The organism is Streptococcus sp. AM43-2AT (genome assembly GCF_003603405.1).
In the GTDB taxonomy this organism is placed as follows: Bacteria; Bacillota; Bacilli; order Lactobacillales; family Streptococcaceae; genus Streptococcus; species Streptococcus ilei.
Map to the genome: position 1 here is coordinate 518795 of NZ_QTND01000001.1, position 56046 is coordinate 574840.

Genomic DNA, 56046 nt, shown 5'->3' on the forward strand with positions numbered 1-56046 from the left:
CCACTCATCATGAAGATATTCTGTCATTAGTCTGCAATCAAGGTTTCAAGACCAACTTTCATCATATCTGTGAAAGTATTTTGACGTTCTTCAGCTGTCGTATCTTCTTCTGGATTGACCAAGCTATCAGAAATGGTCATGATGGCAAGGGCATCAACATGGTGTTGAGCGGCAAGATAGTAAAGCGCTGCCGCTTCCATTTCTACAGCTTTTACGCCCCATTTACCAAGCTCTAAGTTCTTTTCAAAGTAGTTTGAATAGAAGACATCAGAAGACAAGACATTGCCGACATGCGTCGTCATGCCAAGGTCTTTGGCAATGTGGTAGGCTTTATCTAACAAATCAAAGCTAGCGATTTGTGGGAAATCATACATAGGCCAATCATTGCGGATGATGTTTGAGTTGGTGGCTGCTGCTTGGGCCAAGACCAATTCACGGACATGGACATCGCCATTCAAAGAACCAGCGGTACCCACACGGATGAGCTTCTTCACACCGTAGTCTACGATCAACTCACGCGCATAGATAGAGATCGATGGCATCCCCATTCCAGTACCCATGACAGATACACGATGACCTTTGTAAGTACCCGTGTAACCAAACATGTTCCGAACTTCGTTGAAGCAAACAGCGTCTTCTAAAAAGTTCTCAGCGATAAATTTCGCACGAAGAGGATCTCCAGGGAGGAGAATTTTATCAGCAATTTCACCTTGCTTAGCAGCAATATGGATAGACATGTTTAAGATATAAAGGGCGACAGAGAACAAAGGAAAAATAGGAAACTGACGACGCATCGCAGATGCTAGGCAGTTTATCTTTTTTTCACAGTTCTCCGCCCGTATTCAGTTCAGCGAATACGGTTAACCCTTCCTTTCTGTGTGTATTTTTTGTTTAGAAAAGCTTTCCACTTGTACTCAAATTTGAACACAGGTTTCATGCTTTCTGTTTTCATAATAGAGGGCAGGCACCAAAAAGAGGGTTATTCTTAACCCGAATGAGCCTGTTTCCTTTATGCCTACTTAAATTATACCATAAGAAGATAGGATTCATCTAATGGATAGGTTAAAAGGCTAGTATGTAATTCTTCCGACCCTTAACCATCTTCTGACGCTCTCACTTTTGGTCTGATCAACCCTTTCCATGAAATCCGATCCAAGGCCCTTCCAAGTGCATGAGCTAGAAAAGCGGCTAGCAAAAGATAAGGCAGAGCTTCTAACCCTTGACCCGTAAAGCCGATTACTAGCCCTGTAGCAGAAAAGGGAGCATTTAGGGTCACGGTCAAAAAGCAAACAGCGCCAATCAGTAGTAGGGTAGATAGACCCTCAAATCCAAAAGCTAGAGTTATAAGTGACGCTCCTGCCATTCCCAGTGCAAAGGAAGGTGTCAGAGTCCCTCCGTAAGCCCCCGCCCAGAGAGTAAGCAAAACGACGAGTGCTTTTAGGACAAATAAGACTAATGCCGTCTTCCATGGAATGCCATTGATGACCTCCTGAGCGACCATTCGTCCATTTCCTAGAAGGTGGGGGAGGTTCTGAGCTAGGAAAGCTAAGAAAAGAAATGCCAGTGGAAGAGTCAGAAAAATACGCTGGTCTTTGATCCGATGAGCAGTGGCTTGCTTGGTCAAGCGCGCAAATCCATAAGCTAGGGGCGTTAAGACCAAGACTAAGATCGGCATCATCCACAATACCTGTAGTGACCAAGTCGTATCCAGCATCTTGTAGAGTGCATGATCTGAAATCACCCAACCTGCTACAAAAGCAGCTATATAGGTCGTGACCCCTGCTAGGACAAAGCGTTTAAGTGAAAATGCAATGCCTAAGGTTTCAAATATAAAAAACACACTCGTTAATGGGACTTGGTAAACCGCAGCCAAACCTGCCCCCGCCCCACAAGCGATTAGGAAAATACGATCTGTCAGAGATAGGTCAAAACCTTTCGCAAGAGGCCCTGCCAACAAGGCGCCAATCTCTCGGGGCGCTCCTTCTTTTCCGATAGGGGCCCCAGCTCCTACGGCAACGATTTGCCAGCTAGAATGGAGCAACTGTTTCCTGAAATGAAGGGCGGAACGGGAATCCTCCTCCTTCATCTGACCCTTGATGGAGAGGAGCTTCCCCTTTCGTTGTAAGAAATACCAGACTAAGGCCGAGGTAAGACCTACAATTAGTAAACTGATCCCTATCCGATAAGGAGGAACTCCATCCGTCAAAAAGTCAGACTGATGCTCTGATTGACCAAAGGCCAATCCTTCCACTAATTCTAAAAGGAAATGAAGAAAAATACCCGCTAAACCCGAAACAAGCCCTAGCAGACAAGCTACTAGGACCATTCTCAATTTATAGGGAATTGCTTGGATGGTTCTCACAATTCTTTCCATCTTTATTACAATTCAGCAAGAATCGCTTTCAGCAATCCTTTGAAGTCTCCTTTGACGCGCTCCGTCACTTCCACTACTTCTTCGTGGTTAAGCTCTTCTTGGAAACCAGCCGCAAAGTTGGTAATACATGAAATACCAAGAACTTTCAAACCAGAGTGAGCCGCAATGATGACTTCAGGAACAGTTGACATACCGACAGCATCTGCACCAAGAGTCTTATATGCACGGATTTCAGCTGGAGTTTCATAAGTTGGACCTGTCACACCGATATAAACCCCATCATCCAGTTTAATGCCCAATTTGTCTGCTACTTGATGAGCAGTCTCACGGTATTCTGGAGTGTAAGCTTTCGACATATCAGGGAAACGTGGACCAAAGTCATCCAAGTTTTCACCGATCAATGGGTTTTGACCTGTCATATTGATGTGGTCAGTAATAGCCATCAAGGTACCAGGACCGAAGCCGATACCTCCAGCAGCGTTGGTTACAAGCACTCCTTCACATCCCAAAACTTTCATGACACGAACTGGGAAAGTCACCACTTCCAATGGGTTTCCTTCGTAGAAGTGGAAACGACCTTGAAGAGCCAAGACTTTACGTCCAGCAAGATCACCATAAACCAATTTACCAGCGTGTCCGACTACTGTGGATTGACCCCAGTTTGGAATGTCAGAGTAGTCTACTACGACTGCATTTTCGATTTCTTCAGCCAATTCTCCAAGACCTGAACCAAGGATCAATCCGAACTCAGGAGCTTCGATTCCTTTGCCCTTCAAAAATGCTGCTGTTTCATTGATTTTTGCTAATAATGTCATTGTGTTTCTCCTTTTATTTCTTAAGTAATCTACCAATTTTGTCAAAGGTGTTAGCGTTGCGAATAGTGATCTCACGATAGAAAGGCATCTTCATCAGATGTTTGTGGTAGGCGGTTTTAGCGTAGCTTGCTTCTGAGAATTTCCCCCAGAAAACAGCTAGCTTGCCAAAGTGGAGCACTTCATCCCCTAGCTTCAAAGCAAGCAACTTCTCTTCTAGGGATTCCCTATCCAAGCCCTCGGTGTAAAAGAGCACATCCTTGCGAGCCATCTCTTCTGTCCACCATTGCGGTAAGTTTGCACATTCTGCTTCATAGTCTTTTCGACTCAGCAGAGAAAAGCGTTCAATAAAGGGATAATGTGTTTCAAAGAAGGTCGACAGGCACTCTAATAACTGAGATCGAGAAAGACCTGTCGTAAAGAAGATATTGCCACTGTTGATGTAGGTTTCCACTTGTTCCAATCCCAGCTCCGTCAATTCTTGACGAAGTTGAGCCATGACCACCTTGTTCTTGCCACCAATATTGATTCCTCTTACGAGTAAGGCAAAACGCGTCATCTTAGACCAATTTATCTAAGAAACTTTCACCGATCATGGCTTTCTCAACACCGAAGTTGTCCGCAATTGTTGCTGAGATGTCGGCGAAGTGTCCAACTGGAAGCAAGCCACTACCTTTAAAGGATGGGCTGTAAGCCAAGAATGGGATGTATTCACGCGTATGGTCAGTACCAGCGTAAGTTGGGTCATTCCCATGGTCAGCCGTAATCATCAAGAGGTCATCTTCGCGCATGGCTGCGATGATTTCTGGCAAGCGCTCGTCAAACTCATGCAAGCAATCACGGTAACCATGAGGATCACGACGGTGTCCGTAAAGAGCATCAAAGTCAACCAAGTTCGTGAATGAGAAACCATGTTTGAAATCTTCTGATTTCATCGCTTTGATCAAGTTGTCAATACCGTGGCTGTTTGATTTGTTGTGGCCCATATCGTGGTTGATACCTGCTCCGTTGAAGATATCACTGATCTTACCAACTGAGTAGGTGTCGATACCTGCATCGTTCAATTTGTCCAAAACTGTTGGAGCAAATGGAGATACAGCCAAGTCACGACGGTTTGCCGTACGTGTGAAGTTTCCAGGCTCACCAACATAAGGACGCGCAATGATCCGACCAAGAAGGGCTGGACGTTCCAAAGTGATGGAACGAGCGTATTCACAGATACGGTAAAGTTCATCCAAAGGAATGACGTCTTCGTGAGCTGCGATTTGAAGAACTGGGTCAGCTGATGTATAGATAATCAACTCGCCTGTTTCCATTTGGCGTGGTCCGAAGTCATCGATAACAGCTGTACCAGAATAAGGTTTGTTGGCCTCGCGGATGACCTTGCGACCTGAGAATTCTTCGATTTTTGTCAAGATTTCTTCTGGGAATCCATTCCAGAAAGTATCAAACGGTTCTGTAATATTAAGCCCCATGATTTCCCAGTGACCTGTCATAGTATCTTTTCCAAGAGAGACTTCTTCTAACTTGGTTGCGTAACCAGTTGGATTGCTCTCAGCTGGAACAGTCTTCAAGGCTTGTTCACGAGGAATATTTCCAAGACCAAGTTTTGCCATATTTGGTACATTCAAACCAACTGATTTTGAGATGTGACCAAGAGTATCTGATGAGCCATCAGGTACACCAGCATTGACAAAGTTATTAGCATCTGGAGCTGCTCCGATCCCTACAGAATCTAGTACCACCAAGTGAATACGATTAAATTTTGACATAAACTGCCTCTTTCCTTTATTAAACTAGCTATATTATACCACTTCCCTATAAGAAGAGAGCCGTTTTAAACCCGGACCCTCTTTAGAGAAACCTATTTTTCGATGATGACAGGGCCTTCTGGTGTCCCTACGATCACTTTTGAAATCATGTTCAAGAACAAACCGTGCTCTACAACCCCTACGGTGTGATCCAGTTCATTGGCCAGAGCTTCCGCATCCTGAATCACCTTGAGATCCAAGTCAATGATATAGTTGCCTTGGTCGGTGACAAAGCGTTGACCATCCTTTTCACGATAAGCTGGAGAATAGCCCTTCTTCTCAAAATGACGGAAAAGATTCTCTGCTCCGTATTGAACGACTTCTACTGGCAGTTTAAAGGCACCAAGCGTTTCCACTTGTTTTGACTCATCGACAATCCAGATGCAGTCTTTTGAGTTGGTTGCAACAATTTTCTCCATCAAGAGGGCACCGCCTCCACCTTTGATGCCGTTCAAAGCAGGGTCTACTTCGTCCGCACCATCGATGGTCAAGTCCACCACTTCGACATCATCGATCGCTTTGAGAGGAATTCCCAAGCCTTCTGCCTGTTCATAGGTCACGCTTGAGGTCGTTACAGCTGTAATCTGCAAGCCTTCTTCCTTGATGCGACGTCCCAATTCAGCCACAAAATAATAAGCAGTTGACCCTGTACCAAGACCGACAATCATGCCGTCTGTAACAAACTCAGCCGCCTTAATGCCAACCTGTTCTTTTAGGTTTACCATCTTAGACCTCCATTTCTATTCATATTTAGTATAGCATATTGGTCGACAGATTTCACCACTTAACTGAAAACCTTTTCAACTCCTCCTTCTAAAAGCAATGTCTTGCCCCTCTAGCTAGTTTACGATAGAATAGAAGAGAATACACAGGAAAAGAGAAGATAGATGATTACTAGAGAATTTGATACCATTGCTGCTATCTCGACTCCTCTCGGTGAGGGAGCGATCGGGATTGTCCGCCTAAGTGGGACAGACAGCTTTAAAATTGCACAAAAAATCTTTAAAGGAAAAGACTTAAGCAACGTGGCCAGCCACACCCTCAACTACGGCCACATCGTAGATCCAGCTAAGGATGAGATTCTGGATGAAGTCATGGTTGGAGCCATGCGCTCGCCTAAAACCTTCACTCGTGAAGACATTATCGAAATCAACACTCACGGTGGGATTGCGGTGACCAACGAAATCCTGCAATTGGTGATTCGTGAAGGGGCTCGTCTAGCGGAGCCTGGTGAATTTACCAAGCGGGCCTTCCTGAATGGTCGTGTCGACTTGACCCAGGCGGAGGCGGTCATGGATATTATCCGGGCCAAGACCGATAAGGCTATGAATATTGCAGTCAAACAGTTGGATGGATCCCTTTCTGATCTCATCAACAACACGCGCCAAGAGATCCTCAATACTCTGGCTCAAGTCGAAGTCAACATCGACTATCCTGAGTACGACGATGTCGAGGAAGCAACCACTGAGATCATTCGCGAAAAGACTACTGAATTTGAAGCCCTCTTGACCAACCTCCTCAAGACGGCTCGCCGTGGTAAGATTCTTCGCGAGGGGATTTCTACTGCTATCATCGGGCGACCTAACGTCGGCAAGTCTAGCCTTCTGAACAATCTCCTGCGCGAGGAAAAAGCCATCGTGACCGATATCGAAGGGACGACCCGTGACGTCATCGAGGAATACGTCAATATCAACGGGGTTCCCCTCAAGCTCGTCGATACGGCTGGAATCCGGGAGACAGAGGATATCGTCGAACGCATCGGGGTGGAACGCTCTCGGAAAGCCCTCAAAGAAGCTGATCTGGTCCTCCTGGTCCTCAACGCTAGCGAGCCTCTTACTGATCAAGATCGGCAGCTCCTTGAGATCTCCCAAGACAGCAACCGCATCATCCTTCTCAACAAGGTTGATCTCCCGCAACAAATCGAGTTGGACGAGATCCCAGCTGATCACATCAAGATTTCTGTCCTTAAAAACCAAAATATCAACCAAATTGAAGACCGCATCAACGCCCTCTTCTTTGAAAATGCTGGCCTAGTGGAGCAAGATGCTACTTACCTCTCAAATGCCCGCCATATCTCTCTCATCGAGAAAGCCGTTGAAAGCCTTCAAGCTGTCAACGAAGGCCTGGCCATGGGCATGCCAGTAGATCTCCTTCAAGTCGATCTGACCCGCACTTGGGAAATCCTTGGCGAAATCACAGGAGACGCTGCACCAGACGAGCTCATTACCCAACTCTTCAGCCAGTTCTGTCTTGGTAAGTAAAACTATTAAAATATACTATACTATTAGAGACTTTCCTTAGGTGAGTACGGACGTCAGCGAACTTCGAAGAAGTTCCATGACTTAGTTTTGAATCTAACGTTTCAAAACTCCCGAGTGCTTGAAACAATAATGTTTCAAGCACTTTTCTCACGGCGGAAAGTCTCAAGTATTTCTTCAAAAATCAAATTTGTTTAACAGCTACAGTTTCACTCATTAAAAAAATCTGTAAATCAGTTTTATATAATAATAAAAATGAGGCTGGGACAAAAGTCCTAGCCTCTAAATTGTCTTTGAATTGTCGAGCAAGACGCAGTGGTTGAGTGGGCTCTACTACGCTGATTTCATCAGCTTTTACAGCCCTACTCAACTGTGCGGAGGTGGGACAACGAAATCGAATTCTAACAAATGACCGATTTCTATCCCACTCTCATTCTTTTTTATTTCCCTTGTTCTAATCGCTCGACGGTTTGGTAAGCTTGGTAGATCAAGAAGAGTCCTACTGCTGTTAAGAAAGGAATAGCAAGAGGGAGTTCTGTCTCGATTTGGCCAAATGGTGAATTGCCAATAAAGTGAAGGCCAAAGCCAGCTACTAAATAGAACCAACCAGTCAGCATCAAGTCCTTGCGACCTTTTGTAGCTTGAATGATCAAGTAGAGACCTAGCATGAACAGAGCTGTGTAGACCCAGTGAGATACGACCCCATTCATGATCCGCCCTAAGATACCAGATACTGCATAAGAGAAGCCTTCTGGCATATCTTGACGGATATAGGCAAAGTCCTCCACAATCTGGAAACCAAGACCAGAAGCAATCGCTAAAAGGAAGATGGACTTGATCCGACGCACATTGAACAAATAGAGGACAAAGAAGATCGGAATCAACTTGAAGGGTTCCTCAAAGAGGGGCCCTGCAATAGCACTCTCATACTGGTTCCAAAAATCGCTATTGGGCGCTACTGCTTGAATCATCTCATGGAAATAGGTATTGGCAAAACTAGACAACCAACCTGCGATCAAGCCGCCACCTAGAAGTGAAAAGAGGACTGGAATCCAGGACAACTTCCACTTCTTAGCGAAATGAAAGAGAGCCCAAACAGCAGGAATCGCATATACTAGAAGCAAGAGGACAGAGATACCAATGATCCCATACTGGGACCCAGTCATCCAACCAGCAGTGATAGACTGCGTCTCATAAGCTAGACCAATGGAGAGCAAGAATAAAAATAGAAACAAAATCGATTTGCGTTTCATAAAAAACCTTTCTTTAAAACAATTAAAAAGGCTGGAAATCCAGTCTTTTTGTCTGTATGGTTATTGTAACAATAAAAACTTAAAAAAACAATAAATGGATACGGAAATTGCGAATACTGGTTGCTGCTGTTTATTGATGATATTTTTGGGACCATTCGAAACAACACAGATCTAAAACATCAACACACGGTTCAACTATAAGTGTTTCATTTCTAATTCTGCCCCTGCTGGCATATAAAAGATTCTTAGAAATGTTATTCTAATAGGCTTTAGATAATTCAGGTCAATTCTGTCTAACTTATTTTTATATCAACCTTTACTTTAACACTTTTTATAACTCATCAATTCACCGATGGTGCTCTTTTGAGTTCTACTTTACTACGGTAATTCTACCTTCAAAGTCATATCCGTCGGTTGTAACACTTTTTGAACCTCTACGAGGAAGGCTAGTCCATTATCAGATGGAGAATACTGCAATGTGATATGGATGACTTTTTTGTCAAAGTTATCGCCATATCGCTCCACATATTGCTTGCTTTCTAGGAAATAGATGTAATTGTTAATTTTTTCCTGCAAAATTTTCAAATGAACCGCTTCTATTTCTTCCTGCCAATCAAGAGGGTCTACTAGAAGAAGTTCCAAATAATTTTCAACTATACCAATTGCGTCCAGTTCATTTGGTTTTAGTTCTGAGGAGATAGTTTTTTGTATCAGTTCTTCAAATTCTTGAATAGAAAACAACTGTTTAATAGATGATGGATTTACTAACATACGAACTGGTGAGGATCTAAAGTAATTTTGTCTAGCTACTTCTTTACTTCCCTTAGTCACCCATTCTCCAGTTCGTAAGAACAGCTCAACCTCGTAAGCATCCTGTTCTGACCTTAAAGCTTTATCTACTAATTCTTTACTAAGTGGATAAGTAACTTCTCTATCTTGAATTCCCCCTGTCATCCAGGAAATTGTATAATTACCATTTTCTTCAGTTATAATAAACCCATTTCTTTTTATTATTGTCATAGTATTCCTTTTTGTCTATTTCAATGGCGATACATAATCATCTGGAAGTTTGCTTCTCCAGTCAATCCATTTTTTCTCAGCAAGTGGAAAAAATCGCTCAATCTCTCCCTGTATTATACCATACAAGGGCTTTCTCCAAGATCCGTTCTAGCATAAATTAAACAAAAAAAACACTGAATTTTCAGTGTTTTCTTTTTAAATTCTGTCCCCTGCTGGAATCGAACCAGCAACTACTCCTTAGGAGGGAGTTGTTATATCCATTGAACTAAGGGGACCTATAAAAAAAGAAGCGAGATTACTCCCGCCTCCTCATTCGTCTTAACGACGGATTTCTTTAATACGAGCTGCTTTACCTTGCAATGCACGAAGGTAGTACAATTTCGCACGACGTACTTTACCGTAACGTACAACTTCAATCTTTTCTACACGTGGAGTGTGTACTGGGAATGTACGTTCAACACCGACACCGTTAGAGATTTTACGAACAGTGTACATTTCAGTGTGTCCTTGACCTTTACGAGCGATAACAACGCCTTCAAAGATCTGGATACGTTCACGAGTTCCTTCGACAACTTTCGCGTGTACACGAACAGTGTCACCAGGACGGAATGCAGGGATATCAGTACGAAGTTGACCTTCAGTCAAGCTTTGAATTAATGGATTCATTTTATTCTCCTATCTTCGTCAATCTTGAGGGCTACTCCCTCAGCGGATAAACTGTATTTTTGTGCTTCCATTACGCACAAAGTTTATAATACCAAAAGAATGTCCTTTTGTAAAGGATTATTGCAACTTTTTCGCAACTTTTTGTCCACCATAGATAGACAGGGCTGGAAAGAGGCGAGTTGCGACCAGACAGACCAAGAGAAAGGCTGGCCAATGTTGGAAACCAAAGACCTCACACCCGATCAAGATTGGTCCAATCGTGGTCGAGGTTGCTCCGGCAAAGACTGCCGCATAGCCCAAGGCAGCTACCAGATAAACCGGAAGTCCAAAGAAAGGAGCTAGCCAAACACCCAGACTGGCCCCGATAGAAAAGAGTGGAGTCACTTCTCCTCCCTTATAGCCTGCCGCAATGGTCGACACCGTGAAGAGGAGCTTGAGGATCCAGTCTGCCCCAGTGATCAAGCCCTTCCCATCAGCTCCTTCAAAACTTTGGGAGATCAGATTGGTCCCCAGTCCCGTGTAGCGACCTGCTCCAATCAGATACAAGAGAATACTCAGACCGAGGCCAACCACTCCAATCCGCACATAGGGATTGGCAAAGGTCCTGGTAAAGCTTTGTTTAAAGGTGCCTAGGAGATAGGCAAAGAGCTTGCCTGTCAGACCAAAGATGACTCCCAAAAGAAGTAACTGCAAGAAGACTTGTGGGGATAGGGAGAGCTTGGCAGAAATGATCTGGGTAAACTTCTCTAGGCCCAAGGTGTGAGAAGTCCAACTAGCAACAAAGGCTGCAATGGCCGCAGGATAAAGAGCCCGCCACTCCAGTCTCCCAACCACTAGGACCTCCATAGCAAAGAAGATAGCAGCTAGAGGCGTCTGAAAGAGTCCTCCGAAGCCGGCAGCCATCCCAGTGACCAAATAGATACGTGAAGCGTGAGGGCCAAGTCCCTCTCTTCGAAGAGCATGGGCCACCGTTCCCCCAAGCTGGACCGCTACTCCTTCTCGACCAGCAGATCCACCAAAGAGATGGGTCAACCAGGTAGAAAGGATGGTCAAGGGAATCAAGCGCTTGGGAATGGCTTTCTCCCTTCCCTCTCCTACTTCAAAGAGGAGCTCCATCCCTTTTTGACTCTTACCTCCATAGGTGCGATTGAGATAGGTGATCAAGATACCGGCTAGAGGCAGAAAGGGTAAGAGATAGAGAAGGTAATCCGTACGAACCTCTCCAATCCCAATCAAGACACGCCCGAAGAGAGTATCAATTACCCCGACGATCCCCCCGATCATAATGGCATCTAGGGTATATACTAAGGTTCTTTTACTTATCGTCATCTCAAGCACCTTCGTCCCCATCTAATTGATCGGCCTGGTAGCCTCTGGAGCGCTTCATTAAGTCCCCATAAGTCGCAAGGATGGTCTCTTCATAGCGCTTTTCCTGCACCAAGCCAGCGACATTGGCTAAGACCTCATCTTCTCTGCCCCGATCCAAGATAGGATTTTGATGAGTTTCTTTGTACCGAATGATATCTTCTACACAGTGCATCCGGCGTTCCAATAAATGGACCAATTCTTTATCAATACTATCAATCTCTTGGCGAATCTTCTCTAATTCCATACTGGTCTCCTCACTTTTTGCTACCCATTTTATCAAAAATCGAGCTATCTTACTAGCCCTATCCAGCTATTGAACACTTTCATCAACAAAAAAAGTGCCTGCCACATGCAAACACCTTTCTTAACTATTGATTAGCCTACTTTTGCTACAAGTTCTTCTGCAAAAGCTTCTAATTTTTCAATATCTTCGTCTTCAGCTGACAGATCCACTTTGACGCACTCAGAACCTTTAACCGCACCAGTTGCTGCAAAGACACGATCAAAGTCATCCACTGCCTTACAGAACTCATCGTAGAAGGTATCACCTGAACCAACAACACCGTAAATCTTACCATTCAAATCAAGACCAGCTAAGTCTTCATAAAAGTCTACGATTTCGTCAGGAAGCTCACCATCACCGTAAGTATAGGTTGCTACGACTGCAATGTCAGCTTCAAGAAAGTCCTCTGCGTCTACTGTTGTACATTCGTCGACTTCTACTTCGACACCAAGATCACGAAACTTATCGGCTACGATATCAGCAATCTCTTCTGTATTTCCTGTCATACTTGCAAAAACAATCTTTGCTAATGTCATAATTCCCTCCAAATAATAATCTTATGACATTATACCACTTTCGCTCGAATTTTGCATAGGGAAGTACTGGGGACCTGGCATTGTTCGGAAATTCCCCACCAGAGAGCCAGACAACCTTTTTCTTTTCCAAATGCCCTGCTTATGCTAAAATTGAATGAGAACTAAATGAGGTACTATATGCAGATTACACAGGACATTTTAGAGAAAATCAACCAATACGATACCATTATCCTTCACCGTCATATGAATCCCGATCCGGATGCGATCGGAAGCCAGGTCGGCCTGAAAGAGATCATCCAGACCAACTTCCCAGACAAAAAAGTCTTAGCTACCGGCTTTAATGAGCCGACTCTTGCTTGGATGGCTAGCATGGATGCTGTCACAGATGAGGACTATGCGGGTGCCCTGGTCATTGTCTGCGATACTGCCAACACCCCTCGCATCGATGACAAACGCTACACAAGTGGCGATTTTCTAATCAAGATTGACCACCATCCAAACGATGATGCTTACGGAGATCTCCTCTGGGTAGACACTGACTCGAGCTCTACGAGTGAACTCATTACCCTCTTGGCTCTTGAACAAAAGCTTGAAATCACTCCAGAAGCAGCCCGTCTCCTCTATGCCGGTATTGTCGGAGATACTGGACGCTTCCTCTACCCTTCAACGACGAGCCGGACTTTCGAGATGGTTTCCCACCTTCGTAGCTTTAACTTTGACTTTACCGGTCTTTCTCGTCACATGGATAGCATGAGCTTTAAGATTGCCAAGCTTCAAGGCTATGTCTATGACCATCTCGAAATCGATGAAAATGGAGCAAGTCGCGTGACCCTTACCCATGAGCTCCTCAAACACTACCAAATCACTGATGCCGAAACTGCTGCGATTGTCTCAGCACCTGGTCGGATCGAAGACGTCAGTGTTTGGGCCATCTTTGTCGAGCAAGCCGATGGCCACTACCGCGTCCGTATGAGAAGTAAAGCTCTGGTGATCAACGAGATTGCCAAACGCCACGATGGTGGAGGCCACCCACTCGCCAGTGGTGCCAATTCATATTCCTTAGAAGAAAACGAGCAAATCTATCGGGAACTACAGGAAGTTGCCAAGACAAAATAGATGTTCATGAAGAATCAAGCAAGCAGGTCAGTCGTTTCTAGTGGAGACGATTGGCCTTTTTTCATTTTAAACAAAAACGAATAAATTTTAATAAGATTTAGAAAAATGTGAACGATTTCTTAGATTTCCATTCCAGTTTGAGCTTATTTATGCTATAATAATCACAAAAAAGGAGACGTTTTATGCATAAACATCGTATTTTTATCATTGTCGCAGCAGCTCTTACTGCCATTTCTACCTTTTTGCCGTGGAGTACAATTAATGGTGGATCCTTCGGAAGTTATTCTTTCAGTGGAATTCGAGGTGAATTTGGATGGGTCATCGTTGTCCTAGCTATTGGTGCCATCGTTCTAGCTTGCCTTCCAAACATTGCTCCACCAATGAACAAGAATTTTTCCATTGGTGTCATTGCTATCGGTATTCTTGAAAGCTTAATTACGATCATCACTATGTTTAGAGTTTTGGGTGCTTCATCTGAATTCGGTGATGGCTTTTCTATTGGTTTTGGTTTGATTATTGCAGTCATTGCAAGTATTGCTCTTGTTGTCACAGGACTTCTTGCGATGTCTGGTGGTAAAATCACTAAAGGGACATTCCAAGAACTTGCATCAACAAGTAGAGGATTCGCACAGTCTGTTGCATCATCTGTCCAATCACCACAACAACCAGGTCAACCTGGTCAACAACAATGGCAACAACCACAACAAGGGTTTGGTCAGCCTGCCCCAGGACAAGGATTCCAACAAGCGCCTCAACAAGGATTTGGTCAACCTGCTCCAGGACAAGGGTTCCAACAAGCACCTCAACAAGGGTTTGGTCAACCTGGTCAACAACAATGGCAACAACCGCAACAAGGGTTTGGTCAGCCTGCCCCAGGACAAGGGTTCCAACAAGCACCTCAACAAGGGTTTGGTCAACCTGCCCCAGGACAAGGGTTCCAACAAGCACCTCAACAAGGATTTGGTCAGCCTGCTCCAGGACAAGGGTTCCAACAACCTCAGCAAGGATTCCAACAAGCGCCTCAACAAGGATTTGGTCAACCTGCTCCAGGACAAGGGTTCCAACAAGCACCTCAACAGCCTCAACAAGGGTTCCAACAAGCGCCTCAACAACCTTGGCAACCTCAAGAGCAACAGCAACCTCAACAACCAGAACAGCCAACTACTGAACCTGGTCAAGAATAAAAAGATTTCTATTGATCTTACATGTCCAACATTTCTTTACTGGGACTGTTAGGCAGAGTGGGAAAAGCTTGTCTGATAGGATGAGCTTCTCCCACTTTTTTCTTAATAAAAATGCGAAAAATTTGGTAAAAATCCTTGCCAAACTCTTTTGTTTTTGATACACTAGCTTAGTAACAATCTATGGCTCGGAAAGAGACCATGGCAGAAAGGAATTATTGCAAAATGAAAAAAGATATCCATCCAGAATATCGCCCTGTTGTCTTCATGGACACTACTACTGGTTATAAGTTCCTTAGTGGTTCAACTAAGTACTCTAACGAGACTGTTGAATTCGAAGGTGAAACTTACCCATTGATCCGTGTTGAAATTTCATCAGACTCACACCCATTCTACACTGGACGTCAAAAGTTCACTCAAGCAGATGGACGTGTGGATCGTTTCAACAAAAAATACGGTCTCAAATAATAAACCCATCAAAACCACTTCCACTTGGCAGTGGTTTTTTCTTGTCCTGTCCAGCACAAAAATACCGCTCCTTCAGATTTCCTGAAAGAGCGGTTTTCTTGTTATTCGTAGTCGCCACCGGTAAAGTTGAAGTATTCTTCTAAGCTTTTACCTGAGGCTGCGACATCTTTTGCATCTTCTCCGATATAGCGAAGGTGCCAGCTTTCAGGCATGTAGCCTGTGCTCGCTTCTTTCCCTTCTTGATAGCGGACGATAAAGCCATACTTGGCAGCGTTCTTGAGCAACCATTTGCTTGCGCCTGGTTCTTGAACGAGATTGCCACTGGTATCGATAAGGTCAAATGCTAGACCTGTTTGGTGCTCACTATAGCCAGGACGAGCTGAGTAGCGATCTGCCGCTGCTGCCCCATCTTGATTGACATAGCTTTGGTAGAGATCAACCTGGGTCTCATAACTGCGGAAACCACTATACTGATCACTGATAGCATAGCCTTCTGCCTGCATAGCCGCGATCAACTCGTGCAAGGCCGCAACAGCTGTTGGATCCTCACCTGGATTGTAGTCTGCAGCTAAGGGGTAGTGCTTGTTGGCGATGACGATATCTCCAGACTTTCCTTGGACACTGTAATAAGAACCATTAAAGGAAACACCCTGGTCCACCGTGACTTCGCCTGCCTTCTTCCTTGACTTTTCGCTATCGTCAGACGAAGTTGCTTCAGAAGCACTGGTTTCTTTACTAGCTGATGACTGTGCGACTTGCTTACTGGAAGTAGGCTCTTTTTGCGTTGAGCTCTTTGATTCCTTCTGTTGGCCACAAGCGCCTAGGCTCAAAAGAACAAGGCCAGCAAGTGTCCATTTTGTCATGCTTAATTTCATCATAAACCTCCTAATTACCAGCTGTGACCGCAATAGCCGTAATCACGTAAGTATCCCCTACTGGTTTTAGGGTATAGGTCTTGTCCTTGCTACTCTGGCTATCTTTTCGGCTGGTCACATAATGTACAGTATATTCTTCGTGGGTTTTCACGATCACCATTCCGTTCTCTTCGGTAACGCTAAGAACGTTGAAAACACCTGGTGTATAGTAGTCGATTTCAGCCTTCTTGACTCCACCACCTGTTGTCCACTCCACCATTTCCTTGTAGGCGTCACTTGACGTGTCATAGTACTTGGAGTAGGTGTTGGATCTACTTGAGACAGATGAGAAGACTTCTGTGCGATAGTCTTGGAGGAAGGAGGTTACAGAGGTTTTCTTCTCTTCAGCCTTCTTGGCTTCTTCTTCCTTGGCTTTACGAGCTGTTTCTGCATCTTTCAATCGTTTGGCCACATCCTTAGAAAGTTTCAAAGTGATGACTTCATCGTCATCAGGAGTTTCAACGATCGTGACTTTAGCTTTTTCAGTTGTATAGCTCTCACCATTGACACTAAAGACTGCATGAACTTCGATTTCTTGATGGGCTACGACATCGACTTCAAATAAGGTACTTGTGCCGACTTCCTTACCATTCACTGCTACCTTGATATCAGTTGGATTGCTTACTTCCTCTGGGAATTCAATTTCGAGAAGACGTTTTTCAGAATTGAAGGTCAAGTTCAGCTTATTCTTAGAAGCCTGAGCTGGGTCTAGTTTGACCTCACTAGAGATTTTTCCAACTTCTGTCTTACCATCTAGTTGCATGTCTCGTGGCGCAAAGTGAACCTCTCCAAGTTTGGTCGTTTGGTTCTTTTTGAGCACTGTCGACTCTTTTTCGCTGGTCTTAAGCTTGGCATCATCCAGATTCGTAACCGCTGTGACTTCAAGTGGATAGGTCGCGATGCGGTATTCTTGGAAGATACCGAATTTCTTATCCGCCTTCTCAATTCCGATCAGTAGATTCTGATTTTTGTCCTTGATGCTACCTGTTTTTGAAGACTGAGCGATATGATCTAATTCGTAGATGACATCGATCTTCTGAGAGGTCATATAGTCTAGCAAGCCTTGAGCTTCTTCCTTGGTCCACTTATCCTTGTCAGTAGAAAGAATGCTCGCCACTTCTCAGTAATCCTTTTGTTCAATGGCTGTGACCAATTTATCCACTGTCACCTGTGGGCCTGTAGTTGATGAGAAGTAATAGCCTAGACCAGACAAGGCCAAGACCAACAAAGCCAAAATACTGAAGAAGAAGACTTTCTTTTTCTTGCCTTTTTTCTCTTTTTTGACTTTCTTTTCTTTCTTTTCCTTGCCTTTCTTGACAGCTTCTTCTTGCTCTGGAGCCTCTGCTGGCGCTAGAGCTTCAACTGGCTGGGACAAGTTTTCTGGGGTCTCTGATGGATTCTCCACTGGTGCGAAGACCTGCGTTGTCTGATTGGTCTCTTCCAAGTTAATCGTCGGAGCAGGTGCTTCTACGATTTCAAAATTCTGGCTTCGAGCAGATTCAATCTCTTCTGGAAGCGGTGAACGTCCATAGAGGGCGATAAAATGCTCTTCCCAAGCAAGTTGAAGAGGATTTACAACCGCTTCTACTGACTCCTGCACTCCTAGTCCTGGCGCTTCTGAAGCCACTTGATCAATAGCTACTCCAGCAATCGATTTGATTGCCTTAAAATCAAAGCCGGAATCTCTTCCGGCAATGAATTCTTCAGGAGTAGGTTTGCGACCGATTACTTTTTCAAATAATTCTACCCATTTTTTGTTCATCGGTATGTTCTCCTAAAACCTAAAATATTTTTTATCCCGATATGAATATGAACAAGAATTTTATGATCAGGTTCCTATCTAATTAGAAGAAGGAAGCGATATAGATAGATACTTGTTCTAAAATACGTCTGTCAATGATGCCAACAATTGTGAAGATGACTAGAATGACTGCTGAAGAAGCAAGGAGCAACAAGAATTTGTCAGCCTTGAATTTTGTTCTGTTCAAACCTTGGTAAACAGTATAGAGCAAGCCTAAGAAATAGAGAAAGAAGATTAACGATCGAAGGAAGATAAATCCTTCAAAGTACTTGACTAGAGAAAAAATCAAGACAATGAGGGATGCTGGCAAGGCATAGATAGACAAGCGAGTAAACTCATCGAATGAACGTTTGTAGGTGTATTCTTTATCTTGCAAGACAAGGTTACGAACCAAGAAACCAGTTAATTGCGTAACATAAATTGTAAAGAAAGTTACAATGACAATCAATAGGTAAGCTGTAAATCCAACTTCAGCGTAAGGGAAGGCACTCGCCACGAAGAAAAGTGAGAGGCTAAGGATAAATGCAGTCAAGACATAATGAAGGATACCATTCAATACTCTTGGTTGAGTTTCTACTGTTGGACGAACCAAAGCAGAAACGAACCATGACCAGAATCCTTTCATTGCTTGTCCAAAGGCATTTGGTTGGGCAGGTTGTGCATAATAAGCTTGACCTGGTTGAGGTTGTCCTGGATAAGGTGCTTGCTGGAAGCCTTGACCTGGAGCTTGACCCGGAGCCGGTTGACCAAATCCTGGTTGCGGCTGTTGTTGAGGTGCTTGCTGGAAGCTATTTGGTTGAGCACCAAATGCTGGTCCTTCTGGCGCAGCAGTGTATTGTGGCGCTTCTTGTACTGGTGCTTCTGGAGCAGTAGCGAACTGTGGTGCTTCTTGTACTGGTGCTTCTGGAGTAGCAGCAAATTGTGGCGCTTCTTGGACTGGCGCTTCTGGCGCAGCAGCAAATTGAGGTGCTTCTTGTACTGGTACCTCTGGCGCAGCAGCAAATTGTGGCGTTTCTTGTGCTGGCGCTTCTGGAGCAGCTGTGAATTGTGGCGCTTCTTGTACTGGTGCTTCTGGAGCAGCCGCGAATTGTGAAGCTGCTTCTTGAGCTGGTGCTTCTGGAGCAGTAGCAAATTGTGAAGCCACTTCTTCTGGTGCTACTGGAGCAGCGACGAAGCCAGCGCTTGCTTGGTCTGGAGCTACTGGAGCACCTACAAATTGTGAAGCTTCTTGAGCTGCCTGTTCTTCTTGGAACTCACCTGCAGCCAATGCTTGTGCGATCTCTGCTTCAGTTGCTGAACGACCGTTCACAGCTTCAAAGTAATCAAGCCAATCCTGTTTGATCATAAAATAATCTCCTTATAAAATAAAATACAGATATATTATATAAAAATTTTAGCTATAATTCAATATTCTACAGGAATCAACTGTCTAGAGCATCCCAACTATTCAAATGCATCCATGCCACCTTGGACGTTGGTCACATCATAGCCCTCTTCTTCCAAAAATTGGCAGGCACGGGCTGAGCGCCGGCCAGACTTGCAGATGACATAATAGGCTTGCTCCTTGTCTAGTTCTGAATACCGTTCTGCCAACACGGATAAGGGAAGCAAGGTCACTCCGTCCAGATGAAGGGCATCGTATTCCTCCTGCTCACGGACATCGACGACTTGGATCTCTCCAACTTGGTACTTTGCTAAAAAGTCATTAAATGGAATTTCTTTCATGATTTCTCCTTTTTGATGCCACTATGGCAAGGTTAGTATTTCGTATTTAAAATCAATGGACTCTAAAAAACGGAATAGGTCTTGGGTTTTGATAAAAATGGTCTTTTCATTGGTGTTAGGATGGAAGGTCATGATCTCCTCTGACACAATGTCCTGATCAAAATAGACGAGAATATCCTTTTCTGCATTGTTTAACAAACCAAATGGGGATACCGTCCCAGCTGGTAATTGCATTTTTTCTGCTAGAGATTCAGCTGAAGCCATACGTATCCGATTGGCTCCTACTTGCTCTTTGAAGTCATCCATGTCTAAGAGTTTCTGGTCATCCATGATGAGCAGATAGTACTGGGTTTTCTTTTTGTTGGTCAAAAACATGGACTTTGTCCGGACCCCTTCGAGACCTTCAATATAAGAATCGGCCTGCTCAGTCGTGAATGCTGGTGGGTGTTCCACCACATCAAATTCAATCCCGAGTTCGTCTAATTTGTCTTTGACTTTTTGATATGGATCCATGGAAATACCTCCTTTTACAATTATCACTAACTATTATTTTGTATGTTCGGCTATAATCTGCTGGACTCGAGACCGGAGAGCCGGCACCACTTCTGCCTCAAACCAAGGATTCTTGGCCATCCAGATCTGATTGCGAGGAGAAGGGTGGACCAGAGGGAAATAGTCAGGCAGGTAGTCCTTGTACCGTCTCACCCGCTCTGTCACCTTGCCACTGACCTTCTCATGAAGATAGTAGGCTTGGGCGTACTGGCCAATCAAGAGGGTCAACTCAATATCTGGACACTCTTTGAGGAGTTGAGGATGCCACTTTTCCGCAAAGCCCTTGCGAGGTGGCAGATCTCCTGACTTGCCATGACCTGGGAAATAAAAGTCCATGGGAATGACCGCAAATAATCCCGAATGGTAGAAGGTCTCTTCATCGACTCCTAACCATTCCCTTAAGCGGTCCCCACTCTTGTCCTTCCAGTAGAGGCCTGCTTCCTGTGTCTTAAGGCCAGGTGCCTGTCCGATAATATTGATTCGAGCTGTCTTTGGTGCCGCAAACAAGGGCTCGATCCCCTTATCCGTATAGTCTTTGTTTTGTGGATCAGCCATGATGGCTTTTTTGATCTGCTCTAGTTGCTTCATTTCTCCTCCTCTAAGCAAAAACTCAGCCAGCAAGTGCCGACTGAGTAGCGTCTTATTTGATGAGTTCGTAGATGGCTTCTGCGTAGATTGCAGCTGCACGGTAGAGATCTTCTACGTCCGTAAATTCATTGGCTTGGTGCATAGTGTTCACATAGTCTGGGAACATGGCACCGAAGGCAACCCCACGTTTTAATAGACGACCAAAGGTTCCGCCACCGATTACTTGCTCATGACCTTTCAGTCCGGTTTGTTTTTCATAGACACGCAAAAGCGTTGAGACCAATTCATCTTCCATTGGAACATAGTGAGGGGTGTGGCCGTGAGCTGACAAGCTAACGGATGCCACTCCTTCAACTTTTTCAAGACCAGCTTTGATGATTTCTGGATCTGTTCCTTTAGGGTAACGAATGTTCAAGGCAATGGTGTTATCTGAGCTATTTTCGTCGAAGTTGAAGACACCCGCATTCATGCTGAGAGCCCCCATCTTTTCATCTGTATGGGCAATGCCAAGCTTTTCACCAGTAAAGTCATCATGAAGAAGAGAAGCTGACACTTGTAAGTAAGCTTTGGCATCTCCACCGAAGTCAAACTGGTTCAAGAAGAGAGCCAAGTAAGTTGCTCCATTGATCCCAGCTTCTGGAGTAGAGCCGTGGGCAGATTTCCCGATAAAGGTGATAGTATAAGTTTCTTCATCAACGGTTGAGATTTCATACTGAAGCTGGTGTTGCTTAGTAAAGGCATCTAGAAGGTCTGATAGATCTGGTAATTGACCAGAAACGACTGCTGTCGCTGACTCAGGTACCATGTTTTCACGTAGGCCACCGGTGAAGCTGTGAAGATGCGCTTGACCTGAGTTTTGACCACCAAAATGAAGATACTCGGTAATGTTTCCTTTTTCCCCGTTGATGATTGGGAATTCAGCATCTGGAGAGAAACCAAAGTCTGGATCAGGAAGACCGACATGTTTGAAATAGTAGTCCATATCGCCCCAACCAGACTCTTCATCTGTACCTACCACAAAGCGCACGCGCTTAGATACAGGTAACCCCAGATCCTTGATAATCTTCAAACCGTAGTAACAAGCTACTGTAGGCCCTTTATCATCTGATGAACCACGCGCATAGAGCTTGCCATCGATAATCTCAGGTTTGTAAGGGTCTGTATTCCAGCCACTACCTGCAGGCACCACGTCCATGTGGGCAAAAATCCCGAGCTCTTCTTCCCCTTGTCCAAAGGTGAAGTGTCCAGCATAGTTGTCCACATTGGTTGTCTCGTAGCCATCACGCTCAGCAATTTCCAAGAATTTCTCAAGGGCTTTGACTGGACCAGGTCCATAAGGGTGAGTCGCATCTGCCTGGCTATCATCCCGTTCTGAGTTGATTTCTAAAAGGCTGAAAAGGTCAGCCATCATTTCTTCGCGACGTTTTTCTACTTCTGCTTTAAAGTCAATTGTTGTCATGCATTCCTCCGTTAGTTCGATTTAAATTGAACACTCTAGAATCACTATCAGCGACTGTCCACCAGCCTACCAAAGGATTCTAGAAAACCGGACTTGTATCGTACGAGACGAGACCATCCGGTTCTTCCTGTTTTTATTAGCGTTTTTCAATGATTTCGTCTACTGGTAAGCGGTAGCTAGGTTCCACCTTCTCCGCTGCGTAACCGACTGTGATCAAGAGTTCTGGACGGAAACGCTCTTCGATTTCCAAGACTTCATTGACTTTTGATTTGTCAAAGCCAAGGATGATGTTAGAGCCAATCCCTTGGTCAGTCAAGGCCAATACCAAGTTCATCGCGACCAATCCAGCATTTAATGCCAAGTAATCGCTGATCTGTTGTTCATTGTAGCGAGCAAATTCTGCAGGAAGGTTTTGCATGAAGTATTGCAACTGCTCCTCTGTGAAGTTCTTGACCCCACCGACACGCGCAATCTTCCGAGCCCGACGTTCCAAATCAGTATCCGTGAAGAGAGCGATGGTCACAGGTGCTTCCATGATTTGATCATAGTTCCCACCATAAGCTACTTTTGCCAATTCCGCATTTTTCTGGCGAACGACCACGAATTTCCATGGTTGGCTATTGTGCGCACTTGGAGCCAAGGTCGCAATTTCAATAGCTGTCCGCACATCCTTTGGATCGACCGGCTGGTCTGTGAAATGCTTGATCGCATGACGTTTTTTGTTGAGTTCTAGGAATTTCATAATCAACTTCCTTTTCTAATTCTATTACCTCTATTTTAACACAAAATGAAAGAGCTTGCAGAGTTTTTTCATTGATCTTTTAGGAGAGAAAGTCATAGAAGTTCTTGACATCTTGGTCATAACCATACTTCTTATTAAGACTTGCGAGGAGTTCTTTGTTATGGCCCCGATAATTATCCTCTCGTCTCAATTCTTCGTACATCTCAATAAAGGGAAGTCCCTTATCTTTGGCATCTTGGAGCTCTGCTTCATAGTCGTAAGCTACCTTGCGGAATTGCAGGTTGGTCACCCCATCTTCTTCAACATCGATCAGCGCATACTGGGCCCGATGGTTTTGTAGGGGCATCCAGTCAAAATAAGGCATACCAATGGTGCCGGGATTGATGATTTGCTGACCCTGACTAGCATAGCGAAGCAACTGCTTGTGGACATGACCGTAGATGGCCACATCGGTCTGGTCATCGAGCAATTGGTCAAAGTTCTCCGTCGCATTAGCTGGACGCAAGTCCCCACCATAATTCTTTTCTGGCAAGTTGTGGGTCAGGGAAAAGCGAATTCCATTGACCTCCTTCTTCTCCATTAGAGGAAGCGAGCGAAGCCAATCAATCCGCTTAGGATCCAGTCCTTCCATAACATACTGAGTGAGACGAAGCATCTGGATCTCCTGCGGATCCTCAAGCCCGTATTCGCCATCCAAAGCCTCTAGGACACAATCATCCCAATTTCCACGAACAGCCGCTGTAATAGGAATCGCATCCAGCAAATCAAAAAGATCCTCTCTTCCTGGACCTGGTAACAAAATGTCCCCTAAAAGCCAGTATTCCGTCGCGCCTTGAGCACGCGCATCCGCAATCACTGCCTCCAGGGCTCTTGTATCCCCGTGGATATCAGATAAAATAGCGATTCGATGGTTCATAACTACTCCTTTATCGATCAAAAATCTGTGTGCATTAAGTATAACAAAATTAGAAGTAAAACGTAAAAACCATCCATGAAAATGGATGGTGCAATTACTCAAATCCTTAGGAGGGCTCCGCCACTTCCATCAACGGACTTGCTTCTTCCTGCTTTCCTTGATGGAGCTTGGCTTGCACCGCCTCCGCCACTGCTCGTGGGATGCCGACTGTGACGATCTCATCTACAGTGGCTTCTTTGATCTTTGTCAGTGACTTGAAGTGCTTCATCAGCAACTGCTTGCGTTTTGGACCCAAGCCTTCGATACCGTCCAACTGGGAGGAGAAGGAATTCTTGGACCGTAGCTGGCGGTGGAAAGTGATGGCAAAACGGTGAACTTCATCCTGGATCCGCTGGAGAAGGAAAAATTCCTGCGAGGTCCGAGAGAGTTCGATAACTTGAAGAGGATCACCAAAGAGCAATTCGTGAGTCTGGTGCTTGTCATTCTTTTGCAGGCCTGCGATGGGAATGTCCAGTCCCAACTCTTCTTGAATGACTTGCTTAGCAATATTGACCTGGCCCTGACCCCCATCGATAACAATCAGGTCTGGTGGCGTCAGGCCATCCCGCATAACCCGGCTATAGCGTCTGCGAATGACTTCCCGCATGCTGGCATAGTCATCTGGCCCAATGACAGTTTTGATCTTGTACTTGCGGTAGTCCTTTTTGCTTGGCTTCCCATTGACAAAGACGACCATAGCTGAAACCGGACTGGTCCCCATGATGTTGGAGTTATCAAAAGATTCAATCCGCACTGGGGTCGGAATTTGCAGAAGTTTTCCAAGATTTTCAATAGCCCCTTGGGTCTTCTCCATGGATTTTTCAAGGAGATTGAACTTCTGCTCCAGACTAACACGGGCATTCTTGATGGCCAGATTGACCAACTGCTTCTTCTCCCCTCGCTGGGGCTTGAGAACCTTGGTATCCACTAGGGCCTTGACCGCTTCTTCATCAATATCTTGAGGGATCAAAATCTCATTGGGAATTAGGTGAGATTTCTCCTGATAAAACTGTCCCACATAGGTCAAGAAATCCTCGTCCGGATCATTGTAGTAAGGGAAGAGATTGACATCGCGCTCGATCAGTTTGCCCTGACGGACAAAGAAGACTTGCACACACATCCAGCCCTTGTCTACGTAGTAGCCAAAAACATCCCGGTTCTGCAAATCCTTGGCCATGACCCGCTGTTTGGTCCGCAGGGTCCCAATAGCCTGGATTAGATCCCGATACTCTGCAGCCCGCTCAAATTCCATGTTTTGCGCAGCGGTAGTCATCTTGAGCTTGAGCTCATCGATAATCTTGTCATCCTGCCCCTTAAGGAAATCAGAAACCTCCTGGGCCATGCCCTTGAAATAGGCCTCGTCCTTGTGACAGACAGTATGGGCCATACACTGGCCTAAATGGTAGTAAAAGCAAACCTTGGAAGGCGGATTGGTACACTTACGGAATGGGAAAATCCGATCCAAGAGCCGCTTAATCTCATTGGCCGCCCCTACGTCTGGATAGGGACCGAAATAGAGACCGCCATCCTTTTTGACCTGGCGCGTGATGATGAGACGCGGATAGCGCTCATTGGTAATCTTGATGAAGGGATAGGACTTGTCGTCCTTGAGCATGATATTGTACTTGGGCTTGTTCTCCTTGATGAGGTTGATCTCGAGAAGCAAGGCCTCAATATTGGACTCAGTGACGATAAACTCAAAATCCACAATCTCAGATACCAGGGCTTCCGTCTTGGTATCGTGGCTTCCTCTGAAATAGGACCGCACCCGATTGCGAAGATTCTTGGCCTTCCCCACATAGATAATGGTACCGTTCTTATCTTTGTGAATGTAACAGCCCGGACTCGTCGGCAAGAGCTCGAGCTTGGATTTAATCAAGTTATTCATACCCTCTATTATAGCAAAAAAGGGAGGTCTAGCACTTGTCCAACCTCTCTATAATCTATTAAATTGATTGATAATTTAACAAAAATAACATCTGAAAATTGACCGGTCCAAATAGAACTTGTATTTTTCATTTTTCTTATAGAACCTTATAGCACCCCTTGGCATAACCACAAGGGATGTAGCCTGATTGGTATAAAGCATACAACTCATCAAAAAATGGTGACTCAACTTGAGGTATCTCTTTTTTGATGGTTAGGTAAATGGCCAGGCCAACAATATCAAATTTAATCTGATCTTTCATGGATTCTAGCAGTTTACTATCTGCAATCAGGTTATCTAATCGTTCTTCAATTTGAGGAATGATTTCCTCTTTTGCACTTATTGCCAGTGAATTCCAGTGTTTATAAATGTCACTATGGTTTTTACAAAGATAAACACTAAAATCACCATCTTTCTCTAACACAAAATTCTCCCACTTCAAACTATTTATATTCTTCTCTGCGTCTTTAACAGATTTTAATTGAATGATTGGTAGATTTGTTGTTCTTTCTTCTTTCAAAAAATCTAAATTTTTTAATGCATTTATCACATCGGCATGGATCTTCATTTTTCTCCCCTTTCGATCGACTTATCTTTCAAATTCAGGGTTATTTTTCTTGGAGTAGGAGGTCATAAGGAAAGTACTCCAACTCCTTCAAGCGTTCGTCGTAATTTCCTTTGATCTTGCAGGTTGCAGCAGTGTCGAAACTCCAGTAGCCATCATAACCTCTATCATCATAATTATGTGTCCCATACCAAGGTTCATTTGAATGGCTATAATACCAAAATCCTTGGGCTTTGACTACACTCTCATAAGTATCTTCTATCATATTTTGATACTCTAAAATCGAATGAAAAGGAACTATCTTATCATGGAATAGGTAGGTCATGTAGTACTCAATCAAGCCATCTGTATGGTCCATCTGCGCATAGATAGCTTTCAAATCATCCAAAAACTCTTCCTTGCGCTCACTGTAAAGAACTCCCAAGGAAAAGATGTTAACTGCCAAGTCAAATGGAACTCCCTCTGAGGCAATGAGTTTGAGATAAGACAGAATCCCTTGATAATAGGGAAAAATCTCCTCTTTCGAAGACCCTATAGAATAGGAAAGTTTTACTAATTCTTCATTGAACAAAACCAAAAATTGGTAATGGACTTGTAGATAATCTTTCATGATATATTTAGTTTTACTTGTTTTCTTTTTTAAGCGCTCTTGCACACGATTCAATCGTCCTTCAAAATACGCCTGATCTTTGTGTTTATCTCTTAACATGCGGTAACTCCTTTTCTCGTCCTATTTACCTTGCACCAACAATCATATGTGAAGTATTCCAACTCCTTCAAGCATTTATCAAAAATTCCTTTGATCTTGCAGATTTCATCAATAAATATAAAAACAACAAAAAAATATTAAATAACATATCCTTAAAGGAGTATATCCTGAAAACCAATTTCAGACAATACGCCATTAACAAATTTTATTCCTACACCATTTTCTTTATCCCAATCACACTCACATAAGAACCCAAACTCTTCAATACTTTCGTCAAAAGTTAAAGGAAACATGATTTGCTTTGGTTGCAACAAAGAATAAATCTTATCTTTGTCTCCAATGATATCTAAAAAATATTTTTTTTCGATCTGATTCGTGTAACTTGAAACAATATCCGATATCTCACGATTGTAATAAGATATAATTGCAGAATTTACCTCTTTTACTATTTCATCTAAGTGATTATTGAAAAATCTGTAAGCTTTTTCCTGATTAATTTCAAATGCAGCATCTTCATCCGCATCAATATTGATTTCCAAAACATGGTGCTTATTGAAAATCTCTAGAGAAATATCTTTTGTCCAACCGTAATTAAATATTAGTTTACCAAAGGTCTGATGATTTATTTCCATTATTTTTTAAACCGTTCTTTCTATCAACCTAATCATTCTTAATTTCAGCTCTCCCAAAGTAATTGTCAACCAATGGATCATTCAAAATCGTTTCAAGGTCTAGTGCTAATAGTTGGTCCGCTAATTTTTGGTTTTCAGCTATCAGTTGCTGGTAACTCGAAACATAAGCTTCTATCGTTTCCTCATCAACACTTTCAATTATTTGGGGAAGATACTTTTCTCCAGATTGCTGATACAAATGATAACAAATCAAAGCAAAACAATTGGCAATACAGCTCCACACAAGAGGATTCGTCTCCTTGTCCAGTTCCATAAAAGTCAAGATATCATACTCATCCAGATTTTCCAATCGACCATAAAGAATATCGGGACTAATCACACTATTGTTAGCCAGTGCTTGACTTGAGAGCTTCAAGGATTCACGAACAAACTCCTTATAATCCTTATCGCTAATATAATCCACTAGATTGTAAGTTAACTTTTGAAAAAATTGTAGTAAGTTCGCATTCCATTTCATCAATTTATCCTCAAGTAACCTGCCCTTATATTGTCCTTACAGAGATTCTATATTATTATTACTTTCTCTATTATAGCAAAAAAGAGAGGTATTAGCCTCTCTGCATTATGTCTGTGATTTTTATATTCGCCTTCACCAAGTTAAAAATAATGTTTAAAAGATAGATCAGACATCCAATCTCAATCCTTTATCTCGACTTGTCCTTTTTCATATCCTGAATACCAACTACTTTCAGAGCTGACATATTCAGGCAGTTCATCTTGTGGTTGATCTCCTGAAAGTGTTAAAATTCCATCATATATCAAACAAGAATACTTCACAGAATCTCTAACAAATTCATCATTTTCAGTATCATAAGAGTAGGTACGTTCTGAACTACCTTCCTTTAGAGTGATCTGCTCTCCTTCTATTTTTATCCATGATGTTTTATCTAGTGAGGCTGTTTTAGTAGATTCATTTTTTACTGTCAGATAATAAATTCCATCTTTTGATTTCATCTCATCAAGAGTAGTCGTGATAATCCCTAAAATCATAAGTGCAGGAATAATCAACAAAAACCATTTCCATTTTTTAGATTTATTTTTCATCAGTAGACATTCCTCCAATTTTTATATTTTAAAATTCCTTATTTCCAAGTTTTATCTTTCCACTTCGACTCTCTCTATTATAATGGAGACAGACTATTGTTTTAAGTAAAATAGTTAGATATTTATAAAAAAATGACTTTTTTAGTCAATTAAGAGGATAAAAAACTTTCTGCCGTGAGAAAAGTGCCTGAAACAATTCGAATTTCAGGCACTCAGGAGTTTTGAGAGTAAAACAGTTTTGGGAACTGTTTTAGCCTGAGCCCAGAAATTAAAGAGCGAAGGGGCTCAAAACTAAGTCATGGAACTTCCTTGAAGTTCGCTGACGTCCGTACTCACCTAAGGAAAGTTTTTCAGAAGAATTTATCTTCAATCAAAGAGGGATCGAAAACGATCCCTCTTTGAGATTAATAGCCTTTTAAATAAGGAAGTAAGGACATCAGAGTTGTCCCAAGGACCAAGACCCAGAACCAGAAGGAATACAAGCTTCTTTGGAAGACACCAGGTGCTGGTCGGTTTTCTTGAATGTAGTGAAAAATAGCTTTTCTTTTTAAAATCAAAACGATGGTAAAGGCGATGGTTCCACCTAAAAAGACCAGAATTTGAACCCACTCGGCTACATTCATATTGACATGCGTGCCGAGGTAATGAAGTCCTTGCGAGAGGACCAGGTTGTTAAAGATATGGTAGAAAATAGCCCACCAGATCGAATATTCGAAGGTCAAGTAGCCAAAGCCTAAACCAATAATGGTCGCGAAGAACAACTGATCAAAATTGGCATGAAAGAGTCCAAAAGCGATAGCTGTCATGACGATTGCAAAGACTTTTCCATACTTTTCTAATGCTCTCAGTCCAGCGGCCCGGAAAACCAATTCCTCTGTGATAGGACCGATCAGGGTCGCATAGAGCAAGAGACTCCAAGACTGGCTGAGTTGCTCAGACATGTCCTCTTGAGGCTTGTAAAAGCCCAGGGTTCCCATCATGTGGTCTAAGAGTTGAGATAAGGCGCTAGAAGCCAACTGGGAGAACCCCAAGAAGGCAATGAAGACTAAGAAAGTCTGCCAGGTCATCTTGCGTCCCTTTTGTCTCACATCTCCTTTAAAGAGGGAGCCTTGCCGATAGAGGGCAAATAGAAGGACTCCTATACTGACAGATATTAGATAGCTAATCCCATTCCCATTGATGAGATTTTCTACATACTCCTGCTTCTCTGCCATCTCCAATCCATACCGTCCAAACATAAAGAGGGTAATGGCAAAGGTCAAAATGATGCTAACAAAGACCATGACCAAGAGATAGAGACAAACCATCCCCGAAAAGCTCCCCAAATCCTTTTTGGGATCTAAAAATCGATTAAACTGTTTCATCCATTCACTCCGCTAATCTACTGTTTTTGTTTTCCGGCTCCATCCGTAGCACCATCCAAAAGCCCCCTCATAGAGAACAAAGAAAATCAGAAAGGCATGTAGGAAATAGTCCTCCGGAAGAGCTAATATGATGGGATCCTTGTAGGGATCAAAGAGCCAAGTAGCATCTCCGACAAAGAGGATTTGGTGAAAGAGGGTAAAGAATTGATCAAAGCCAATAAAGAGGGTCACTCCTCCTATGACGATAGGCAAGAGAACCATCCCACCAAATAAAGGGCGATAGAGACCTGCGTATCCTTTCCACATGACCGTTCGAATAAATCGTATAGCCACTGGCAACAAAACCAGGAAGAAGGCCTGGGTCAGGTGAAAGAGGTACTTGACTGCTTGAAAATGATGGAGGCCATCTGGAGAGGATGGAAAATCTGGCATCTCCAGCTTCCAAGTAAAAGGACTGGTCAAATACTGCATGAGGACTTGAAAGTTCTTCTGAATGACTGCAGGAGTCAAACCGGTCCGATTCTGAATTCGTAACCAGCTAATCTCCATGGGATAAATCAACCAGGCTACGAGAATGGTCCCTAAAATCACTGTTGCTAAGAGCCAGAGGACAAAGCCCGTTACCTTTAACCGATCACGCATCGAAATCCCACTCCGCTAAGCTAGATAGGACATGCGTTGGTGGCAAGGGCAGGTCTGGCACTTCTTCTGGCTTGGTAAAGCCAGTTGTCACCAGTAAAGTAGGAATGCCATTGTCAATTCCTGCCCGGATGTCAGTCAGGTAATTGTCTCCCACCATAACCACTTCTTCGCGTTCTAGTCCCAGGTGAGCGATGGCCTTGTCCATAATGATGGCATTGGGCTTACCGATAAAGGTTGGCTTCACGCGCGTTGCCGCTTCGATCAGGGCATTTAGGGCTCCTGCCCCTGGCATCATTCCCCGCTCTGTCGGGATATTGAGGTCAGGATTGGTCCCGATGAAATGTGCTCCCTTTTGAATGGCTAAGGTAGCGATAGAGAATTTCTCATAGTCCACTTCCCAGTCGAGACCCACCACGACATAGGCTGGATTGACGGTATCTTCGACGAAACCTGCCTCAGCAATGGCTTGTTTCAAGCCAACATCTCCAATGACATAGGCGGTTTTTCCAAGATTCATATCCACCATATAATCAATGGTTGCTAGTGTCGCTGTATAGATGGTATCCAGCGGCGTTTCGATGTTGAATTGGCCTGCCAGCATCTCTTGGACCATTTCTGGCGTCCGCGTGGTATTGTTGGTCACAAAGAGGTAGGGGATCTGACGCTCTTGCAATTCGTGGACAAAGGCTTCCCCAGCTGGAATCCGCTCTTTCCCTTTATAGATAGTTCCATCTAAGTCAATTAAATAACCCTTATAAGTCACGGGATTCTTGGTCTCCTTTTTCACTTAATTCCTCTGCTTCTTTCTCCTGAAATTGAAACTGGCCACCTGCTCCATACAGAAGCAAGCAAGCCCCGTATAAAGCAAATTGAAGGACCAGACCGAAGAAATTGATACTTGCTTTTCCAGCCTGAGTAAAGAGGAAGGATGAAATCATCAAGATGACGATGGTCACCATTAAGCCACCAATCTTAGCCTGATCAATGGTAATGGTATAGACGCCAGTTTCTTTTTCCTCATTAGTCTCTTTGCCAGCCTGAATAGGCTTCATGGTCTCAATGAAATCTGTCATTAAAGTCGCTGCGAGGCTGACAGTCGTACTGAAGAGAACACCTTGTGAGAGCTTATCAAAGAAGTTACTCCAAAAACTACCTGATTGGCTAGTGATACTCAAAGAAAAGACGACGACAGGCAGGATAAAGGCCAAAATCAAATGAATCCAAACACGATACCAGCGTACATCTTCCTTGAGAAAACGAAGAAAGTCTTCAAAACTCAATCGGTAGCGTACAAAACGAATCGCTTCCTCAATAAAGATATAAAAGGCTGCGACTAAGGTTAAGAAACCATCTCCCAATACATAGAGAGGATTTTTCTTACGACGAGCATAGGCAACAACCCGTCGTTGAACCTCCATCAAGTCTTCTTTTTTCTGTTTTAATCTTCTTTTTTCCATAATGTTTCCTTATCTATTTCTTCCCAAGTGATGAGGGCTTGGGCGTGTACTTGGCCTTCTGATGAGATGACATGATTGCTGATCATCCCTTCTCGCTCAACGCTAGAGGTAATCATGCCCCCAGGCAGGACCTCCTTAACATACTTGAGGTGGACCCGTTTAGGGATATGCTGGGTTAGGAATTCTGCTCCCATCACTTCGAAGACCCAGTCTAGGTACTTGCTGTTGTTCACATGGCCGTTCATGTCTAAATCATAGAAACGTACATGGTAGTTCTGCTCCATGGCCCCATTCAGTTCTGGATAGCGTGGACCACGGCGGATCTTCTTCTCAAACGGTGACTCATATGGATCGGTAATCTCCTCCGGTACGGATTGGACCTTACGACTATCCCGATCCATCAAGACAAAGGTGGCCACCATCTCGACGATAGCTTCCCCATTCTGGTCTCTGACCACAAAGGAACGGTAGCAAAAGAGACGATTGTGGGCCAGGGCCTGAGTCTCAATGGTAATCTGTTCATCAAAGACCGGCAGGCGATGAACCGTGATGTCATAGTCGGTGATGATCCAGACTAGATTGTACTGTTCGAGCAGGTCCCTGTCACTGATACCAATCTCCATCGACTGCATGCCTGAGACTTGCAAGGACAAGAGGATGAGCTGTGGCATTTTGATAAAGCCATTCACATCGCTCATATCAAAGGGGACTTTCATGTCATACTGATAAATTTTAGCCATCGTTTACTCCAATATAAATTTCTCTGCTACGGTATCACCAAGGAACAAGCCTCTCTTAGTCATCCGCACTTGCTTGTCATCTGGAACCAAGAGTCCCTGCTCCGTTAGACTGGCCACCACTTGTCCATAGCGTTGGTCAAAGGAGATACCAAATTTTTCTTCAAAACGTGCCTTAGACACACCTGTCTTTTTCCGTAGACCGAGGAACAACTCCTCTTCCATCTTCTCTTCCAGTGTCAGGTGCTCCTCTGTAATCCGTGCCTTACCAGCCTCAACAGCCTCCAGGTAATGCCGGATTGGGCCATGATTCTTGTAGCGAATCCCATCGACATAGCCGGAAGCACCAGCTCCCAGGCCATAGTATTCTGCATTATCCCAATAGACCAGATTGTGGCGACTTTCAAAGCCAGGCTTGGAGAAATTGGAAATCTCATAGTGCTCAAAGCCTGCTTTTTCCAGTTCCTCAATGATGTACTCAAACATCTCCGCTTCCAACTCTTCTTTGGGGAGAGGAAGCTTGCCCCGTCGCATGCGGTTCATAAAGACCGTTTGGTTTTCTAAAATCAAACTATAGAGACTCATGTGGGGGATGTCCAAGTCGATCGCCTTGGCGACATTTTCCTTGACCTGGTCCATGGTCTGACCCGGCAGAGCATAGATCAAATCAATCGAAATATTGTCAAATCCTGCCTGCTTGAGGTGGCGGATATTGTCATAGATATCCTGCTCCTGGTGACTCCGACCGATCTTTTTCAGCATCTTGTTATCAAAGGTTTGGACACCCAGAGAGACCCGATTGACCTGAGACTCCTTGAGAACTGCGATCTTATCCGGATCCAGATCTCCAGGATTTGCTTCGATGGTAAACTCTTCTACTTCCGATAGGTCCATAACCTTGGGCAATTCTGTCAAGAGATAGGCCAGTTGTTGGGCGGACAGAGCTGTCGGAGTCCCTCCACCGATGTAGAGAGTCCGAAGTTTGCCAATCTCATACGATCGAGTCTCCTGGATCAAGTGTTCCAGATAGGCATCGACCGGCTGATTCTTGATAAAAACCTTAGAAAAGTCACAATAATAACAAATCTGGGTACAAAATGGAATATGCACATAGGCAGAGGACGGTTTAGCTTGCATAACCTTTATTATACCACATTTCGCACCAAAACCAGAGCAGAAAAGAAAGGGGAAAGCAAGGATTTCCTTGACAAGAAGGAATGAAAGGAATAGAATAAAGCTAATCACATTCGGAGGTAAGGAGATATGAACAACTAAGTTTCGTTAAATAAGATACTTTATTTAGTGGACTGCTTGTTCTATCTCTTTTTGTGTACCCTCTCGCCTATTCTCCAACCTTTTGTTGGCTAAATTAGGTCTTTTTCTACTTGGGTTCCGCTTGAATACAGCTCTACTAAATAGGTAGAGCTGTTTTTTGTCCCAGTAGAAAGGAATCTTATGCTAAAACTATCCCACCTCACTATCCGCCATACAAAAGATTTACGCGATCTAGTACGTAATCTGTCCCTAACCATACATGAAGGAGAAAAAGTTGCTATTATTGGCGAAGAAGGGAATGGAAAATCTTCCTTACTTCAGGTCCTCATGTCCCCAAAATCTCTACCAGATTATCTGACCATAGAAGGAGAAATCACCACTTCCTTTCACTCCTATACCTATATTCCCCAGTCTTTGCCGGAAGCATTGAAGGGAAAAACTTTGGGAGAATATTTTTTTGGAGAGGACGAGCTAGACTATGCCAGCCTCTACAGACTGGCTGATCAATTGCATTTTAATAGCGACCGCTTTGCAAGCGATCAAACCATCGGAAGTCTATCTGGAGGAGAAGCCCTCAAGGTCCAACTTCTTCACGAACTTTGTCGTCCTCATGAATTGCTATTTTTAGATGAACCCTCAAACGATCTAGATTTAGAGACCCTGGACTGGCTTCAGCAGATGATCCAAACAAGCCCCCAAACCATTCTATTTATTTCCCATCATGAGGATTTCTTGACTCAGACGGCGGATACGATCATACACTTAAGACAGATCAAACACCGCAAGGAGGCTGAAACCATCGTGGAGCACCTAGGCTATCAAGACTACAGTAGCCAGAGGGAACAGCAATTTAAGCAACAGTCTCAGCAAGCTGCCAATGATCAACGAGCCTACAAAAAAACAATGGAGAAACACCGTCGCGTCCGCCAGCAAGTCGAAACCTCCTTACGAAATACCAAAGATAGTACTGCTGGACGTCTCCTAGCAAAGAAAATGAAGTCTCTCCTCTCACAGGAAAAGCGCTATGAGCGAGAATTCCAAGCCATGACTTCCCAACCCTATGATGAGGAAATCATTAATCTGCATTTCCCTTCCCTTACTCCCTTGTCTCCTCAAAAACGTGTCCTTCTCCTAGATCAAGAAGAGATCACAATTGGGGATCGTGTCCTAGTCAAGAACCTCTCCCTCACTCTTCAAGGGCAGGATAAGATAGGAATTATTGGTTCCAACGGTGTTGGAAAATCCACTTTCCTAAAAATGATCTGGGAGATTTTACAGAAGAATGAGAGTATCCGCACTGCCTATATGCCTCAAGATTACACTGAACTCCTCCCGCTGACTCATACGCCGGTTCAATTTCTACAGCATTCAGGCGATCGCGAAGAAATCAATACCATTCAATTGCATTTAGCCTCCCTCAACTTTACTTATTCTGAAATGCACCATCCTATCTCTGAACTTTCTGGTGGCCAGCAAGGAAAACTCTTCCTCCTTCAATTAGTACTCACAAGTCCCCAATTTCTGCTTTTGGACGAGCCTACTCGTAATTTTTCCCCCACTTCCCAACCAGAAATTCGACGCCTATTCGCAGACTACCCAGGAGGATTGGTTACAGTCTCCCACGATCGGACCTTCCTCAAAGAAGTCTGCCAAAAAATCTATCGTCTGACTGAAAATGGTTTAGTAGAGATAGAATCGCTCTAACGTAAAAAAGATTGGCAAAAACCAATCTTTTTTTCTCTATTTTTTCGTTGCCTCTTGTCCCATTTCTTGGGTGCGTTTGTATGCTGCTTCGACTCCTGCAATAATGTCACCCCGTAAGCCGACTTGTTCCAAGCGGTTGACTCCTGCGATGGTAGAGCCGCCTGGACTACAAACCGCATCCCTTAGGCAGGCTGGGTGATGGCCTTGACCTTGCTCCGAGATAAGCTCCCATCTTGATTGGTTAGGGAAGAGGTCCCCACTTTGAACACAATTCGCTTATTCTTCATCCATTCATTCTCCAGAGTATTCGATTGTAACATTATACCATGAAAGCCTTAAAAAATACTAAGAGCGGACCAGGGGGAACCCCTGTTTGCCCACAAAAAAACGAGTTTGAACCACAAGAGTTAAACTCGTTTTTATGATGATAGGCTTATCCTTGACGAAGCTTCTCTAAGGTTTCTTGGAAAATTTCCGGTACCTCCACTGAAAACTCCAGGACTTCTCCCGTCCGTGGATGGGTAAAGCCCAGGGTCTTAGCATGGAGGAACTGGCCATGGCCTTTCAAAGTCTTGCGAGGTCCATAAACCTCATCACCAGCGACCGGATGACCAATGTAGGCCATATGAACCCGGATCTGGTGGGTACGTCCTGTTTCCAATTGTAGCTCGACCAAGCTATAATCCCCGAAGCGTTCCAAGACATGGAAACGGGTCAGGGCTGGTTTCCCTTTAGCTGTCACAGCTTGCTTCTTGCGGTCTTTGTCACTTCGCCCAATCGGCGCCTCAATGACACCCCGATCATTAGGTAAATTACCATGGACAATGGCCCAATACTTGCGCAGGGATTTCTTAGCCTTAAGCTCGTCTGCCAGTGCTACATGGGCTGCATCGTTCTTAGCCACCATGAGGAGGCCAGAGGTGTCCTTGTCAATCCGATGGACGATACCCGGACGAAGTTCGCCATTGATCCCTGACAAGTCTTTGATGTGATACATGAGGGCATTGACCAGAGTTCCACTGGTGTGACCGGCACTAGGATGGACCACCATGCCCTGGGGTTTATTGACCACTGCGACATCCGCATCCTGATAGACGATCTCCAAAGGAATATCTTCTGCCTCATAGGTCACTTCTTCAACTTGAGGAACTTCATAGCTGATAACATCCCCTACTTTTACGGTATACTTAGCCTTTTTGACTTGACCGTTGACAAGAATCTTTCCTTCCTTGATTTGCTCATTGGCCAAGCCACGTGAGAGTTCAGTCAACTCTGAGACGGCCTTATCCAGTCGCGCTCCAGCGACTTCCACTCTAACTTCCATGGCTCTCCTCTCTTAAGATATGGATCAGTAACAATCCCACACCAACGGTTAAATAGATATCTGCTACATTAAAAATGGCAAAATTCATAAAATCCAAGTGAAACATATCGACGACAAAGCCCTGATGAACCCGGTCAATAAAGTTGCCAATTCCTCCTGAGATAATCAAGGTCAACCCCAACAAGAGCCAGAGGGAACCTTTGATGTGACGATAAAGGTAGACAAAGGCTGCCCCCATCGCTATGATGGTAATGATGGTAAAGAACCACTGTTGGTTTTCTAGCATGGAAAAGGCAGCACCTGAGTTCTTGAGATAGGTCAGGCTGACAACTTTGGGAATGAATGAACGCATGCCCCCCAGTGGGATTTCCTTGACCACATACCACTTAACAGCTTGGTCCAAGACAATCAAGAGGAGGATACTGATAAAAATACTTACTTTTCTCTTCATGTCCTACCTCTTCTCATCAAAGTAGACTTCCATAACTTGGACAAACTTCTCAGCCACTGGTGAGAGATCCACCTCTTCCCGTTTGACATAGACCATTTTATTATCCAAATCATCGATCAAGGGAATAACAGTAATGCCATTCACCGATTGGCTATCCAAAAAGCCAGAACCAGTCGCATAGGCGTTGGTCCGCTCTAGGATCCCATTCAGGGTCGCTCGGTCTGTCACATTGAAGAGCTGCGAGCTACCACTGGTATCGACGAAGTTCTCCGAATAGTAGAGATACTCATCCTTTTCCTGGGTAAAGCGAACGGTCGGCAAGTGAGCCAAATCCTCCATGACCAGAAATTCTTTCTGAGCCAATGGATGGTCCTTGCGCAAATAGATATGAGTCTGGAAAGGAATGAGGTCAATCACTTCTAAGCCCAATTTATCCACCCGTTGCATGATTCCTTTGGTATTTTGCTTGTTGAGGTAGATAATCCCTAATTCACTGTGCCCTTGAGCCACTTCATCCAAGATTTGAACCGTGGTCGACTCAAATATCCGGAAGTTTTTATTCTCAGGGTAAAGAACAGAGAATTGGGTAATCAAAGGAGGAAGGAAATCATAGTGCTGACTCGAGATCGAGAATTCCTTCTTTTCTTCCTCAGGATTGGCATACTGGTTTTGAAAAACATCAAAGCCCTTAACCAATTCTTGGGCTTTTTCATAAAATTCCATTCCACGACGGGTCAAGAAAGTCCCTGAACTAGTCCGACGGAAAATCTTAAAGCCCAGTTCCTTTTCCAAGTCTCTCACCGAGATTGACAGACTCGGCTGACTCACGTACATTTTTTCAGCTGCTTCACGAAAAGTACCACTATTGGCAATCGCGACAACATAGCGTAACTGTTGAATATTCATGTCTTCTTCCTTCTAACAATATCACTCCATTATACCATAATCTAGAGGATGAAAAAAGTTGAGAGGTTTCAATCGAAAGAGATCTACTAGGAGTTGAATTAATGCTCGTAAAAATGATAAGGAAACTGTTAAGCATTAAATAATTTCTAATCTATGAAGCTACTCAAGCAAATTTTCAAACTTTCCGGCGTGAGAAAAATGCTTGAAACAGTGGCGTTTCAAGCATTCGGGAGTTTTGAAACCTTAGGTTCAAAACTAAGTCATGGAACTTCGTAGAAGTTCGCTGACGTCCGTACTCACCTAAGGAAAGTTTTAAAACGTTTTTTTCTATGATCTATAAAGTATAAAAAGAAATATTAGAGATCAAATAATCAACTAATAATTGACACATATCATAAAAAAACTCTCTGATTGATCAGAGAGTTTTTGAATACAAATTATTTTGCGATTGGGTAAACAGAAACTTGTTTCTTATCGCGACCTTTGCGTTCGAAGCGTACTACGCCTTCAACTTTAGCGAACAAAGTATCGTCTCCACCACGTCCAACGTTCACACCTGGGTAGATGTGAGTACCGCGTTGACGGTAAAGGATAGATCCACCTGTTACAGTTTGTCCATCAGCTGCTTTAGCTCCAAGACGTTTTGCTTGTGAATCACGTCCGTTTGATGTAGAACCTCCACCTTTTTTGTGGGCGAAAAGTTGCAAGTTAGCAAGATTCAATTTCAACATAATTGTTTTCCTCCAGTTAGTTTTCTGTGATAACTCTTGTTTGGACGAACTCGGATGAGTTCTCCGATAAGTTTGCCATCCCTAAGAAAAATGATTCAAAGAATAGTTGGGTCATTTCTCTTTGGTGAGGTGGAATGTCTGTCGGGATTGTTACCCGCATGAAGCCACCCTCTTCTTCGTTTAATTCTAGTTCCGGTTCATAGCCTGCAAATTTCTCAACAGAGTTGACAAAGTTAATGGCAAGCGTAGAAACCGATGCACACACGACATCAAAGCCGTATTCGCCACTTCCAGCGTGCCCAGTGATTTCTGCACTCCTCAGCTCGCCATCTTCGGCTCGTTCAAAGACTGCTTGTATCATGTGTTCTCCTAAAAATTAAGCGTTGATTGCGTTGATGACAACTTTAGTGTAAGGTTGACGGTGACCTTGTTTACGGTGGCTACCTTTTTTAGGTTTGTACTTGTAAGTAACAACTTTCTTTTGTTTTCCTTGTTTTTCAACAGTTCCAACAACAGTAGCTCCTGAAACAAGTGGAGTTCCGACAACAGTGTTTTCACCACCAACAAGAACAACTTCGTTAAATGTAACTTCTTGACCAGCTTCAACGTTCAATTTTTCAACGTAGACTGCTTGACCAACTTCAACTTTAACTTGTTTTCCGCCAGTTTTAATGATTGCGTATGTGCTCATTATGCACCTCCTATGTATTTTTGGGTTTCCCCGTATTTTGTGAAGACTCGCCTAGCATCGTGGGACGAACCACTTAAGCTCAAAGGATGAGCGACGATGATCGAGCGGTTGCACAGGCATGTGCATAGTCAACTCTCTAAGTATATCACTTCTATCAGACAAAGACAAGCATTTTTGTCTCTTGAAAACGGATTTTCATCATTTAATGATAAAAATTGAGGAAAACAAGCGTTTTCCCCATTTTCATCGATTGGTCTCGCTGACTCTTCAAGCAATTTTACTAGATCTTACAACAAATCCTCAATCAGCTCATCGACTTCATCTGCTTCTGCTTGAGGCATGATCTCTGTTACGATAATACCTGCGACAGCCCGCTCCACCAAGGCTTCCACGTCCATACGTTGCTCATACTGCTCTGCATTTTTGAGTTTTGGATTAGTCTTTGGACGATCCGGAGCAAAGATGGTACAGCAATCTTCGAAAGGCTGGATAGAGATTTCAAAGGTATCGATGGCCTGGGCGATGTCAATAATCTCCAACTTGTCCATGGTCACCACTGGACGGATGACGGGCGTATTGGTCACGGCATTGATAGCCTGCATGCTCTCTAGCGTTTGGCTGGCAACCTGACCAAGACTTTCCCCATTGATGATGACTAGGCCACCACGAATTTGACGGATGCGATCTGTGATCCGCATCATAAAGCGACGAGTCAAGGTCATGAGGTAGGCTTCTGGTGCCTTTGCCTTGATCTCTTCTTGAATCTCAGTAAATGGTACTTCGATAAACTGGATATTGCCCCCAAACTTGGTCAATTTTCGAGTTAAATCGTGGGCTTTTTTCAGCGCGCCAGGACTGGTATAAGGTGGGCTAGCAAAATGGACCGCTTCGATATCCACACCCCGCTTCAAGGCTAGGTAACCCGCTACCGGAGAGTCAATCCCACCAGATAGCATGAGCATGCCTTTACCAGATGTCCCAACTGGCAGACCACCTGCTCCCTTAATGGTTTCATAAGAAATATAGGCTGCTTCTTCCCGGATTTCGACTTGCAGGTTGATATCCGGTTTTTTCATTTGGGCCTTAATGGTTGGAATGGCTTCAAAGACAGCACCACCCAAGGTTTGGTTGAGTTCTCGGCTATCCAGTTCAAAAGAATGGTCACTCCGCTTGCTGGAAATCTTGAAGGTCATCCCTTCCTGGTAAATCTCCTGCATGATTTCTTGAACGGCTGAAACCAAGGCTGGGACTGATTTTTCAATCTTGTAGACTGGTGAAAAGTTTTGAATCCCGAAGACCTGTTTAAGAGATTCCGCCACTGGTTCGTAATCCGTTCCATTTAGATAAGCATGAGCACGGTCCCGATCGGCTGTCACTTTGACAGCTGGGTAAATGGACAAAACATCTGAGATATTATTGCGCAATTTATTGATGAAGCGCATCCGGTTCTTTCCTTTAGTAGAAAGCTCCCCGTAGCGGATCATAATTTCTGAATAAGTTAATGGCATAGTTACTTCCTTTTCTTTTCCTTAACGCACCTTTCGCGTCTTTTCATAGATCAGTTTGAACTTGGTCAAAAATTGCTCGACTTGACTCATATCATTTTCGAGATCTAGACTGAGACGGACAGCTGTTTGCGCCAGAGCCTTGTCTACTCCCATGGCGATCAAGGTTCCAGCTGGTTTGCCAGCCTTGGAAGAGCAGGCAGAGGTTGTCGATATATAAATCTCATACTCTTCAAAAGCATGGACGATGACTTCTCCTCGCACTCCCTTGATACCGAAGGTCAAGATATGAGGCGCAAAGCCCTCATCTCCAGAGAAGACCGTCACATCTGGATAGTGAGCCAATTCCTCACGAATGACTTCTTTTAACTGATGGCACTTGTGCTCAAAGTCCTCTTGACGCTCCATCGCCAAGCGCAAGGCCTTGGCAGTCGCAGCAATTCCAGCTAAGTTCTCCGTCGTCGAACGAAAGTCCTTTTCTTGTCCGCCGCCTGTTAAGAGGGGACTGATCTTTTTACCTTCTTTGAGGTAGAGAAAGCCAACCCCACGAAGTCCATGGAACTTGTGACTGGAGAAGGTCGCTAAATCCACCCGATCTGGTAAGTAGAGAGCAGTTGAAATCTTAGCAAGAGCCTGAACCCCATCGACGTGGAAGGTGATGGTCGGACGATCCGCCAATAGATCCGCAATGGCTTGAATAGGCTGGATAGAACCTACTTCGTTATTCACTGCCATGATCGAAACGAGGGTTGTATCCGGACGCAAGAGTTTTTCCAACTCTTCCACTTGGACGAAGCCACGCGCATCAACTGGCGCAATATCCACCTCAAATCCTTGACCTTGTAGCCAGAGGGCTGATTCCTTCACAGCCGGGTGCTCAATAGCTGAGACAATCATGTGCTTCCCGTAAGGAGCTTTTTCAAAAGCAACTCCCTTGATCGCCCAGTTGTCCCCTTCTGTCCCACCCGAGGTGAAAAAGATTTCTTCTGCTTTCTTGCCTAGGAGGGAAGCAATCTGCTTGCGAGATGCCTCCAAGATCCGAGTCGCTTGACTTCCCAAGTTGTGCAAGCTAGATGGATTTCCCCATATTTTGCTTGCGACTTCCGTGTAGGTAGCCAAGGCCTCTGGATAAGGTTTGGTTGTTGCTGAATTATCAAAGTAAATCATCTTCCACTCTCTCCTAGTCAATTTTCAATCATCTTATTGTAACATTTATAGGTTGGAGGGACAAGGATTTGGCAGGCTTCATTTTGTTCCTAGTTTCAGACAGAAAACTTGTAAATTTCTCAAAATAGCTTATGATGAAGATGGAGTGTTTTGTAAAACGCTTACAAAACCAAGTTCTGGCTTTTAAAACAGTTGTCCAACCACTGAACTGGTCTCGAAAGATGATAAAAGGAGACAAGCATGAAACGACCGATCTATTTTTCCATTGCCCTAGCTGGAAGTCTTGCTCTTGGAGGACTGCTCTCTGTCCTACCACCACTTCCATTTGCCCTCCCTTCTGCCCAACTAGCCTGTCACGGTAAAGGACAGTGTGACCTACAACAGCCCTTGGAGAAGCCACCTTACTTTAGGGAAGATGAAGGCAGTCTCCGCGAAATGAGCCTTATCCAACCAATCCCTGGTGAATCCGATAGCCACATCGAATTCAAATGCTTGGTCGAATACAATGGCTGGTTCCGTCGTATCATCCGTGTCAAAGATGTAAAAGTGATTTCAAAAACCAAGGAATTCAAGGGTAAGATTGACTACTCTATCCCGGATCCAAACAAGATAGAGATTCAGGCGAATGGCCAGTTTATCTCTCCTAATGACTCCTCTAGTTTTAGTAACCATGAAATCATCAGCCAGCCTAGTCAAACAAACCAACCAATTTCCGTCTCTGAAAAAGGACAGGCAAACTTTGAAACGTCCTCTGAGGCAAGCGAGACTCAAAGCGTCCAGTTTGGAAGCAATTTGAAATTTTAAAAACCTCTTTCATTTCTTCTTAGACATTTTCATAAAAATAACGTATAATGACTAAAGTGTTCACATAAAAGAACCAAATATGAAATGAAGAGGAAACAGATTATGTCACAATACTCACGAAAAGAAAAACACCAAGACAGCAACAAACCATCTAGAAGCGAAAAAGTGAAACAGAGCCTTTCTTTATTCCAGATGATTGTCGCAACGATTGCTAGTCTTCTCGGGATTATCGTTACTTCCTTTACCATTTACAGTATCATGAAACCAACGACTAAGACAGAGGAGAAAAAAGATAGCTCTACTAGCGTTGTTGTTGTCCATGAAAAGGATGGATCTGCTACTGATTCAAGTGCTACAGGGACGGATATCAGTGCTACCAGTAGCCAAGCATCCGATGCAAGCTCTGAACAAACTGATTCATCACAGGTAGAAACCAGTGCCAGTGAAGCTCCTGCAGAAACAACACCTTCTGCTACTGATACCGAATCATCTGCTAATTGAGAGTGGGACAGAAATCGGTCATTCGTTAGAATTCGATTTCGTCGTCCCACCTCCGCACGGTTGAGTAAGGCTATAAAAGCTGATGAAATCAGCGTAGTAGAGCCCACTCAACCACTGCGCCTTGCTCGACAATCCAAAGACAATTGAGAGGCTAGGACTTTTGTCCCAGCCTCGTTTCTATAATAGAAAAGCCTCAGTTAACCAGAAATCCTGATCAACAGAGGCTTATTTTTATTTGATGACTTCTTGTGTTTTTGCGTAGTTGGCTTCGACAGCTTCTTTTTCAGCCTTCCACCAGTCTTGGTTGTCTGTATACCACTTGATGGTTTCTTCCAAACCGGCTTCGAAGTTTGTGAATTGTGGTTCCCAACCCAATTCTTCACGCAATTTTGTTGAATCAATAGCATAGCGCAAATCGTGACCAGCACGGTCTGTCACACGGTCGTAAGCATCTTTTGGTTGACCCATTTTTTCAAGGATGAGCTCAAGTACTTCCTTGTTGTTCTTTTCACCGTCAGCACCGATCAAGTAAGTTTCACCGATACGGCCCTTGGTAAGAATAGCCCAAACACCTGTTGAGTGATCGTTGGTGTGGATCCAGTCACGGACGTTTTTCCCTTCACCATAAAGTTTTGGTTTGATTCCTGACAAGATATTGGTGATTTGACGTGGGATGAATTTCTCGATGTGTTGGTATGGCCCGTAGTTGTTTGAACAGTTGGAAATCGTTGCCTTGACACCAAAGGAACGTACCCAAGCCTTAACGATCAAGTCTGAAGCAGCCTTGGTTGATGAATAAGGGGATGATGGGTTGTATTTGGTTTCAGCAGTAAATTTTTCACCAGGACCTTCACCATGTCCAGGAAGATCTTCACGCAATGGAAGGTCCCCATACACTTCGTCTGTTGACACGTGGTGGAAACGAATATCGTACTTGCGAGCCGCTTCCAAAAGTGTGTATGTACCAATGAAGTTGGTGTGGATAAATGGTGATGGGTCATTCAATGAATTGTCATTGTGGCTTTCAGCTGCATAGTGAACAATGGCATCAGCCTTAGCAGCCAATTGGTCCACCAATGCTGCATCAGCAATATCCCCCACAACCAATTCAACACGATCCCCAAGGATTTCTTCGATGTTGGCACGGTTACCTGCGTAAGTGAGTTTGTCAAGGACAGTCACATGCACGTCTGGATGGTTGTTGTAGACATAGTGTACGAAGTTTGAACCGATGAAACCAGCGCCACCGGTTACGATGATGTTTTTGTATTCAGTCATTTTTTCTCCAAATAGTTTTTAGTTTTGATTGTTCCTTTCGCTAGTGAGGGACGCCAGCAACCCTTTGGTTTCATGGCTAAATCCGGAGCCGAAGTCTTCGGATTTCCCTACAAGATTCCCTACGGCAATCTTGTTTCCACTAGGGCAGGAACGATCCCACCAGGCTACTTGCAGTCGCGATACTGCTCTGCAAGGTTCATTTTTACAAATCTTCTGCTTTTAGGGGTTTGACGTCTTTGAGCAATGGGTGGTTCTTGTCTGCTTCTGAGACTTCTGCTTCTTCCAAGTTTTCCCATTGGATGTCTAGGCTTGGGTCTGCATAGTTGACAAAAGCATATTTTGGCTTGAGCTCCAATGCCCAGTAGTCATTGACCAAATAGCTGTAGGCTACTTTGTCAGACAAAACTTGGAAACCATTGGCTACGCCACGAGGAACAAAAATCCCTTTAGAGGCATCGATCACAGTTTGATAGGTGTTCCCAAATGTTTCACCTTCACGAAGGTCTACCCAAGTGCCAAGAACCTTTCCTTCATCTGCCACAGAAATGTACTTGTCCCAAGGTTCTGCATGCAGACCACGTAAAACATGCTTGCGTGAGAAAGAAACGTTGTTTTGCAACTTGCCTTCCGCAAAGAAGCTTTCAGGAAATCCAAGAGGAAGCATTTTTTCTTTTTGGAAGTTTTCCTTGAACCAGCCACGGTTGTCCCCATGGACTGGAATATCAAACTCCAACAAGCCTGGGATGGCTTCAATCTTGCGGGCTGCTAATTCTTTTCCGAAAAATTGTTCTGTCATTAAGCTTCTCCAATCAAACGGAGCAAGTATTGTCCGTATTCATTTTTCTTCAGCGGTTGCGCCAATTCATGAACTTGTTCTTTGGTGATATAACCCATGCGATAGGCGATTTCTTCAAGGTTGGCAACTTGGACGTTTTGCAAGCGTTGAACAGTCTCAATATATTGAGAAGCCTGCAAGAGACTTTCATGAGTTCCTGTATCCAACCAAGCAAAACCACGGCCCATGAGCTCAACAGAGAGATCTCCACGCTCCAAATAAGCCTTGTTGACATCTGTGATTTCAAGCTCGCCACGAGGACTTGGTTTGATGTTTTTAGCAATCTCTACGACATCATTGTCATAGAAGTAAAGTCCTGTCACCGCAAAGTTTGATTTTGGATGTTCTGGTTTTTCTTCGATAGAGATGGCATTCATATCATCATCAAACTCTACCACACCGAAGCGTTCTGGATCTTTAACTTGGTAACCAAAGACAGTTGCCCCTTTTTCTTTTGCTTCAGCCCTTTGCAACATCTTGGTTAAGCCATTTCCGTGGAAGATATTATCTCCAAGAACAAGGGCAACATGATCATCCCCGATAAAGTCTTCTCCAATGATAAAGGCTTGTGCCAAGCCATCTGGGCTTGGTTGCTCTGCATAAGAGAGGGAAATCCCAAGTTCAGAACCATCTCCAAGAAGCTCTTCAAAACGAGGAAGGTCTTGAGGAGTTGAGATAATCAAGATGTCTTTGATCCCTGCCAACATAAGGGTTGACAATGGGTAGTAAATCATTGGCTTGTCATAAATGGGCATCAACTGTTTGGAAGCGGCACGAGTCAAAGGATACAAACGAGTACCCGAACCACCGGCTAAAATAATACCTTTCATAATGTTAGGCCTTTCTACGTATTCATTACTCCTATTTTATCATGTTTATATAAAAAAGTCACCTTGTTCACATGTTACAAGGTGATGACAGGTTATCCAAGAGCGACGTCTAGGATCATCATAATGACAAAGCCAACCATGAGCCCGAGGGTTGCAACGTCTGTGTTGCCATTGGTCTGCGAATCTGGGATCAATTCTTCAACCACTACAAAGATCATAGCACCTGCTGCAAAAGAGAGGGCATATGGTAGGATGGCTGTTATAGATAAAACGGCTACTGCTCCTAGCAGTGCCCCTACTGGCTCCACGATGGCCGACATGGAGCCCCAATAAAAGGCATTGAGACGGGATTTGCCATCCGTCCGGATCGGGATCGAAAGAGCAGCCCCTTCTGGGATATTCTGCAAACCAATCCCAATAGCTAGACCAACCGCCCCGATAAAGGCTTCTGGACTTGGATTGCTAGCCAGAGCTCCGAAGGCCACTCCGACCGCCAAGCCCTCTGGGAAATTGTGGATGGTAATAGCGAGAAAGAGTAGGGTTGTTTTAGACAACTTCTTTTCCCGCGGCGTATGGATACTCTCAGCCTCTTCAATCTCCTTACTCATATGAAGGTGAGGGACAACAGCATCAATCAAGCGGAGGAAAAATCCTCCAGCTAAGAAACCGATCGCAGCCGGAAACCAAGCCAAGCTCCCATAAGAGTTTTCCGCATACTCAATCGAGGGTTGCAAGAGCGACCAAAAGGAAGCCGCAATCATAACGCCCGCCGCAAAGCCCATCATGATGTCCAGTAATTTGCGACTAATATGCTTGAAGAAAAAGACGATCGCTGACCCTATGATGGTACAGCCCCATGTAAACAATCCTGCGATAAAGGCCTGCAAGACCACGGATTGTGATTGAAACCAATTCATAACAACTCCTACTTTTTATTAAATAGTATATAAGCCTTTTCTATTCTACTATTTTTATCTGAATTAAGGAAGCTATTTCGAAAAAAAGAGAGTGGGACAGAAATCGGTCATTCGTTAGAATTCGATTGCTTCGTCCCACCTCCGCACAGTAGACAATTGAGAGGCTAAGAATTTTGTACCACTCTCTTCTTCACATATTGTATAACTGGATAATCCGCTGGATCCAAACGCAAGTCTCCTCCTGCCACTAGTTGGGCTAGATGCCAACCAATGAGGGGGCCCGTTGTAAGACCAGACGATCCCAGACCACTCGCCACATAGAGGCCTGCTTGATCGGGAACGGCTCCCCAAAAGGGTGAAAAGTCACTAGTATAGGCCCGAGTTCCCACGCGCTCCCCCATGACTGCCGCTTGAGCCAGTTCCGGATAGTAGGTCAAGGCCTCTTCTTCCATCTGGTTCAGCAGAGCTTGGTCCACACTTAGGTCAAAGCCCATTTCATTCTCATGGGTGGCTCCCATACTGATCTTGCCTTTTTGGAAGGGAATGATATCCAGTTCCCCTTCTGGCATGACCACAGGATAGTTGTCTGTATCTAAGTCTAACTGATAATCCCGCAACTGTCCTTTTTGGGGACGGACATCAACTTGGTAGCCAAGTGGCTCTAGGATTTGCCCCAACCAGGCTCCTGTTGCTAGGATGACTTGGTCATAATTCTCTCCTGCTATCTGATAGCCATTATCTGAGACCGAGAGTGCAACCTCTTCTTTGATCACCCTTGCCCCACTGGCTTTAAGGAGAGTTTCCGTGAGAAGCGCTCCTTCAACATGAGCTCCACCTGATGCATAAAGGAGCTGTTCAAAACCATTTAGACCTGGGAATTGCTGGGCCACCTCTTCTTTGGTTAAAATCGCCAAGTCTCCAATCAAGGGAGATTCTTCCCGACGGCTCATCGCCAACTGATAGAGTTCGTCTAATTTGTCCTCCTTTTTCTTGAGGAGATAGACACCGGTCTGCTGGTAAAAATCTGTTTTAATTCCGTCCTTGGCCAGGTCCTCTACCAATTCTTGGTAAAAATCAGCTCCCAGACGAGCGAGGCGATACCAGGCCTTATTCCGCCGCTTGGAAAACCAAGGACTGATAATGCCTGCAGCCGCCTTAGTCGCTTGGCCGACTCCATGGTCATAGACGGTCACATCCACTTGTGCTTCTTTGGATAAATAATAGGCTGCAGTGGACCCCACGATCCCTGCACCGATAATGGCAACTTTCATCATGACCCCTTAGATATGGTAAAAAGGATTGGTGCTGGCTTGACTGCCAATCACTTCAATCTCCCACGCTTCTTCAGCCTTCCACTGATTGAGCTTTTCTACTAATTTTGACACAAAAAGAACTTCGATATGGTGTCCTGGATCCAAGGCCAAGAGGCCATCGCTCAGCATGTCTTGAGCCGTGTGGTAGTAGATATCTCCGGTGATATAGACCTCAGCCCCCTTAGCAAGAGCATCCTTGTAAAAGGACTGGCCACTTCCTCCACAGATAGCGACTCGCTCGATGACCCGATCCAGGTCATTCTGATCATAACTGACCAAGCACAAAGCATCTAAGCCAAAGGTTTCTTTGACCTTGCTAGCCAACTGGCCAAAGGTTTGAGTAGCTACCCGACCGATGCGACCAATTCCGAGCCCTTCTCCCGTCATACAGAGGGGCTCTGTATCTTCAATGTCCAAGAGCTGGCAGAACCAATCGTTGAGCCCATCTGGGACAATGTCAATATTGGTATGGCTGACATAGACCGCGATATCGTGCTTGATCAGGTCAATATAGATCTGATTTTGAGCCCGATCGGCTACCAAATCCTTGATAGGACGGAAAATTGGCGCATGCTTGACGATGATCAAGTCCACTCCATGGGCGATGGCTTCCGCCACCGTCTGCTCACGGATATCTAAGGCTACCATGACCTTCTTGATGACTTTTTGCAGGGTGCCGACCTGTAGCCCACGGACATCTCCCTCCATGGAAAGTTCCTGGGGACAGTATGCTTCATAGCGTTTGATGACTTCACTTGCTAGCATGCAAAACCTCCTTGATTTGTGCGATGCGCTCTTCTAACGATGCTCTGGCAGATTGATTCTCAACAGGGACCTGCTCCAAGGCAAAGGCTAATTTCTCCACTTCCTTGGACCACTTTTGGACAAAGGCTGGAGCTTGTTCCCGCATCAAATAGGGACCAAAGCGTAGTTCCTTAGCTGATAACTCTTGAGAACCCTGTTCGACCACGAGCATCTCATAGAACTTCTCATTTTCTTCCAAGATGGCTTCATCGACAATACGGAAATTATGGTCTACTAACCAGCTCCGCAATTCATCCTCTCGATTATTGGGCTGGAGGACCAAGCGAGAGACACTGGCTAATTTTTCTAGACCTGCCGCTAAGATATCTGCAATCAAGCGTCCTCCCATGCCTGCAATAGTAATACAGGAAATGCCATCTGTTGGTTCAAAGGCAGCTAAACCATTGGCCAGACGGACCTCAATCTTGTCCTCCAAGCCATTATCGGCGACATTTTGGAGGGCAGACTGATAAGGCCCCTCTACAACTTCACCAGCAATAGCAGCCTCAATCTTTCCTTCTTGTAAGAGGGCGATTGGCAGATAAGCATGGTCACTCCCCACGTCCAACAGACGCGCTCCAGCTGGGACGAAGCTAGCCACCAAGTCCAAGCGATTTGATAATTTTGTAAATTCCATGTGCTACTTTCTAAACTTTTATTCCACCCTTTAGTATACCATGTTTACACCATTAAAAAAAGGCGCAACGGCGCCTTGTCTATTATGGAAAGGTATTATTTTAGACTTTCCTTAGGTGAGTCCGGACGTCAGCGAACTTCTTCAAAGTTCCATGACTAAGTTTTGAGTCTAATGTCTCAAAACTTCCGGGCACATGAAACTTCTACGTTTCATGTGCTATACTCACGGCGGAAACTCTCGCTATCATCCTCAACAAGCCGATACTAGACTTTAGTCAATTTCCTTATAGTCCACTTCCAAGCCACGTTTTACAGCTGGGCGATTGGCAATTTTCTCTGTCCAAGCTTGCAAATGCTTGTATTCCTTCACATCTAAGAAAATTCCTGCACGGTCCCAGACCTTGTCTTGGGCTAGACGGCCATACCAAGACCAGATGGCAATATCCGCAATGGTGTAGTCATCTCCTGCAATATAAGGTTTGGTCGCCAATTCCTTGTCCAGTAGGTCCAATTGACGTTTGGCTTCCATAGCAAAACGGTTGATGGCATACTCGATTCTCTCAGGCGCATAGTGGAAGAAATGGCCAAAGCCTCCACCTAAAAATGGCGCAGCCCCTGTCTGCCAGAAGAGCCAGTTGAGCACTTCTGTCCGTTTAGCTGGATCAGTCGGGATCAATTTGCCAAATTTCTCAGCCAGATACAAGAGAATATTGGCTGATTCAAAGACCCGAATGTCTTGGTCGCCTGATTGATCCAACATGGCTGGAATTTTTGAGTTGGGATTGATGGCTACAAAGTCACTGCCAAATTGATCTCCCTCGCCAATCTTAATCCGAAAAGCATCATAACCAGCTTCCACTCCCAGCTCTTTCAATTCCTCCAGCATAATGGTCACCTTGATACCATTTGGAGTTGGAAGGGTATAGAGTTGGAAAGGCTGGTCGCCTTTTGGAAGAGTTTGTTCAAAGCGGGGACCTGCTGTTGGTTGGTTCAAGCCACCCCAGGCTCCTCCCATTTGGTTCGGTGCTTCCCATACTTCTGGTAATTGATAATCTGACATCTCTTTTCTCCTTTGTCTATGTTACTACTAGCATATCAAATCCAGACGCTACTTTCAAAAATCTGCTACGCTGGCTTTACTTGACTTTTCTTGGCAAAATGATAGTATAGAAAAAATACATTTTGAAGGAGAAAAATCATGTCCACGATCGACTTTCATAGTTTGGCAAAGACAGAACTACACTGCCACTTAGACGGTTCCTTGTCTCTTCCGACCATTCGCCAATTGGCAGCCATGGCCAATATTGACCTTCCTGCTAGTGATGAAGAGCTCAAGCACTATGTCACTGCACCTGCCCACTGTGAGAATCTTTTGGACTATTTGGAGGCCTTTGACTACATTCGCCCTCTTCTTCAGACCAAGGAAGCCTTGACCCTTGCTGCTTACGATGTGGCCAAGCAAGCTGCTTTGGAAAATGTCGTCTACATTGAGGTTCGTTTTGCCCCAGAATTGTCCATGGATCAAGGACTCACTGTCCCAGAAACAATCGATGCTGTCTGTGAAGGACTGCGCCAAGCACAGGATGAATTTGGCATTGTCGCAAAAGCCCTCGTCTGTGGTATGCGCCAGTCGGATCGAGAACTCACCTCTCGTATCCTGGCAGAAGCCAACCAAGTTAGGGATCAGGAATTTGTCGGCTTTGACTTCGCTGGGGATGAGCACCACTATCCACCACAAGCCATTGTTGCCCTCATCCAACAGGTCAAAAGTTACAACAGGCCCATGACCCTGCACGCTGGCGAATGCCACTGCCCAGCCAACGTCGCTCAATCCATGGCCTATGGTATCAAACGAAATGGTCACCGGTGAACTCTGCTTGACCAGTAACCTTCAAACCAAGGCAGCTGCCACTGTGGCGGACTTCCCTTACCTCAAGATGAAGGAAGCACAAGCCCATATCAGTATCAACACCGATAACCGCACCGTCTCTGATACCGACCTCACTAAGGAATATGCCCTCTACCATCGCCACTTCCATACGACGCCAGCTGACTTTTACCAGCACAATGTCGATGCCATCCAGGCTTCCTTTGCTAGTGATGAGAAAAAACAAGAACTCCTAACCAAACTAGAAAAGGCTTACGCGGACTATTTATAAATATATTAGCTTGCATTTAATTAAGCAATGGCTTAAGGTTGAAGACAGAAACTTATTGGAAACTTTCCTTAGGTGAGTACGGACGTCAGCGAACTTCGGAGAAGTTCCATGACTTAGTTTTGAACCTAACGTTTCAAAACTCCCGAGTGCCTGAAACACTATTGTTTCAGGCACTTTTCTCACAGCAGAAAGTTCCAATATTCGCTTGTCTCACGCTAAAATCACCAATATATTCTTTTGCATTTGATTCAAAAGAAGTCTGTTTACATTCAAAAACTAGCACTTTTGTAAAGTGCTAGTATTTTTTTATTTAGAAACTGATTCATACAATGCTACGTCTCTAGGAGTTAGCAAACCGGTATAAAAACCGTCTACATTTACATTGGCATACTTGGTTAAATCATCATAAGTATGAACGGTGTGAATGTAAATTCGTTTATTCAGTCGATGAACAGCATCAATAAAATCCTGATTGAAGCGAGGATCAGCAAATGAAATCGTCACTGCCTCGATTTCCTTATGTTTTGAAATAAAATCGATAACCTCTTCTGCACTATCTGGCGAAGAATATAAGGTATAGATGATATGTTGGAAAGGATAAATGGCTTCGATTTCCCCGAACATCTCTTGATTGTAGATTTGTGGAACCACACGATCCAATAGAGACTCATCTCGATTTTTAGCTTCAGTTACAATTTGCTCGAATTGCGTAACAGTATCTTCCTTAGGGATTTCCATCGATTTGGTATCTGTGATCAATACCATATCAGAGTTAATGACCATCTGATCTAAAACATCCCCAATCAGCATGGTCGTAAAGCGACTTGGTGTCTCTGGAGAACCATAGGCTTTGAAGTTTTTCCACTCCTCTGATGAAAGAGCAACACCATCTTTATTCCCAAATTGATGCCAGTCATGGACAGCCGCCAATTTACGATCGCTAGTTAAATAGAAATCCATTTCAAACAAACGATGCCCTAGACCATAATTCTGTTGCAAAGCTTCCAGGGAGTTGGTATAAAAAGTATTGTATTCTTTCTCACGTATGGTACCACCTGCATGGGCAACCAATCTTGGCGAATCCTTTAACCAATTCTTTTTCTTGTTCTCCGTATAGTGGACAAATCCGAAGGTGTTTGAAAATTTCCCGTTAGTAAGCACTTCTAAACTTTCTTTATCCACATACTGAGAAGACAATAATTTGGCTTCTTGCTGAGTCGAAATAAGGTAATGGTTTTTATCAAATTGCTTTTTCTCTTTATTCCATTTAATTGTAATGGTGACATTGGATTGTTTCTTTTCGAAACCATCCGATGTTTTTTTATAGCCTGCTTGGACCAAAGATTCTTCAACTGGATACAAACCAGACGAAATCATGCTTAGCTTGCTAATATACAAACCAAGAAAACCAAGAATGACTACTGTTCCTAATACAAATAAGGCTGAATAGATCCGTTTGTGCGATCTATTTTCCTTTCTATCTCCCCTTCTCATCTCTAAACCGAATCTCCTCTATTAATCTTTCCACAAATCCATCGCCTGTAAGAAATCATCTGAAACTGTGACATTTTCAGGCTGAAGAGCTTCCCGTTCTTGTTGTTTGATTTTTAATTGTGTCAAACTGGCAATCCCCTCCCGTCGCCAATTGCGCAGGATGGCCTGGATATATTTCCAGTGAGGCTTGCCATTAAAGACAGCTTCTCTCAAGGCAGCCTTTACAATATCAGGGTCTGTTTGGTCCTGTTTGACTGTCTGTGTCAAATCTTCGATTTCAAATGGCGTCAATAAACGGCCTAACTCCTGCTCAAAGGTTTTGACCAAATCAGCCAGTTCATTTTCCGCTTGCTTGTCTTGCCCACGCTGTGCAGTATCTGTCTTACTTTGAAGCAAGTCATCCAGGCGTTCGAGGGCAATAGTCGCATCAAAAAGAACTTCAATCTCTCCATCTAGCTCAATGGTCCGATATTGGAGCAAACCTTGGTTGGTCAGGCGAGACATGGACTGGTTCACTTCTGTGACAGACTTGCCAATCGCATCTGCAATTTGATTCGGCGTGAGGCTGGATTGATTGGTCGTATTTTGCAAATAAAAGAACTGCCAAACCAGAAAATCCTCTGCGTCTTTAAATAAGTGTTGATAATGGAAAAGTAAGGCACTTGGTAAGACCAAATTGCCCGACTTAAATGCTTGTGAATATGTCATACTACCCCTTTATAGGTAACCATAAAATGAAATATCTTTTTCTAACTCCTCCAAACGATAAGGAGTTTCTTGGTAAACTGCATAATTGATCCAATTACTAAAGAAGTTGGCTGCCGCTAAGTTCCACCGCATCCGAGGGTCACGACTGCTGTCATCCTGATCAAAATAATTCTTGGGAAGATCTGGATTCAAGCCTGCTTTCACATCCCGCTGGTATTCCTTGGCCAAGGTATCACGGTCATATTCCAAATGGCCAAAACTATAGACCTCTCGAAGGTCTGGACTGGCCAGGATCGATAGTCCTACTTCACTGCCTTGAGCTAAGACTTGCAAATTGCTCTTTTCTAGCACTTCTTTGAGGGGGACATCCGTATAACGTGAATGAGGGGCCAAAAAAGCATCGTCAAAACCACGCATCAAACGGTTCTGTGGATTCAGGACGGTTTGCTCATAAATCCCAGATAGCTTGTCGCACAGAGCTACTTTTTCAATGCCGTAGCGGTAATAGAGACCAGCTTGGGCACCCCAACAAAGATGGAGGGTTGAAAAGACATGGCGTTTAGACCAAGCAAAGACCTTTGTTAACTCTTCCCAGTAATCCACTTCCTCAAAGGCTAATTTCTCAACCGGAGCTCCAGTAATGATCAAGCCGTCATAATAGTTCTCTTTAATATCCTCGAAGGATTTATAGAAGATTTCCATATGCTCTGCTGCTGTCGTCTTAGACTCATGGCTAGTCATATAGAGGAAATCAACATTAATCTGCAAGGGAGTATTGGCTAGGAGGCGTAACAGTTGAGTCTCAGTTGCTACCTTAGTCGGCATGAGATTCAAAATCAGAACATTCATAGGACGAATATCTTGGTGAGTTGCCCGAATATCATCCATGACAAAAATATTTTCTGAGCGAAGAATATCAACTGCTGGTAATTTCTTATCTAAGGTAATTGGCATAAAAAGCTCCCATCTTACAAGTTGTTACCTCTTATTATAA

Annotated in this window: 61 protein-coding genes, 1 tRNA gene, 2 pseudogenes and 1 other annotated feature (1 of these 65 running past the window's edge); of the genes and pseudogenes, 8 read left to right on the top strand and 56 right to left on the bottom strand. The window is 44.1% G+C overall.

Going from position 1 to position 56046, the window contains the following annotated elements; all coding sequences use genetic code 11:
* From DW930_RS02565 to rpiA, 7 genes are all read right to left on the bottom strand, one after another.
* A protein-coding gene (locus tag DW930_RS02565; protein ID WP_123159242.1) for a hypothetical protein crosses the window boundary here: on the bottom strand, window positions 1–27 show its 5' end (the start). The gene continues 732 nt to the left of window position 1, outside the view; only the first 27 of its 759 coding nucleotides appear in the window; it begins with the start codon at window positions 25–27; the stop codon falls past the left edge of the window.
* Window positions 27–737, bottom strand: coding sequence for a purine-nucleoside phosphorylase (deoD, locus tag DW930_RS02570; RefSeq protein ID WP_042507506.1), 711 nt, complete (start codon window positions 735–737; stop codon window positions 27–29). The genes DW930_RS02565 and deoD overlap by 1 nt, the downstream gene beginning before the upstream one ends.
* Before the next feature lie 356 nt (window positions 738–1093).
* Window positions 1094–2374: a chloride channel protein gene (locus tag DW930_RS02575; protein WP_207801595.1), complete on the bottom strand. Its 1281-nt coding sequence runs from the start codon at window positions 2372–2374 to the stop codon at window positions 1094–1096.
* A 5-nt stretch (window positions 2375–2379) separates the two neighbouring features.
* Window positions 2380–3189 (bottom strand): purine-nucleoside phosphorylase, encoded by an 810-nt coding sequence (locus DW930_RS02580; protein ID WP_123159244.1) that lies wholly within the window; start codon window positions 3187–3189, stop codon window positions 2380–2382.
* A 13-nt stretch (window positions 3190–3202) separates the two neighbouring features.
* Window positions 3203–3745, bottom strand: a complete 543-nt coding sequence (locus DW930_RS02585) for a DUF1697 domain-containing protein (protein ID WP_123159245.1) — start codon at window positions 3743–3745, stop codon at window positions 3203–3205.
* Window position 3746: 1 nt separating this feature from the next.
* Entirely contained in the window at window positions 3747–4958 is a 1212-nt protein-coding gene (locus DW930_RS02590) for a phosphopentomutase (protein ID WP_123159246.1), read from the bottom strand.
* Window positions 4959–5050: 92 nt separating this feature from the next.
* Window positions 5051–5722, bottom strand: a complete 672-nt coding sequence (gene rpiA / locus DW930_RS02595) for a ribose-5-phosphate isomerase RpiA (RefSeq protein ID WP_123159247.1) — start codon at window positions 5720–5722, stop codon at window positions 5051–5053.
* Window positions 5723–5884: 162 nt separating this feature from the next.
* Here rpiA and mnmE point away from each other — a divergent pair, with 162 nt between their 5' ends.
* Complete coding sequence (gene mnmE, locus DW930_RS02600) at window positions 5885–7258, top strand: tRNA uridine-5-carboxymethylaminomethyl(34) synthesis GTPase MnmE (RefSeq protein ID WP_123159248.1); 1374 nt, start codon at window positions 5885–5887, stop codon at window positions 7256–7258.
* A gap of 437 nt (window positions 7259–7695) precedes the next feature.
* Here the strand turns inward: mnmE and DW930_RS02610 are convergent, their stop codons facing one another.
* From DW930_RS02610 to DW930_RS02640, 7 genes are all read right to left on the bottom strand, one after another.
* Window positions 7696–8508 (bottom strand): PrsW family glutamic-type intramembrane protease, encoded by an 813-nt coding sequence (locus DW930_RS02610; RefSeq protein WP_023023061.1) that lies wholly within the window; start codon window positions 8506–8508, stop codon window positions 7696–7698.
* A gap of 378 nt (window positions 8509–8886) precedes the next feature.
* Entirely contained in the window at window positions 8887–9528 is a 642-nt protein-coding gene (locus DW930_RS02615) for a DUF6572 domain-containing protein (protein ID WP_023023059.1), read from the bottom strand.
* 203 nt (window positions 9529–9731) lie between these two features.
* A tRNA-Arg gene (locus tag DW930_RS02620) sits at window positions 9732–9803 on the bottom strand.
* Window positions 9804–9846: 43 nt separating this feature from the next.
* Complete coding sequence (gene rplS, locus DW930_RS02625; protein WP_003016418.1) at window positions 9847–10194, bottom strand: 50S ribosomal protein L19; 348 nt, start codon at window positions 10192–10194, stop codon at window positions 9847–9849.
* Window positions 10195–10311: 117 nt separating this feature from the next.
* A complete protein-coding gene (locus DW930_RS02630) occupies window positions 10312–11523 on the bottom strand; it encodes a chloride channel protein (protein WP_123159249.1) in 1212 nt (403 codons plus the stop codon).
* Window position 11524: 1 nt separating this feature from the next.
* Window positions 11525–11806: a chorismate mutase gene (locus DW930_RS02635; RefSeq protein ID WP_123159250.1), complete on the bottom strand. Its 282-nt coding sequence runs from the start codon at window positions 11804–11806 to the stop codon at window positions 11525–11527.
* Window positions 11807–11937: 131 nt separating this feature from the next.
* Window positions 11938–12381: a flavodoxin gene (locus DW930_RS02640; RefSeq protein ID WP_117744184.1), complete on the bottom strand. Its 444-nt coding sequence runs from the start codon at window positions 12379–12381 to the stop codon at window positions 11938–11940.
* Between the two features lie 177 nt (window positions 12382–12558).
* On the opposite strand from DW930_RS02640, the gene DW930_RS02645 reads away from it, so the two are divergent.
* The 3 genes from DW930_RS02645 to DW930_RS02655 all read left to right on the top strand — a co-directional run bounded on the left by DW930_RS02645 (window position 12559) and on the right by DW930_RS02655 (window position 15146).
* A complete protein-coding gene (locus DW930_RS02645; RefSeq protein WP_123159251.1) occupies window positions 12559–13497 on the top strand; it encodes a bifunctional oligoribonuclease/PAP phosphatase NrnA in 939 nt (312 codons plus the stop codon).
* Between the two features lie 182 nt (window positions 13498–13679).
* Window positions 13680–14681 carry a hypothetical protein gene (locus tag DW930_RS02650; protein ID WP_123159252.1) on the top strand — a complete coding sequence of 334 codons (1002 nt, stop codon included), beginning with the start codon at window positions 13680–13682 and terminating at the stop codon, window positions 14679–14681.
* A 222-nt stretch (window positions 14682–14903) separates the two neighbouring features.
* On the top strand, window positions 14904–15146 hold the full coding sequence (locus tag DW930_RS02655; RefSeq protein ID WP_023023047.1) for a type B 50S ribosomal protein L31: 243 nt from the start codon (window positions 14904–14906) through the stop codon (window positions 15144–15146).
* 101 nt (window positions 15147–15247) lie between these two features.
* Here the strand turns inward: DW930_RS02655 and ldcB are convergent, their stop codons facing one another.
* From ldcB to hemW, 22 genes are all read right to left on the bottom strand, one after another.
* On the bottom strand, window positions 15248–16021 hold the full coding sequence (gene ldcB / locus DW930_RS02660; protein ID WP_123159253.1) for an LD-carboxypeptidase LdcB/DacB: 774 nt from the start codon (window positions 16019–16021) through the stop codon (window positions 15248–15250).
* Between the two features lie 10 nt (window positions 16022–16031).
* Window positions 16032–17177, bottom strand: a complete 1146-nt coding sequence (locus DW930_RS02665; RefSeq protein WP_123159254.1) for a hypothetical protein — start codon at window positions 17175–17177, stop codon at window positions 16032–16034.
* A 3-nt stretch (window positions 17178–17180) separates the two neighbouring features.
* On the bottom strand, window positions 17181–17822 hold the full coding sequence (locus DW930_RS02670) for a hypothetical protein (RefSeq protein WP_023026740.1): 642 nt from the start codon (window positions 17820–17822) through the stop codon (window positions 17181–17183).
* A gap of 82 nt (window positions 17823–17904) precedes the next feature.
* The gene (locus DW930_RS02675) at window positions 17905–19206 is read right to left on the bottom strand and encodes a DUF6574 domain-containing protein (RefSeq protein WP_123159255.1); all 1302 of its coding nucleotides are present in this window, start codon (window positions 19204–19206) and stop codon (window positions 17905–17907) included.
* 98 nt (window positions 19207–19304) lie between these two features.
* On the bottom strand, window positions 19305–19586 hold the full coding sequence (locus DW930_RS02680) for a rhodanese-like domain-containing protein (protein ID WP_023026738.1): 282 nt from the start codon (window positions 19584–19586) through the stop codon (window positions 19305–19307).
* Window positions 19587–19607: 21 nt separating this feature from the next.
* Window positions 19608–20099, bottom strand: a complete 492-nt coding sequence (locus DW930_RS02685) for a prolyl-tRNA synthetase associated domain-containing protein (RefSeq protein ID WP_123159256.1) — start codon at window positions 20097–20099, stop codon at window positions 19608–19610.
* 33 nt (window positions 20100–20132) lie between these two features.
* Window positions 20133–20726: a uracil-DNA glycosylase family protein gene (locus DW930_RS02690; protein WP_123159257.1), complete on the bottom strand. Its 594-nt coding sequence runs from the start codon at window positions 20724–20726 to the stop codon at window positions 20133–20135.
* A 52-nt stretch (window positions 20727–20778) separates the two neighbouring features.
* Window positions 20779–22185 (bottom strand): dipeptidase PepV, encoded by a 1407-nt coding sequence (gene pepV / locus DW930_RS02695; protein WP_123159258.1) that lies wholly within the window; start codon window positions 22183–22185, stop codon window positions 20779–20781.
* A gap of 136 nt (window positions 22186–22321) precedes the next feature.
* On the bottom strand, window positions 22322–22927 hold the full coding sequence (locus DW930_RS02700) for a nitroreductase family protein (protein WP_123159259.1): 606 nt from the start codon (window positions 22925–22927) through the stop codon (window positions 22322–22324).
* A 79-nt stretch (window positions 22928–23006) separates the two neighbouring features.
* Window positions 23007–23843 (bottom strand): metallophosphoesterase family protein, encoded by an 837-nt coding sequence (locus tag DW930_RS02705; RefSeq protein ID WP_123159260.1) that lies wholly within the window; start codon window positions 23841–23843, stop codon window positions 23007–23009.
* 106 nt (window positions 23844–23949) lie between these two features.
* A complete protein-coding gene (gene uvrC, locus DW930_RS02710) occupies window positions 23950–25770 on the bottom strand; it encodes an excinuclease ABC subunit UvrC (RefSeq protein WP_123159261.1) in 1821 nt (606 codons plus the stop codon).
* Between the two features lie 136 nt (window positions 25771–25906).
* Window positions 25907–26377 carry a hypothetical protein gene (locus tag DW930_RS02715; protein WP_123159262.1) on the bottom strand — a complete coding sequence of 157 codons (471 nt, stop codon included), beginning with the start codon at window positions 26375–26377 and terminating at the stop codon, window positions 25907–25909.
* 40 nt (window positions 26378–26417) lie between these two features.
* The gene (locus tag DW930_RS02720) at window positions 26418–27083 is read right to left on the bottom strand and encodes a PoNe immunity protein domain-containing protein (RefSeq protein ID WP_123159263.1); all 666 of its coding nucleotides are present in this window, start codon (window positions 27081–27083) and stop codon (window positions 26418–26420) included.
* Window positions 27084–27235: 152 nt separating this feature from the next.
* Window positions 27236–27715 carry a hypothetical protein gene (locus tag DW930_RS02725; protein ID WP_123159264.1) on the bottom strand — a complete coding sequence of 160 codons (480 nt, stop codon included), beginning with the start codon at window positions 27713–27715 and terminating at the stop codon, window positions 27236–27238.
* Between the two features lie 28 nt (window positions 27716–27743).
* Complete coding sequence (locus tag DW930_RS02730) at window positions 27744–28232, bottom strand: Imm6 family immunity protein (protein ID WP_123159265.1); 489 nt, start codon at window positions 28230–28232, stop codon at window positions 27744–27746.
* 179 nt (window positions 28233–28411) lie between these two features.
* A complete protein-coding gene (locus DW930_RS02735) occupies window positions 28412–28819 on the bottom strand; it encodes a hypothetical protein (RefSeq protein WP_123159266.1) in 408 nt (135 codons plus the stop codon).
* A gap of 404 nt (window positions 28820–29223) precedes the next feature.
* Window positions 29224–30183, bottom strand: coding sequence for a CPBP family intramembrane glutamic endopeptidase (locus tag DW930_RS02740; protein WP_123159267.1), 960 nt, complete (start codon window positions 30181–30183; stop codon window positions 29224–29226).
* 12 nt (window positions 30184–30195) lie between these two features.
* A complete protein-coding gene (locus DW930_RS02745) occupies window positions 30196–30825 on the bottom strand; it encodes a TIGR01906 family membrane protein (protein ID WP_123159268.1) in 630 nt (209 codons plus the stop codon).
* Window positions 30818–31588 carry a TIGR01457 family HAD-type hydrolase gene (locus DW930_RS02750; protein WP_023023020.1) on the bottom strand — a complete coding sequence of 257 codons (771 nt, stop codon included), beginning with the start codon at window positions 31586–31588 and terminating at the stop codon, window positions 30818–30820. The genes DW930_RS02745 and DW930_RS02750 overlap by 8 nt, the downstream gene beginning before the upstream one ends.
* Window positions 31578–32282: a hypothetical protein gene (locus tag DW930_RS02755; protein WP_207801596.1), complete on the bottom strand. Its 705-nt coding sequence runs from the start codon at window positions 32280–32282 to the stop codon at window positions 31578–31580. The genes DW930_RS02750 and DW930_RS02755 overlap by 11 nt, the downstream gene beginning before the upstream one ends.
* Complete coding sequence (locus tag DW930_RS02760) at window positions 32264–33022, bottom strand: acyl-ACP thioesterase domain-containing protein (RefSeq protein ID WP_023023016.1); 759 nt, start codon at window positions 33020–33022, stop codon at window positions 32264–32266. The genes DW930_RS02755 and DW930_RS02760 overlap by 19 nt, the downstream gene beginning before the upstream one ends.
* 3 nt (window positions 33023–33025) lie before the next feature.
* On the bottom strand, window positions 33026–34156 hold the full coding sequence (gene hemW, locus DW930_RS02765; protein WP_023023014.1) for a radical SAM family heme chaperone HemW: 1131 nt from the start codon (window positions 34154–34156) through the stop codon (window positions 33026–33028).
* A 318-nt stretch (window positions 34157–34474) separates the two neighbouring features.
* On the opposite strand from hemW, the gene DW930_RS02770 reads away from it, so the two are divergent.
* On the top strand, window positions 34475–35998 hold the full coding sequence (locus DW930_RS02770) for an ATP-binding cassette domain-containing protein (RefSeq protein ID WP_123159269.1): 1524 nt from the start codon (window positions 34475–34477) through the stop codon (window positions 35996–35998).
* Window positions 35999–36034: 36 nt separating this feature from the next.
* Here the strand turns inward: DW930_RS02770 and DW930_RS02775 are convergent.
* The 9 genes and pseudogenes from DW930_RS02775 to DW930_RS02815 form a co-directional block, all read right to left on the bottom strand.
* A pseudogene (locus tag DW930_RS02775) lies at window positions 36035–36223 on the bottom strand (pyrroline-5-carboxylate reductase dimerization domain-containing protein); the annotation flags it as partial.
* Between the two features lie 208 nt (window positions 36224–36431).
* Entirely contained in the window at window positions 36432–37322 is an 891-nt protein-coding gene (locus DW930_RS02780; RefSeq protein ID WP_123159270.1) for an RluA family pseudouridine synthase, read from the bottom strand.
* Window positions 37312–37773: a signal peptidase II gene (lspA, locus tag DW930_RS02785; RefSeq protein WP_123159271.1), complete on the bottom strand. Its 462-nt coding sequence runs from the start codon at window positions 37771–37773 to the stop codon at window positions 37312–37314. Before lspA ends, DW930_RS02780 begins: the two co-directional genes overlap by 11 nt.
* 3 nt (window positions 37774–37776) lie before the next feature.
* The gene (locus DW930_RS02790; protein ID WP_023026724.1) at window positions 37777–38679 is read right to left on the bottom strand and encodes a LysR family transcriptional regulator; all 903 of its coding nucleotides are present in this window, start codon (window positions 38677–38679) and stop codon (window positions 37777–37779) included.
* Between the two features lie 437 nt (window positions 38680–39116).
* Window positions 39117–39410: a 50S ribosomal protein L27 gene (gene rpmA / locus DW930_RS02795; protein WP_003002805.1), complete on the bottom strand. Its 294-nt coding sequence runs from the start codon at window positions 39408–39410 to the stop codon at window positions 39117–39119.
* 16 nt (window positions 39411–39426) lie between these two features.
* Complete coding sequence (locus tag DW930_RS02800; RefSeq protein ID WP_023026722.1) at window positions 39427–39771, bottom strand: ribosomal-processing cysteine protease Prp; 345 nt, start codon at window positions 39769–39771, stop codon at window positions 39427–39429.
* A 15-nt stretch (window positions 39772–39786) separates the two neighbouring features.
* Window positions 39787–40101, bottom strand: coding sequence for a 50S ribosomal protein L21 (gene rplU, locus DW930_RS02805; RefSeq protein ID WP_003007734.1), 315 nt, complete (start codon window positions 40099–40101; stop codon window positions 39787–39789).
* Window positions 40102–40134: 33 nt separating this feature from the next.
* Window positions 40135–40221, bottom strand: a sequence feature (ribosomal protein L21 leader region).
* A gap of 167 nt (window positions 40222–40388) precedes the next feature.
* The gene (gene thiI, locus DW930_RS02810) at window positions 40389–41609 is read right to left on the bottom strand and encodes a tRNA uracil 4-sulfurtransferase ThiI (RefSeq protein ID WP_123159272.1); all 1221 of its coding nucleotides are present in this window, start codon (window positions 41607–41609) and stop codon (window positions 40389–40391) included.
* 21 nt (window positions 41610–41630) lie between these two features.
* Window positions 41631–42773: a cysteine desulfurase family protein gene (locus tag DW930_RS02815; RefSeq protein WP_023026720.1), complete on the bottom strand. Its 1143-nt coding sequence runs from the start codon at window positions 42771–42773 to the stop codon at window positions 41631–41633.
* A 240-nt stretch (window positions 42774–43013) separates the two neighbouring features.
* Between DW930_RS02815 and DW930_RS02820 the strand changes: the two genes are divergently transcribed.
* Both DW930_RS02820 and DW930_RS02825 read left to right on the top strand, forming a co-directional pair.
* The gene (locus DW930_RS02820; protein ID WP_023026719.1) at window positions 43014–43577 is read left to right on the top strand and encodes a hypothetical protein; all 564 of its coding nucleotides are present in this window, start codon (window positions 43014–43016) and stop codon (window positions 43575–43577) included.
* Window positions 43578–43679: 102 nt separating this feature from the next.
* Window positions 43680–44078, top strand: coding sequence for a DUF6556 family protein (locus DW930_RS02825; protein ID WP_042361050.1), 399 nt, complete (start codon window positions 43680–43682; stop codon window positions 44076–44078).
* A 231-nt stretch (window positions 44079–44309) separates the two neighbouring features.
* Here the strand turns inward: DW930_RS02825 and rfbB are convergent, their stop codons facing one another.
* From rfbB to yghU, 8 genes are all read right to left on the bottom strand, one after another.
* Window positions 44310–45356, bottom strand: a complete 1047-nt coding sequence (gene rfbB / locus DW930_RS02830; protein ID WP_023026717.1) for a dTDP-glucose 4,6-dehydratase — start codon at window positions 45354–45356, stop codon at window positions 44310–44312.
* Window positions 45357–45558: 202 nt separating this feature from the next.
* On the bottom strand, window positions 45559–46152 hold the full coding sequence (locus DW930_RS02835; protein ID WP_006596503.1) for a dTDP-4-dehydrorhamnose 3,5-epimerase family protein: 594 nt from the start codon (window positions 46150–46152) through the stop codon (window positions 45559–45561).
* Window positions 46152–47021: a glucose-1-phosphate thymidylyltransferase RfbA gene (gene rfbA, locus DW930_RS02840; protein ID WP_023026716.1), complete on the bottom strand. Its 870-nt coding sequence runs from the start codon at window positions 47019–47021 to the stop codon at window positions 46152–46154. The genes DW930_RS02835 and rfbA overlap by 1 nt, the downstream gene beginning before the upstream one ends.
* 92 nt (window positions 47022–47113) lie before the next feature.
* Complete coding sequence (locus DW930_RS02845) at window positions 47114–47938, bottom strand: ZIP family metal transporter (protein ID WP_123159273.1); 825 nt, start codon at window positions 47936–47938, stop codon at window positions 47114–47116.
* A gap of 164 nt (window positions 47939–48102) precedes the next feature.
* Entirely contained in the window at window positions 48103–49212 is a 1110-nt protein-coding gene (locus DW930_RS02850) for an FAD-dependent oxidoreductase (RefSeq protein ID WP_165851207.1), read from the bottom strand.
* A 6-nt stretch (window positions 49213–49218) separates the two neighbouring features.
* Window positions 49219–50016, bottom strand: coding sequence for a Nif3-like dinuclear metal center hexameric protein (locus DW930_RS02855; protein ID WP_123159275.1), 798 nt, complete (start codon window positions 50014–50016; stop codon window positions 49219–49221).
* A complete protein-coding gene (locus DW930_RS02860) occupies window positions 50003–50692 on the bottom strand; it encodes a tRNA (adenine(22)-N(1))-methyltransferase TrmK (protein ID WP_123159276.1) in 690 nt (229 codons plus the stop codon). The genes DW930_RS02855 and DW930_RS02860 overlap by 14 nt, the downstream gene beginning before the upstream one ends.
* Before the next feature lie 270 nt (window positions 50693–50962).
* Window positions 50963–51751: a glutathione-dependent disulfide-bond oxidoreductase gene (gene yghU, locus DW930_RS02865; RefSeq protein WP_123159277.1), complete on the bottom strand. Its 789-nt coding sequence runs from the start codon at window positions 51749–51751 to the stop codon at window positions 50963–50965.
* 138 nt (window positions 51752–51889) lie between these two features.
* Here yghU and DW930_RS02870 point away from each other — a divergent pair.
* Window positions 51890–52850: pseudogene (locus tag DW930_RS02870) on the top strand (adenosine deaminase family protein).
* Window positions 52851–53156: 306 nt separating this feature from the next.
* Here DW930_RS02870 and DW930_RS02875 read toward each other — a convergent pair.
* From DW930_RS02875 to metA, 3 genes are read right to left on the bottom strand one after another with little or no spacing between them, the layout of a single operon-like run.
* Window positions 53157–54344 (bottom strand): glycerophosphodiester phosphodiesterase family protein, encoded by a 1188-nt coding sequence (locus tag DW930_RS02875; protein WP_123159278.1) that lies wholly within the window; start codon window positions 54342–54344, stop codon window positions 53157–53159.
* A gap of 21 nt (window positions 54345–54365) precedes the next feature.
* Window positions 54366–55052: a DnaD domain-containing protein gene (locus DW930_RS02880; protein ID WP_123159279.1), complete on the bottom strand. Its 687-nt coding sequence runs from the start codon at window positions 55050–55052 to the stop codon at window positions 54366–54368.
* A 9-nt stretch (window positions 55053–55061) separates the two neighbouring features.
* On the bottom strand, window positions 55062–56006 hold the full coding sequence (gene metA, locus DW930_RS02885) for a homoserine O-succinyltransferase (protein WP_123159280.1): 945 nt from the start codon (window positions 56004–56006) through the stop codon (window positions 55062–55064).
* Between the last annotated feature and the right edge of the window lie 40 nt (window positions 56007–56046).

Bases quoted from the DNA above. Each gene is read 5' to 3' on its own strand.
- DW930_RS02800 (WP_023026722.1), bottom strand. From the start codon at position 39,771: ATGATACAAGCAGTCTTTGAACGAGCCGAAGATGGCGAGCTGAGGAGT.
- DW930_RS02645 (WP_123159251.1), top strand. From the start codon at position 12,559: ATGCAGATTACACAGGACATTTTAGAGAAAATCAACCAATACGATACC.
- mnmE (WP_123159248.1), top strand. From the start codon at position 5,885: ATGATTACTAGAGAATTTGATACCATTGCTGCTATCTCGACTCCTCTC.
- uvrC (WP_123159261.1), bottom strand. From the start codon at position 25,770: ATGAATAACTTGATTAAATCCAAGCTCGAGCTCTTGCCGACGAGTCCG.
- DW930_RS02715 (WP_123159262.1), bottom strand. From the start codon at position 26,377: ATGAAGATCCATGCCGATGTGATAAATGCATTAAAAAATTTAGATTTT.
- DW930_RS02725 (WP_123159264.1), bottom strand. From the start codon at position 27,715: ATGGAAATAAATCATCAGACCTTTGGTAAACTAATATTTAATTACGGT.
- DW930_RS02635 (WP_123159250.1), bottom strand. From the start codon at position 11,806: ATGGAATTAGAGAAGATTCGCCAAGAGATTGATAGTATTGATAAAGAA.
- DW930_RS02650 (WP_123159252.1), top strand. From the start codon at position 13,680: ATGCATAAACATCGTATTTTTATCATTGTCGCAGCAGCTCTTACTGCC.
- rfbA (WP_023026716.1), bottom strand. From the start codon at position 47,021: ATGAAAGGTATTATTTTAGCCGGTGGTTCGGGTACTCGTTTGTATCCT.
- DW930_RS02670 (WP_023026740.1), bottom strand. From the start codon at position 17,822: ATGAACAAAAAATGGGTAGAATTATTTGAAAAAGTAATCGGTCGCAAA.
- DW930_RS02855 (WP_123159275.1), bottom strand. From the start codon at position 50,016: ATGCTAGCAAGTGAAGTCATCAAACGCTATGAAGCATACTGTCCCCAG.
- DW930_RS02770 (WP_123159269.1), top strand. From the start codon at position 34,475: ATGCTAAAACTATCCCACCTCACTATCCGCCATACAAAAGATTTACGC.
- rplS (WP_003016418.1), bottom strand. From the start codon at position 10,194: ATGAATCCATTAATTCAAAGCTTGACTGAAGGTCAACTTCGTACTGAT.
- DW930_RS02730 (WP_123159265.1), bottom strand. From the start codon at position 28,232: ATGAAATGGAATGCGAACTTACTACAATTTTTTCAAAAGTTAACTTAC.
- metA (WP_123159280.1), bottom strand. From the start codon at position 56,006: ATGCCAATTACCTTAGATAAGAAATTACCAGCAGTTGATATTCTTCGC.
- DW930_RS02680 (WP_023026738.1), bottom strand. From the start codon at position 19,586: ATGAAAGAAATTCCATTTAATGACTTTTTAGCAAAGTACCAAGTTGGA.
- DW930_RS02820 (WP_023026719.1), top strand. From the start codon at position 43,014: ATGAAACGACCGATCTATTTTTCCATTGCCCTAGCTGGAAGTCTTGCT.
- rpiA (WP_123159247.1), bottom strand. From the start codon at position 5,722: ATGGTAAACCTAAAAGAACAGGTTGGCATTAAGGCGGCTGAGTTTGTT.
- yghU (WP_123159277.1), bottom strand. From the start codon at position 51,751: ATGTCAGATTATCAATTACCAGAAGTATGGGAAGCACCGAACCAAATG.
- DW930_RS02860 (WP_123159276.1), bottom strand. From the start codon at position 50,692: ATGGAATTTACAAAATTATCAAATCGCTTGGACTTGGTGGCTAGCTTC.
- DW930_RS02685 (WP_123159256.1), bottom strand. From the start codon at position 20,099: ATGGATCCATATCAAAAAGTCAAAGACAAATTAGACGAACTCGGGATT.
- DW930_RS02880 (WP_123159279.1), bottom strand. From the start codon at position 55,052: ATGACATATTCACAAGCATTTAAGTCGGGCAATTTGGTCTTACCAAGT.
- DW930_RS02850 (WP_165851207.1), bottom strand. From the start codon at position 49,212: ATGATGAAAGTTGCCATTATCGGTGCAGGGATCGTGGGGTCCACTGCA.
- lspA (WP_123159271.1), bottom strand. From the start codon at position 37,773: ATGAAGAGAAAAGTAAGTATTTTTATCAGTATCCTCCTCTTGATTGTC.
- DW930_RS02590 (WP_123159246.1), bottom strand. From the start codon at position 4,958: ATGTCAAAATTTAATCGTATTCACTTGGTGGTACTAGATTCTGTAGGG.
- DW930_RS02745 (WP_123159268.1), bottom strand. From the start codon at position 30,825: ATGCGTGATCGGTTAAAGGTAACGGGCTTTGTCCTCTGGCTCTTAGCA.
- rpmA (WP_003002805.1), bottom strand. From the start codon at position 39,410: ATGTTGAAATTGAATCTTGCTAACTTGCAACTTTTCGCCCACAAAAAA.
- DW930_RS02835 (WP_006596503.1), bottom strand. From the start codon at position 46,152: ATGACAGAACAATTTTTCGGAAAAGAATTAGCAGCCCGCAAGATTGAA.
- DW930_RS02740 (WP_123159267.1), bottom strand. From the start codon at position 30,183: ATGAAACAGTTTAATCGATTTTTAGATCCCAAAAAGGATTTGGGGAGC.
- DW930_RS02705 (WP_123159260.1), bottom strand. From the start codon at position 23,843: ATGAACCATCGAATCGCTATTTTATCTGATATCCACGGGGATACAAGA.
- DW930_RS02845 (WP_123159273.1), bottom strand. From the start codon at position 47,938: ATGAATTGGTTTCAATCACAATCCGTGGTCTTGCAGGCCTTTATCGCA.
- DW930_RS02575 (WP_207801595.1), bottom strand. From the start codon at position 2,374: ATGGAAAGAATTGTGAGAACCATCCAAGCAATTCCCTATAAATTGAGA.
- rfbB (WP_023026717.1), bottom strand. From the start codon at position 45,356: ATGACTGAATACAAAAACATCATCGTAACCGGTGGCGCTGGTTTCATC.
- DW930_RS02615 (WP_023023059.1), bottom strand. From the start codon at position 9,528: ATGACAATAATAAAAAGAAATGGGTTTATTATAACTGAAGAAAATGGT.
- pepV (WP_123159258.1), bottom strand. From the start codon at position 22,185: ATGACAACAATTGACTTTAAAGCAGAAGTAGAAAAACGTCGCGAAGAA.
- DW930_RS02735 (WP_123159266.1), bottom strand. From the start codon at position 28,819: ATGAAAAATAAATCTAAAAAATGGAAATGGTTTTTGTTGATTATTCCT.
- DW930_RS02610 (WP_023023061.1), bottom strand. From the start codon at position 8,508: ATGAAACGCAAATCGATTTTGTTTCTATTTTTATTCTTGCTCTCCATT.
- DW930_RS02760 (WP_023023016.1), bottom strand. From the start codon at position 33,022: ATGGCTAAAATTTATCAGTATGACATGAAAGTCCCCTTTGATATGAGC.
- DW930_RS02675 (WP_123159255.1), bottom strand. From the start codon at position 19,206: ATGATCAAACAGGATTGGCTTGATTACTTTGAAGCTGTGAACGGTCGT.
- DW930_RS02640 (WP_117744184.1), bottom strand. From the start codon at position 12,381: ATGACATTAGCAAAGATTGTTTTTGCAAGTATGACAGGAAATACAGAA.
- DW930_RS02630 (WP_123159249.1), bottom strand. From the start codon at position 11,523: ATGACGATAAGTAAAAGAACCTTAGTATATACCCTAGATGCCATTATG.
- DW930_RS02875 (WP_123159278.1), bottom strand. From the start codon at position 54,344: ATGAGAAGGGGAGATAGAAAGGAAAATAGATCGCACAAACGGATCTAT.
- DW930_RS02700 (WP_123159259.1), bottom strand. From the start codon at position 22,927: ATGAAATTCCTAGAACTCAACAAAAAACGTCATGCGATCAAGCATTTC.
- DW930_RS02815 (WP_023026720.1), bottom strand. From the start codon at position 42,773: ATGATTTACTTTGATAATTCAGCAACAACCAAACCTTATCCAGAGGCC.
- DW930_RS02755 (WP_207801596.1), bottom strand. From the start codon at position 32,282: ATGGAAAAAAGAAGATTAAAACAGAAAAAAGAAGACTTGATGGAGGTT.
- DW930_RS02790 (WP_023026724.1), bottom strand. From the start codon at position 38,679: ATGAATATTCAACAGTTACGCTATGTTGTCGCGATTGCCAATAGTGGT.
- ldcB (WP_123159253.1), bottom strand. From the start codon at position 16,021: ATGAAATTAAGCATGACAAAATGGACACTTGCTGGCCTTGTTCTTTTG.
- DW930_RS02720 (WP_123159263.1), bottom strand. From the start codon at position 27,083: ATGTTAAGAGATAAACACAAAGATCAGGCGTATTTTGAAGGACGATTG.
- DW930_RS02655 (WP_023023047.1), top strand. From the start codon at position 14,904: ATGAAAAAAGATATCCATCCAGAATATCGCCCTGTTGTCTTCATGGAC.
- rplU (WP_003007734.1), bottom strand. From the start codon at position 40,101: ATGAGCACATACGCAATCATTAAAACTGGCGGAAAACAAGTTAAAGTT.
- thiI (WP_123159272.1), bottom strand. From the start codon at position 41,609: ATGCCATTAACTTATTCAGAAATTATGATCCGCTACGGGGAGCTTTCT.
- DW930_RS02690 (WP_123159257.1), bottom strand. From the start codon at position 20,726: ATGAAGCAACTAGAGCAGATCAAAAAAGCCATCATGGCTGATCCACAA.
- DW930_RS02585 (WP_123159245.1), bottom strand. From the start codon at position 3,745: ATGACGCGTTTTGCCTTACTCGTAAGAGGAATCAATATTGGTGGCAAG.
- deoD (WP_042507506.1), bottom strand. From the start codon at position 737: ATGTCTATCCATATTGCTGCTAAGCAAGGTGAAATTGCTGATAAAATT.
- hemW (WP_023023014.1), bottom strand. From the start codon at position 34,156: ATGCAAGCTAAACCGTCCTCTGCCTATGTGCATATTCCATTTTGTACC.
- DW930_RS02825 (WP_042361050.1), top strand. From the start codon at position 43,680: ATGTCACAATACTCACGAAAAGAAAAACACCAAGACAGCAACAAACCA.
- DW930_RS02780 (WP_123159270.1), bottom strand. From the start codon at position 37,322: ATGGAAGTTAGAGTGGAAGTCGCTGGAGCGCGACTGGATAAGGCCGTC.
- DW930_RS02580 (WP_123159244.1), bottom strand. From the start codon at position 3,189: ATGACATTATTAGCAAAAATCAATGAAACAGCAGCATTTTTGAAGGGC.